This window comes from Sinorhizobium sp. KGO-5 (assembly GCF_036245905.1).
Classification (GTDB): Bacteria; Pseudomonadota; Alphaproteobacteria; order Rhizobiales; family Rhizobiaceae; genus Sinorhizobium; species Sinorhizobium meliloti_A.
Map to the genome: position 1 here is coordinate 1 of NZ_BDIZ01000012.1, position 55190 is coordinate 55190.

The following is a 55190-nucleotide window of genomic DNA, read 5'->3' on the forward strand; positions in this document are numbered from 1 at the left end:
CTCGGCGGCGTTCACTCCATGCAACTGGAAAACGCTCTTTGACGTATCCATGCCAATTCGGATAATCTGCTCCACGGACGGTCTCCCTCGATTGATGTCTTAACGACTCACTCTGGCACATTGCGATGCCGTTGGGAGCCGTCCACCCCAACAGTGCTCGTCACAGGGATCCAGCAGCGCCGCGTCTGCGGCGCGGGAAGCGTTCTTTCAGCCCAAGGACTTGGTCTGGCTGGATTCCTGTGACAAGCACAGGAATGAGGAAATCAAACAAGACGCCGCGGGTAGCGCGATTCTCAACAGGCCTCAGGAAGGTATCGGAGGACTGCAGTCTCTCCTCCCCATCATCCTTGCGACAAGCACAGGAATGAGGAAATCACAAGCGGCGGCGGGTATCCCGAATCTCGGCAGGCCTCAGCCGCCCACGTGTTCCACGCTTTCCTCGATCCGCTCCATATCGTCGTCCGACAGGCCGAAATGGTGGCCGATCTCGTGGATCAGCACATGGGTAATGATATCGCCGAGCGTTTCCTCGTTTTCGGCCCAGTAGTCGATGATCGGGCGGCGGTAAAGGGTGATGCGGTTCGGGAACTCCCCGGTTTCCATGGTGAAGCGTTCGCCGAGGCCGCGGCCTTCGAACAGGCCCAGCAGGTCGAACGGCGTTTCGAGCGCCATGTCTTCGAAGACATCGTCGCTTGGAAAGTCGGCGATTTCGATCGTGAGATCCGTCGTCAGCTTGCGGAATTCCTCAGGCAGATGGCTGTAGGCTTCAAACGCGAGCTGCTCGAATACGGTAAGCGACGGTGCGTGGCGTTCCCGCCAATCATCGGTTTGGTCAATGCGGGCCATGGGCACTCCTTGTTGCCCCTCATATAGCGATTTTGCCTTTGTTTTTCGAGTGATGAATTCTACCCCGGAAAGAAGGAGGAATATATTCTCAATATTGGTTGTTGACTCTTGAGGGCAGCTCTGGAATCCATAAGAACACAACATGAACATGCAGATGGAGCTGACCGTCATGGCCGGAAACGCCGTGCAACGGCAAACCGTTCTTTCCCTTCGCGAGACCATTGCGCGGATTGAAGATCGCGGGGTGCCGGGATGCGTCCGGCCGGCCAAGGCGGCCGATCCCGCCGGCTTTCGCCGCGACAAGGAGGAGGCGCCCCGCCGCAAGGTCCTGCCGCTCGGCGTCCCGCAATTCGATGAGGCCCTCCAGGGCGGGTTGCCGCTCGAGGGCATGATGGAAATCCGCAATGCCGAGACCCGGGATGCGGGCGCGGCCGCCGGCTTCGTGGCGGCGCTTGCGGTGCTCTATCAGCGGCAGAAGAAGGAGAATGGCCGTCTGGCCCCGGTCCTTTGGATCAGCCAGACGCTTGCTGCCTGTGAGGCGGGTCAGCCTTATGCGCCGGGCCTCAAGGCCTATGGACTCGACGCCGAGCGCTTCCTCTTGGTTTCGGCACGCACGGTGAAGGATGCGCTGTGGATCGCCGAGACGGCGCTTTCGGTACCGGTCTTCGCCGTGGTCGTTCTGGAAATCCGCGGCAACCCTGCCTGTCTCGCCCTGAGCGAGAGCCGGCGTCTGCATGTGAGGGCCCGGGCGGGCGGCGTGCCTCTTCTCGTCTTGCGTCAGGCGGGCGAGGAGGAGGCGAGCAGCGCCTTCTTCCGGATCCAGGTCAAGCCGGCACCGGCCGGCGAACGTCCTCTTCCCGATGGTTCGGTGCTTTGCGGCAGCATCGGCCATTCCGCCTTTCACCTCCTTGTCGAAAAAAGCAGGCGCCAAGCCTCTGACGACATCTTTCTCGAATGGAACGCCCATGACCGCCGCTTCTACTCACTCGATGAGCGCCGGAGCGCCGCTCTTCAGACAAACGATGAGCCAACGGATCCTGTCGATCCACTTTCCGCATCTGCCGGCCGATCGCGTCGCGCGCAGCCGGTGGGGCGCCTCCTGGCTTTCGCGCGGGCGTCCTGACCATCCGCCCGTCGTCTTCGCCGCCAAGATCGACAATGCCATGCGGCTCGTTGCGCTCGATACTTTTGCAGAGCGTATCGGCCTGAAGCGCGGCCAGGGGGCGGCGGAAGCCCGCGCCATGTGTCCCTCGCTCGACGTGATTGCCGCCGATCCGGCCGCCGACCAGGCCTTTCTGGAGGCGCTTGCCGACTGGTGCGACCGCTATACGCCGCTCGTGGCACTCGACGGCACGGATGGCCTGTTTCTCGACATCACCGGCTGCGCCCATCTTCAAGGCGGCGAGAAGGCGCTCATCAGCGATGTCCTGTCGCGTCTTTTCTCTCTCGGCGTCGAGGCGCGGGCGACCGTCTCCTCCGCAGCCGGGCTTTCCTGGGCTGTCGCCCGTTACGGCGATGCCGACGTCATTGCGCCCGAGGACGGGGACCCGGTGCTTGCACCCTTGCCGGTCGCCGCGCTGCGACTGCCGGCGGACACCGCGGCCGCACTCGAACGGGTCGGGCTGAAACAGATCGGCGATCTTCTCGAAGCGCCGCGGGCGCCGCTCGCCCGCCGCTTCGGCTCCTCCCTTCTCCTCAGACTCGATCAGGCGAGAGGCTTCGAGGACGAGCCGCTTTCGCCCCGGCTGCCCGTGCCGAGCTTCTCCGCCGAGCGCCGGCTCGCCGAGCCGGTGCAGGACGAGGAATACATTCTCGAGCTGACCCGTCACCTCGCCAGGGATGTCCGCTCCTCGCTGGAGCGGCATGGCGAAGGCGGGCGGCTCTTCGAGCTCCTCCTGTTCCGCGTCGACGGCCGGGTATTCCGCGTCCGAGCCCATGCGGCCGTGCCCTTGAACGATGCCGCCCGCATAGCCGCCCTCTTTCGCGAGCGGCTGCAGGCGGTTCATGACGATCTCGATGCCGGATATGGTTTCGAAATCGTCCGGCTTTCGGTCCTCGGAAGCGAAAGGCTCGATCCGGCGCAGCAGGATTTTTCCGGCGCCCCCGACGAAAGCCAGCCGCTCGCGGCCTTCGTCGACAAGGTCTCCGCCCGTTTCGGGCCCGGGTGTCTGATGCAGGCGACCCTTGCCGAAAGCCATCTGCCGGAACGGGCGGGCGGATTTGCCGCCGTGACGGACGTGGCCGCGGTCCTGAGGCCGCCTGCTCTTGAAGAGAAGGGCTTCCCCGAAAACCGTCCGCTTCGGATTTTCGCGCATCCCGAACCGGTGGAGGCGACGGCGGAAGTGCCCGAGGGCGCTCCGCGAAGCTTCAACTGGCGCAAGACCCGCTACCGCGTCGCCCGTGCCGAGGGGCCGGAGCGCATCGCCGCCGAATGGTGGATCGACGGGGAGAATCATCCGACGCGCGATTATTTCCGGATAGAGGATCAGGAGGGCCGCCGCTTCTGGCTGTTTCGCGAAGGCCTTTACGGAAGGGAGACCGCCTCACCCCGCTGGTTCATGCACGGAGTTTTCGCATGAGCGCGGATACTGTCTTCTGCGAGCTCGGTGCGCGCACGAATTTCTCCTTCCTCGAAGGGGCGGCGCCGGCCGAAGAGATGGTCGTCTTCGCCAAGAAGGCGGGGCTTGCCGGTCTCGGCATTGCCGACCGCAACAGCGTCGCCGGCGTCGTCAGGGCCCATGCCAAGGCGAAGGTGGAGGGCTACCCCTTCCAGCCGGGCGCCCGCCTGGTTTTTGCCGACGGCACGCCGGACATTCTCGCCTATCCGAAAAACAGGCGGGGCTGGGGGCATCTCTGCCGCCTGCTCAGCGCCGGGAACCTGCGCTCGAAAAAAGGCGACTGCACGCTCCACCTCGCCGACTTGCTCGAATGGCAGGAGGAGCTTCTTCTGATCGTCATGCAAAGCGAAGGACGGCCGGAGGCGGAGAGCCTGGAGGTGCTGCTCGGGACATTGCAGGAGCATGCGGGCAACCGGCTCTATCTCGGCCTGGCGCCGCATTATGACGGTTTCGACCGGCATGATTTTGCCGTCCTGGCAGCCCTTGCCCGAAAAACCGGCATCGGGTTGCTCGCCACCAATGACGCGCTCTATCACGATCCGCATTACAGGCCGCTCGCGGATGTCGTCACCGCCATCCGGGAGCATGTGCCGATCGCCGGCGCCGGCTTCCTTCTGCAGAAGAATGCCGAAAGGCACCTGAAGGGCCCAAGGGAAATGGCCAGGCTTTTCAGCGACTACCCCGAGGCGCTTGCCAATACGCGGAAATTTTTCAGCGAGCTCACCTTCAGCCTCGACGAGCTCAGCCATCAATATCCGGATGAAAACGCCGATGGCGAGACGCCGGCCGAAAGCTTGCGGAGGCTCGTCGCGGAAGGTGCGGCCGAGCGCTATCGCGAAGGCGTGCCGGAAAAGGTGATGCGTCAGATAGACTATGAGCTCGAGCTCATCCACGACAAGAAATACGAGCCTTATTTCCTGACCGTGCACAAGCTCGTGAAATTTGCCCGCAGCGTGAATATTCTCTGCCAGGGGCGGGGATCGGCGGCCAATTCCTCGGTCTGCTTCTGCCTCGGCATCACCGATGTCGATCCGCAGAAATTCACCCTGCTGTTCGACCGTTTCCTGTCGAAGGATCGCGACGAGCCGCCCGATATCGATGTCGACTTCGAGCACGAGCGGCGCGAAGAGGTGATCCAGTATATCTACAGGACTTACGGCAAGGAGCATGCGGGCCTGACCGCCGCGGTGATCAGCTATCGCTCGCGCTCCGCCGGGCGCGAGGTCGCCAAGGCCTTCGGCCTTTCGGAAGACGTTCAATCGGCTCTCGTCAGTTCGATCTGGGGCTGGGGCACCTCGCCTTTCACCGAGGAGCAGGCGAAAGGGGCGGGGCTCGACGCGGCGGACCCTCTCACCAGGCGCGTGCTTGCCTATGCCAGTCTGCTCATGAATTTTCCGCGCCACCTCTCGCAGCATGTGGGCGGCTTCGTGATTACCCGCGACAGGCTCGACGAGGTCGTGCCGATCATGAACACGGCCATGCCCGACCGCTACATGATCGAATGGGACAAGGACGATCTCGACGAGCTGAAGATACTGAAGGTCGACGTGCTGGCGCTCGGCATGCTGACCTGCCTTGCCAAGGGCTTCAAGCTGCTCGAGGCGCATTACGGCAAGCCGATAACGCTGGCCGAAATCTACCAGGATCATCGCGAAGCGGTTTACGACATGATCTGCCGCGCCGACACGGTCGGCGTCTTCCAGATCGAAAGCCGGGCGCAGATGAGCATGCTGCCGCGCCTGCAGCCGCGCGAAATGTACGATCTGGTGATCGAGGTAGCGATCGTTCGCCCCGGTCCCATCCAGGGCAATATGGTGCATCCCTATCTGAAACGGCGCGAAGCCCAGCGCAGGGGCGAGGCGGTCGTGTATCCCAGCCCGGAATTGAAGGCGGTTCTTGAAAGGACGCTGGGCGTGCCGCTGTTCCAGGAGCAGGCGATGCAGATCGCCATCACCGCCGCCGGTTTTTCACCCAGCGAGGCCGACCGCCTGCGCCGCGCCATGGCCACCTTCAAGCGGACCGGAACGATCCACACCTTCGAGCGGAAGATGGTGGAGGGCATGGTTGCGAATAACTACGAGAGGGAATTCGCCGAGCGCTGCTTCAACCAGATCAAGGGATTCGGCGAGTATGGCTTCCCCGAAAGCCATGCTGCCTCCTTCGCCTCTCTCGTCTATGCCTCGGCCTGGCTCAAGACCTATTATCCGGACATCTTCTGCGCCGCGCTCCTGAACGCGCAGCCGATGGGTTTCTATGCACCGGCGCAACTGGTGCGCGATGCCCGCGAACACGGGGTCAGAATGCTGCCGGTCGACATCAACCATTCGGATTGGGACGCCCTGCTCGAAGGCGAGGGTTCCTTCGACAAGAATGCTGTCCACCCGCGCCACGCCAGCATGCGGGAGGTGATCAAAACCCGGAAGGCCGTTCGGCTGGGCTTCCGGTTGGTCAAGGGCCTGAAGCAGACGGATATGGAAGCGCTGGTCGCGCGCCGGGGGGAGGGATACCGCTCCGTTCATGACCTGTGGCTTCGGTCCGGGCTTTCCCGCGCCGTTCTGGAGCGCCTTGCGGATGCCGATGCCTTCCGGTCGGTAGGTCTCGACCGGCGAGCGGCCCTTTGGGCGGTAAAGGCGCTCGACGAGCAGTCGGCGGTGGAGCGGTTGCCGCTTTTCGAAGGGGCGGGTTCCGACGATCTGCAGATCGAGCCCAAGGTCGCTCTTCCCGAAATGCCGGCAGGCGAACAGGTCATTCATGACTATCGCACCCTGACGCTCTCCCTGAAGGCGCACCCCGTGTCCTTCATGCGGGAGGATTTTTCGCGAATGGGTATCCTGCGCAGCCGGGATCTGGCCGCAACCGCGACGGGGAGATGGGTGACGGTGGCGGGCCTTGTACTGGTCAGGCAGCGGCCGGGCTCTGCCAATGGCGTCATCTTCATGACGATCGAGGACGAAACAGGCATCGCCAATATCATCGTCTGGGAAAAGACGTTCCAGAAATACCGGCGGCAGGTCATGGGATCGCGGCTTGTGAAAGTCCGCGGCCGCTTGCAGAACCAGAGCGGCGTCATTCACGTGGTCGCCGATCATCTGGAGGATATAACGCCCATGCTTGGCCTGCTGCGCCGGGAGGCGCGGCGTTTCGGCGTCAACGACCGCGCGGACGAGGTCTTGCGGCCGAGCGCGGACGCCCGCGAAAAGAAAAAACTCCGGCAATTGCGCCTGGGCCTGACCGCTCGCGCAGCACCGGAGGGCGAGGCGGCCGCCCAGGTAGCGGAGGTCATGCCGAAGGGGCGCAATTTTCATTGAGCCCCGTCATTACTCGCATCGAAGTCGTCGCCTTGCGATTGAGGCCCCAAGGCGACCTGTGTAAAAATGTCGCAGGCACCGTTGCCGGAATTACAAGTCATGGAGGAAAAATCCCCTCCTTAGAATCGCCTAATGTAATGAAAATGCGACGATTTCCATCAAGTTTAGAATCGCTCTAATGCGCCCTTCAACCATATGGAGAAGAGTTTTTAGTTGACGGCAAATGTCCTCTTTTGCTTTATCGCAAAATCAGAGCGTTGCGTATGATGGACACGACGAAATGCTGGTTTGCAGTTGCAACTTCATCACCGAGAAAGACATCGAGGACACGATCGTCGGCCTCCTCGACGAGGACTGTTGGCAGTTGATCGTGCCGGCGAAAGTCTATCATGCGATGGAAAAACGCGGCCGTTGCTGCGGCTGTTTTCCCAATGTCGTCGACATCATCATCCGCACCACCGAGCAATATCACGCCCGCCGCGACTCGACGGACGCCGATATATTTGATTTCATGAACCGCCTCAGACAATTCCATGAAGAAAACCGGAGGGCGGATCTTGAAAGGCGACGCAAAGGTCATCGAGCAGCTTAACGAAGCGCTCTATCTCGAACTCGGTGCCGTAAACCAGTACTGGCTGCATTACCGCCTTCTCGAAGATTGGGGATACACGCTGCTCGCCAAGAAGGAGCGCGCCGAATCGATCGAGGAAATGCACCACGCCGACAAGCTCGTCTCTCGCATCATCTTTCTCGAAGGTCATCCGAATCTGCAGACGGTCGCGCCGCTGCGCATCGGCCAGAACGTCAAGGAAGTCCTGGAAGCCGACCTTGCCGGCGAGTACGACGCGCGCACCGCCTACAAGAACTCCCGCGACATCTGTCACGCGGCCGGCGATTACGTCTCGATGAAGCTCTTCGAGGAACTGCTCGCCGACGAGGAGGGCCACATAGACTTCCTCGAAACGCAGCTCGATCTGCTCCGCAAGATCGGTGAGGAAAAATACGGCCAGCTCAACGCCGCTTCCGCCGACGAAGCCGAGTAAATCCCAGCCCCCTCAAGGGCGGCGAATTAAATCAGCCCCTCATCCGGCCTGCCGGCCACCTTCTCCCCGCAAGCGGGGCGAAGGAGACAGGCAGCAAACGCCAGGCGTCTTCCGCCGTCGAATTCAGGGCAAGGCGGAGCCGCGTGTCCCTTCTCCCCGCAAGCGGGGAGAAGGTGGCGACAGCCGGATGAGGGGCTAATTCCGGTAGCCCTTTCGCTCACCGCACCAGATGCGAAAATGCCGCGACGACCTCTTCATAGGCCTTGCGCTTGAAGGGCACGATCAAACCCGGAAGTTCGTGCATGGGCTTCCATTCCCAGGCGTCGAATTCCGGCTCGTGGTCGCCGGGCGGCGGGTTGATCGCGATTTCGCTCTCCTCGCCCTCGAAGCGGAAGGCGTACCAGCGTTGCCTCTGGCCGCGGTACTTGCCCTTGAGACCGATCCCGATCAGGTGCGACGGGAGGTCGTAATTGATCCAATCCGGCGCCTCCGCCAGGAGCGAGACCGAGCGGATGCCGGTCTCCTCGTAGAGTTCGCGATAGGCGGCCGCGAGCGGGTCCTCGCCATCGTCGATGCCGCCTTGCGGCATCTGCCAGAGCTGCGGCGAACCGTCGTATTCGGAATTGCCGACGGCGAGCCGGTGCCCGGCCCAGACGAGTCCCTGCCGGTTGAGAACCATGACGCCGACACATGGCCGATAGGGCAGATCCTCAGCCGTCATGACGCGCCCCTTATCCTTCCCCATATCGTCCTTCCTTTGCATGTTGCCGCGAGCCGTATGACTCGATGGTCCACTGCGCTTAAATCAGTTTTGTTTCGGATCTTTGACGAGTGCGGCCACGCCGACCACCTCGATGCCCCGCCCGCCGGCTTCCTCGATCCATTCGGCAATGGCCGCCACGCTTTCGTCGAAGGCGGAAGCGACCCCGATCGCGGTGCCGTTCCTCCGCGCGATGCGCTCCAGCTCGTCGAGTCTGCGCAGGATGCCATTGCGGCTGAGCTCGCCATCGAGCACGAGATCGGCGAAACCGTGCGGCACGTCGAAGGCGCCGGCGAGCGTGCCCGAGAGCGATTGCGCCGACGTCCCGTCGTCCAGGAACAGGAGGCCCCGCTTGCCGAGATCGCGCATCACGGGCTCGAGCGCATCCGTATCGGAGAGAAACCGGCCTCCGAGATAGTTCATCACGCCGGTGTAATTGGTGATCTGTCCCATGCTTCGATGCAGTTCCGCAAGGTTCTTCCCGGCATCGGAGGAAACGCGCAGCGCGTGTGGGCCGGGATCGTTGTTCGGGTAATCGAACGGTTCCATCGGCACCTGCAGCAGGATCTCGTGGCCGTTACGCCTCGCCTCCTGCATCCAGCGCTGCAGGCTGTTTCCGGCCGCGGCGAAGGCAAGCGTCACTTCCGGCGGCAGTGCGCGGAGGGCGCGCTGCGTCCCCGTCTGGCTGAGGCCGAGGCCGCCGACGACGATGGCGATCCGCGTTCCGCGGGCGCCGGACCAGGGGCGCGCATATTGCTCCATCGGCCTCAGCCCGTCCGGGCCGATGACCGGCAGGCGGCCTTCCGGGCGGTCTTCCAGCAGGCTTTCATTTGGAAGGGCTGCCATGCGAGGGTCCTGCCCTCGCGTGGGCTCGACACCGATCAGCGCGGGGCCGCCGGTTTCGCGCGAACGGGGCGTGTATTTCCTGACCGTCGCGCCATCATCGGTTAGAACGGCCTCGACATGTGCGCCGGAGAGAGCGCCGCTCCGGTGGAGCGCCTCCGGCCTGGCTTTTCGGCCCTCCGAGGGTGGCGCCGGTTCGGTGGCGAGGGTCGCGGTCGCTGCGGGCATTGCAGGCGAACGGGTCTGGTGGCCGGGAGAAAGGGCGCTCCATGCGGAAAGCCCGATGACCGCAAGGGCTCCCAGGCTGAGGCCGCAGTAACGCAGGTCGCGACGGAGATCGCGCTTGCGTGCCGGTCTCTCCTTGCGGTTCTGGCCCAGCGGGGCGTTGAGGTCAGTTGCCAAACGGGGCCTCGGTCGAGCTTCGATCCTGGCGCGAATCGCCGCTGGCCATGACGATGGACTTGAAGGAGGCCAGAATCATCGCACATGCGACTGCATGCCGATGGATAATATAAAGGCGCCGGGTTGAACAGCCCGGCGCCTCCTTGATTCCTCTCACCTGAAACTCTGCAGGTGAGGGGCTTATTCCTTCAGCTGCGCCTGTTCCGGGTTGGCCGGGAAGGCCGGATCCGTCTTCTTGCCGCGCAACAGGTCGAACGCATAGTTCAGCTGAATGTCGTCCTTGGTTTCCGGCGGCACGTAAGCGACCGAGCCGGAGCCCTCTTCGGTCTCTTCCTGGCCCGGAATGTGACCGCGCAGATCGGATTCGCCCTGCGCTTCCACCTTGCCCAGAAGCTCGGGCGGCAGCGGCTGCTCCACCTTGATGTCGGGCGTGATGCCGGTGCCCTGGATCGACTTGCCGGACGGCGTGTAATAGAGCGCCGTCGTCAGACGCAGCGCTCCGGCGTCGCCGAGCGGGATGATCGTCTGTACCGAGCCCTTGCCGAAGGAGCGCGTGCCGAGAACGGTGGCGCGCTTCAGGTCCTGGAGAGCACCGGCCACGATTTCCGACGCGGATGCCGAGCCGCCGTTGACGAGCACGACGACAGGCTTGCCGCCGGCCAGGTCGCCCGGGGTCGCATTGAAGCGGCGGGTTTCATCCGGATTGCGGCCGCGGGTCGAAACGACCTCGCCACGCTCCAGGAACGCGTCCGAGACATTGATCGCCTGGTCGAGCAGGCCGCCCGGATTGAGGCGCAGGTCGAGGACATAGCCCTTGAGCTTGTCCGCGGGAACTTCCGCCTGGATCTTCTCGATGCCCTTCTTCAGGTCCTCGAAGGTCTTTTCCGTAAACGAGATGACCCTGAGATAGCCGACATCCCCTTCGACACGGACCTTCACCGCGCGGACCGCGATCACGTCGCGTACGATCGTCAGTTCGATCGGCTTTTCGGCTCCCTTGCGCAGGATCGTCAGCTTGATCGGCGTGCCGACGGCGCCGCGCATCTTGTCGACCGCTTCCTCCAGCTTGAGGCCGCGGACGTCCTGACCGTCGATCTTCGAGATGAAATCGCCTGCGAGCACACCGGCGCGCGCGGCGGGCGTGTCGTCGATCGGACTCGTCACCTTGACGAGATCTTCTTCCATGGTGACCTCGATGCCGAGGCCGCCGAACTCGCCGCGCGTCTGGGTACGCATATCTTCGGCGTCGGTCGAGTTCATGTAGCTCGAATGCGGGTCTAGAGACGAGAGCATCCCGTTGATGGCGTTCTCGATCAACTTGTCATCCTGCGGCGGCGTCACGTATTGCGCGCGCACGCGCTCGAACACGTCGCCGAAGATCGCCAGTTCGCGGTATGTCGACGAATTTGCGGCCACGGCCGGCATGGTTGCCGAGTAGACGACGCCCATCGCCGTCGCGCCCATCAGCGCCCCGACCAGGACAAGTGAAGCTCTACGTATCATTTCGCGCCCTTCCAACCTCTGCTGCGGTCCACCACGGTCGGGAATCAACCGGCTTCCCGTCTTTTCTGAATTCAATGTAAAGCGTTGGCCTGTCGGTTTCCAGCGCCAAGGCCGCCGCACTCGCCACTCTTTTTGCACCCATCGCCGCCACCGGCTCCCCGGCCACGACGAATTGCCCCGGCCGGACACTGACGTTCTCCATGCCGGCGAGCACGATATGATACCCGTCACCGGCATTGAGAATGATCATCTGCCCGTAGCTGCGGAAACTCCCGGCATAGACGATCCACCCGTCCGCCGGCGTAGTCACCAGCGCGCCTGCATTGGTCTCGAGCATGATCCCCTGCAGCGAATGCCCCGTTCCGTCCGCGTCGCCAAAACGGCGCACAAGCGAACCCGCAACGGGATAAGCCAACCGCTCCCGCAGCTCGGAAAAGACATATGCCGGCGCAATGCGGTTTTTGTCAGGCACGGCACTCCTGGCGAGCTCCCGCGCAGCCTCGCGCTCGGCCTCGCTCATGCGGCGGCGTTCCTCCTCCTCGGCGCGGGCGGCGGCGGCGGCTTCGCGCACGGAGGAGATCTCGTTTTCGAGCGATGAGATCAGGCCCTCGAGGTTCTCCGCCTGCAGGGCGAGTTCCTCGGCCTTGCGCTGTTCGACCGCCAGATCGGCCGCATTGCGTTGCCTCAGCTTCTCCTTTTCGGCAACGAGCATCGACATGCGCCGCTCTTCCTCGAGCCGGGCGGTCATTGCCGCGGTCAGTTCCTCGCGTTCCCTGGCGATGCCGCTGCGAATATCGGCGAGCGCCTGCAGGTCGGCGACGAGGCTGTCGGTCTGCTCGCGTATCTCAGGAACGACGGCGCCGAGCAGAATGGCGCTGCGTACGGAGCCGAGCGCATCCTCCGGGGTCACGAGGATTGCCGGCGGCGGATTGCGGCCCATGCGCTGGAGAGCGGCGAGCACCTCGGCCAAAAGGCCGCGACGGGCGCGCAGCGAACGCCGCACCACATCCTCCTTGACGCGCAGATCGCCGAGCTTCCTTTCGCCGTCGGCGATCCGGCGTTCGAGCTCCTGCCGCTTGGCTGCCGAATCCACGAGGGCTTCGCGGAGGGTCTCGTTGCTCTTGTCGATCTCGGCGATCGTCTTTTCGAGTGCCTCGGAGCGATCCCGCGAGAGCGTGATCGTCTTCGACAGTGCCTCGAGCTCGCTCGCGGTACTGTCGCGCCGGACCGCCAGATCGGCAGCCGGATCCGGCGGCGCCGGCTTGGCGGCACCCGCATCGGCCGGCGCGGCGGCGGGCGCGTCCTGAGCCGCAGTCGGACCGATCACCGACAGGAAAAGCGCCATGACCGCAGTACCGCAGCCGAACCGCCGGGCGCCCCGCTGCAAGCAGGCTCTATTCGTTGGAGGTCTCATCCCGTCTCATAAGTCCAAAAGTTAGGAGACCCTAATCTGATTTGGCTGGGCAAACCAATACATATTCGCGTTATCGTATCGGGAGGCGGACCGGGCCGGTTCTACGGAAAGAAAGCACGGCAACGGGGTACGGCAGCCGGATCAGGCCCGATGATAAGGATGCCCCGAAAGGATCGTCACGGAGCGATAAAGCTGCTCGGCGATGAGGATGCGCACGAGCTGGTGCGGCCAGGTCATCCTGCCGAGGTTGAGCACGGCGTCGGCGCGGGCGTGGAGCGCGGGATCGAGTCCGTCGGCACCGCCGATCGCTATCATCAGATCCCGCTTGCCGCTGTCTCTGAAGGTAGCGAGCAGGTGTGCGAAAGCTTCCGAGTCGAGCGCCTTGCCGCGCTCGTCGAGCAGCACGAGCAGGCTGCCCTCGGCGAGCGCTTTTTCAAGCTGTCCGGCTTCCTCGCGCTTGCGCGTCTCCGCATTGCCGGCGCGGCTTTCGACTGTCTCCACGACGCGGGCCAATTCGAGGCCGACGGCCGGACCCGCCTTGGCGAACCGGTCGAGATAGCGGCCCGCAAGGTCCTTTTCCGGCCCCGCCTTGAGGCGGCCGACTGCGAAAAGTCCGATACGCATGACCCGATCCGTCCCCGCCGGCGCCGATCGGTTGTTATCGACCGGCAAAACTCTTGCCGCCATCCGCCTTGTCGGCGATGGCAATCGCATGTCACGTTCGGCACCGGCCGTCGCTCCGTCCTGAGTCGATGGTCAGGATCGGGCGACGTGTCTCAGTGCAGGGTACCGTCTTCGATCTCGGGAGCCGCCCACATCTTTTCGATGTTGTAGAACGCCCGGATTTCCGGCCGGAAGATGTGAACGATCACATCGCCGGTGTCGATCAGTACCCAGTCGCCACCCTCGAGACCTTCGACGCGAGCCCTGCCGAGGCCGTCGTCCTTCAGGTCCGTGATCAAGTGGTCGGCAATGGCCATCACATGCCTGTTCGATCGCCCGGAGACGACGACCATGAAGTCTCCCAGCGCCGATTTTCCGGCAATGTCGATGGTAACGATATTTTCTGCCTTCGAGTCCTCTAGGCTTTCGAGGACCAGTTGAAGCGCACGGACAGCGGCTTCGTCGCTCGATTCCGTGCTGCGCGGGAATGCGGATGCCGCATATCCCTTGGCGTGTGCTGTTGTCAGGGTTTTTCCTTTCCAAATGAACAGAACAGGCACGTTCGATTCGAAATAATTGTTCGAACCGTACTTAAATGTAGGCATCAAACCCATACGGTTTCAAGACACGAGATCCGAATTACGGGAAATCACCCGAATTTGGCCGAACGAAGCGCCGTCGAACTCAAGCCCGAACGCGGGCCGTGAATGAAGGTCCAGGCGGGCGCGCGGCGGAAAGCGAGGGTTCCCGCATCCTCCTCGTCGACCCGGGCCTTGCTGAAAGTCCTCGCCATCGGCGAAGAGAGATAGGCAAGAGTCGATCCCGGCCGGTCGATAACGGCGATAGGGAAAGTGGCGACGATCTTGCGCCAGTCCTGCCAGCGGTGAAAGTTCTTGAGATTGTCCGCGCCCATGACCCAGACGAAACGGACGCCGCGGTTGCGCGCGCGGATCGCTTCCAGCGTACGGGCCGTGTAGCTCTGGCCGAGCGCCTGCTCGAAAGCGGTCACCTTGATGCGCGGATTACGGGCGATCTTCTCGCTCATCGCGATGCGTTCGCCAAGAGGTGCGAGATGGTTGCGGTCCTTGAGCGGATTGCCGGGCGTCACCATCCACCAGAGCTGATCGAGCCGGAGCCGGCGCAAAGCGGTCTCGGCGACGAGTGCATGCCCGTCATGCGGCGGATTGAAGGATCCGCCGAACAAGCCGACGGCCATGCCGGACTCGACATGCGGCATGCTCAGATAGCGCGCATTCACTTCGCTCGGTGTCGTCAGGGCCGCACCTGTCCGGTGCCGCGCACGCGATACTTGAACGAGGTGAGCTGCTCGACGCCGACAGGCCCGCGGGCGTGCATCTTGCCGGTGGCGATGCCGATCTCGCCGCCCATGCCGAACTCGCCGCCGTCGGCGAATTGCGTCGAGGCATTGTGCAGGAGGATCGCCGAATCGATCTCGGAGAAGAACCGCTCGACCACGGCGGGATCCTCGGCGATCACGGCTTCCGTATGGGCCGACGACCAGGTGTTGATGTGCTCGATCGCGCCGGAAATGCCGTCGACCAGCCGTACCGAAATGATCGCATCGAGATATTCTGTGGCCCAATCCTCGTCGGTCGCAGCTTTCAGGCCGGGCATGAGCCTTGCGAGATCGTCGCAGACGCGCACCTCGCAGCCGGCATCGACGAGCGCCTCGAGGAGCGGCTTTGCGAATTTCTCGGCTGCGTTGCGGTCTATCAGCAGCGTCTCGGCGGCGCCGCAGATGCCGGTACGGCGCATCTTCGCATTGACGACGATCTTCTTCGCCATATCGTGATCGGCCGACGCATCGACATAGATGTGGCAGAGACCCTCGAGATGGGCGAAGACCGGCACCCGCGCCTCTTTCTGAACACGGGCGACCAGGCTCTTTCCGCCGCGCGGCACGATCACGTCGATCGCGCCGTTCAGGCCGGTGAGCATGGCGCCGACGGCAGCGCGATCGGCGACCGGCACCATCTGGATCGCATCTTCCGGCAGGCCGGCGGCCTTCAATCCCTCGGTCAGGCAGGCATGGATCGCCCGCGACGAGTGAAAGCTGTCGGATCCGCCGCGCAGGATCACCGCATTGCCGGCCTTGAGGCAGAGCGCGCCGGCATCCGCCGTGACGTTCGGACGGCTTTCATAGATCACGCCGATCACGCCCAGGGGCGTCCGCACCCGTTCGATGTGGAGCCCATTCGGACGGTCCCATTCGGAGATCACCTCGCCGACGGGGTCCCTGAGTCCGGCGATCGCGCGGATGCCGTCCGCCATGTCGCGGATGCGGCTTTCCGTCAGCGTCAGCCGGTCGATGAAGGCGGTGGCAACACCGCTTTCGCGCGCGTTTTCGAGGTCGAGCGCATTGGCGCCGAGGATCTCGGCGGTCCGCGCGACGATGACGTCTGCCATGGCGACGAGTGCCGCATGCTTGCGCTCGGCGCTTGCAGTCGCGAGCGGTCGGGCGGCCGCTTTGGCGCGGCGTCCGATCTCCAGCATCATCGCGTTGACGTCCTTGTCCTGTTCGACCGTCTCAAGCATGGAGCTTGCCCTTTCCCTCGTCGCTTTCCTCTGCAGGGCGCGCGCCCGATGGAGCCGTCATGACCAGATCGTCGCGGTGAACCATGGCGGTGCGGCCGGCATAGCCGAGGATAACAGCGATCTCGGCCGACTTCTTGCCGGCGATCTGGCGCGCCTCGTCGGCATCGTAGCCGGCAAGGCCGCGGGCGATCTCGCGGCCGGAATCGCCGATGATCGCAATCGTATCACCACGGCTGAAGCTTCCCGTCACCTGCCGGACACCGGCCGGCAGCAGGCTCTTGCCGGAACGCAGCGCCGCTTCCGCTCCGGCATCGATCGAGAGCGAACCGGCCGGCAGGAGCTGTCCGGCGATCCAGGTCTTGCGGGCGGTCACCGGAGAGCCTGACGGCGCGAACCAGGACGAGCGCGCGCCCGCCTCGATCGCGGCCAGCGGGTGATCCGGCTTGCCGGAGGCGATGATCATGGCGCAGCCGGCAGTGGTGGCGATCTTGCCGGCGTCGATCTTGGTACGCATGCCGCCGCGCGAAAGCTCGGAGGCAGCGCCGCCCGCCATTGCCTCGATCTCGGGTGTGATTTCGGCGACCGTTTCGAGGAAACGGGCGTTCGGATCGAGATGCGGCGGCGCGGTATAGAGCCCGTCGATATCCGAGAGCAGAACCAGAAGGTCGGCGCCGACCATGGTCGCGACCCTGGCTGCGAGCCGGTCGTTGTCGCCATAGCGGATTTCGGTGGTCGCGACCGTGTCGTTCTCGTTGATGATCGGCACCGAGCCGAGCTTCATAAGCTGGCCGATCGTCGCGCGGGCATTGAGGTAGCGTCGTCGTTCCTCGGTGTCGCCGAGGGTCAGGAGGATCTGGCCGGCGACGATCGCATGGGTCGAGAGGCTCTCAGACCAGGCACGCGCCAGCACGATCTGGCCGACGGCGGCGGCCGCCTGGCTTTCTTCGAGCTTCAGCGCACCCGCCGGCAGATCGAGCACCGTTCGTCCAAGCGCGATCGCTCCCGAGGAGACGACGAGGACTTCCACGCCCTTGGCCCTGAGGGCCGCAATATCGGCGCAGAGCGCGTCGAGCCAGCTCTTCTTGAGCCCCGTCTTGCGGTCGACGAGGAGTGCCGAGCCGATCTTGATGACGACCCGGCGGTATTTCTCGAGCGCTTTGCGGGCCTTGTTCATGCCTAAGCTTCCTCTTCGCCCGCCTTTGCAGCGGCGATGACGCTGCGCAATGCTCTCAGCGCCTCCGTCATACCCTTGTTGGTCACGGCGGAGATGAGAAGCGGCGGCGTGCCGCAGGCTTTGCCGAGCGCCTTGGCCTTCGCCTTCAATTCCTCCTCGTCCAGCACGTCGATCTGCGACAGAGCCACGATCTGGGGCTTCTCCTCGAGCCCCCCGCCATAGGCCTCGAGCTCGTGCTTCACGGTCTTGTAGGCCTTGGCGACATCCTCTTCCTGCGCGGAGACGAGATGCAGCAGCACCCGGGTGCGCTCGACGTGGCCGAGGAAGCGGTCGCCGATGCCGACGCCCTCATGCGCCCCTTCGATCAGCCCCGGAATGTCGGCGATGATGAACTCCTTCTCGTCGATGGTGGCAACGCCGAGATTGGGATGCAGAGTCGTAAAGGGATAGTTGGCGATCTTCGGCCGAGCCCGGGTGCAGGCGGCGAGAAAGGTCGACTTGCCGGCATTCGGCAGGCCGACGAGGCCGGCATCGGCTATCAGCTTCAGCCGCAGCCAGATCGTCTTTTCCTCGCCCTCCAGGCCCGGATTGGCCCAGCTCGGCGCCTGATTGGTGGAGGATTTGAAATGCGCGTTGCCGAAGCCGCCATTGCCGCCGGCGGCGAGCCGGTAGCGCTGCCCTTCCGCCACCATGTCGACGATCAGCGTCTCGTTGTCTTCCTCGAAGATCTGCGTGCCGACCGGCACCTTCAGCGTCACGTCGCCGCCCTTGGCGCCGGTACGGTTGCGTCCCATGCCGTGCGTGCCGGTCTTGGCCTTGAAATGCTGCTGATAGCGGAAGTCGATGAGCGTGTTGAGGCCATTGACGGCTTCCACCCAGACATCGCCGCCGCGGCCGCCGTCGCCGCCATCAGGGCCGCCGAACTCGATGAACTTCTCGCGACGGAAGGAAACGGCGCCCGCGCCGCCATCCCCTGACCGGATATAGACTTTCGTTTCGTCGAGGAATTTCATCGGTTCGCCATTTCTGAGTGATCGCTTCGAGTCGAGGACGGAATGCGGGCCAGCCCGCGCACGTTCCCGATCCCGCTCTGCTTTTGCGCCATCGATATAGGCGCTTCCGGCAGAGGTCAAAGATTATCGACATGAAGAACCCCGCCAGGAGCTGTACCGGCGGGGTTTCCTATCCGTTCAGTCCGGCCGGCGCAGGTCCTCGGCCGCAAGCCGGGTTTCGATATGCGCGACCATCGCATTGCGGGCGAGCGCATAGATCTGGCTGCAGCCGGTGATCCGGAAGCCCAGCTTTTCCTGCACCTTGAGCGAGGCCGGGTTGTCGGCGAAAACGCCCGAATGCAGCACCGTTTCCGGCATGCGGCGGAAGAAGCGCTCGACCACGGCATGGACCGCCTCGCTCGCCAGCCCCTTGCCCCAGTAGAACCGGTTCAGCCAGTAGCCCACATGCCATTGGCCGTGCCGGAGCTCGATGCCGATGCAGCCGATATGAACGTCGTCGCCCGGGGTGGTGATGGCGAGCGTCCAGTCCGGCAGCACATCGGCCGTCTGGCGGTTGAGCCAGTCGAGCGCATCCTGGTGGTGGTAAGGCGCCGGAACGCGCGAAAGCATCCGCGCGACCTGGAAATCCCCGAGCGAGTCGGCGATCGCCGCCGCATCGGAAAGCCGGTGCGGCCGCAGCCGCAGCCGTTCCGTTTCGATGACCGGCGCCGGGCCGGGGCCGGGACGGGCGACCGCCCGGGCGCGCTCTATGACCAGGGCGTTCATCGGACACCTCCCCAGCTTCTCAACGAGACCCAGGTCTTGCGGTCGAGCCTGTACCATTCGACCGGGACCATGCCGCCGAGCGCCAGGCTGCCGACCATGCCGGAACCCTGGAACTGGAAGCCGCACTTCTGGATGACCCGGCGCGACGCGATGTTCATGACCCGGCAGCGGGCATCGATCTGGTCGATGTCGCGGGTGCGGAAGGCCATGTCGGTCAGGGTCTGTGCCGCCTCGGTCGCATAGCCCTGGTTCCAGTAGGGCTCGCCCAGCCAATAGCCGAGCTCGACGGTTTTTTCGTCGGCGTGCGGCTCGACACCGCAGCAGCCGAGGAATGCGCCATTGTCCGCTTTCGTGATCGCGTAGACGCACTTGCCAATCGTGCCGGCTTTTGCGCGTCGCACGAAATCGGCCGCATCCGCCGTCGTATAGGGGTGCGGCATGCGCGAGACCATGTTGGCGATGTTGGCATTGTTGGCAAGATGGGCAAGGGCGTCGATATCGTCTTCATGGGGCGCGCGCAAAACGAGCCTGGGCGATAACAATATCGGGCAATCGGTCCTTGACCGCTGAGGCCTCAGCCTTTGTTCGGGAGACCGGGATTGGTCTTCCCTGACGAGCTCGGTTTGCATGGTTCTTCCTCCAGACATGCGAAAAGGGGAGTTGGGTATCGCCCCATCTCCCCTTTGAAGTCTGGCTTTGGAACCTTGCGGTGCGTCAGCCGGGTCGATGAGACGCCGGCTGTTTTAGAGCGCTACCGGCTTATTCCGCTGCTTCGGCTTTCGGCATTACAGACACGTAGACTCGGCCGTTGGCCTTCTTGCGGAAGTCCACGTTGCCCGTCGTAAGCGCAAAAATCGTATGGTCCTTGCCGAGGCCTACATTGACGCCGGCATGCCACTTCGTGCCGCGCTGGCGCACGATGATGTTGCCTGGAATGACGGCTTCGCCGCCGAACTTCTTCACGCCAAGGCGCTTGGACTCGGAATCGCGACCGTTACGCGACGAACCGCCAGCTTTCTTGTGTGCCATTGGTGTTCTCCTTTAAACCTTCGATCCCGGAACTCAGTTTGCAGCTTCAGCGGCGGCTTCGGTCTTCTTCGAAGCCTTCTTCGCTTTGCCGCCGGCGGCAGCGATGTCCAGGATGCGGACGATCGTCTGATGCTGGCGATGGCCGCGCGAGCGCTTGGAGTTCTGGCGGCGGCGCTTCTTGAAGGCGATGACCTTCTTGGCGCGGCCCTGATCCACGACTTCGGCGCTGACGACGGCACCTTCGACAAACGGAGCACCGATGGTGGCATCGGCGCCGACGCCGACCATCAGGATCTCGGTGAATTCGATCTTGTCGCCAGCAACGCCTTCCAGCTTTTCGATGGTAATGACGTCATTGGCCGCCACGCGGTACTGCTTACCGCCGGTCTTGATGACTGCGAACATATTTTGTCCTTTCATGTTCGGTCCGGCTCTTTGCCCGAAGACAAGGCCGTCTTTTTGTCAGTCGCTACATGGAGCGAAGCGCCTCGGAAATCCTCGACCTTCGCCAGTGAACGGGCACAACACTTACCCGGCGCGGCACGGGCTAAGCCCACACCAACTCATGGCGCGGATTACGGGAACGGCCCTTGCTTGTCAAGGCGAAAGCCACCATATCGCAGATATTCTTCTCGCAAGCCCTTGCCAGTGGCAGAAACTGCCGCTATGAACCGGCCGCGCTGAACAAGCGCCAACCGGCCCCGCGGAGAGGTGGCAGAGTGGTTGAATGCACCGCACTCGAAATGCGGCATGGGTGCAAGCCCATCGGGGGTTCGAATCCCCCCCTCTCCGCCATAGGACTTTCCAGCGCTTTCCTGTGCATCTTCGCTCGTTTGAACGAGCCATGTGCCTGTTTGGTGGGTATATTCATGCTTGGGCCACAGCTTGGCACGATTACCTCTCGCATATGCATTCGGCGCCCGCAGGCGATGTTTGATCTGCGGAGGTTGTCCTCCGCAGAGTAGTTACGCAGCGATGTCGACGTAACGCCAAGGCAAGCGTGACGCCATCGAGACATTAAGCCGCTTTTCCTTTTCGTAAGAGCAAGTTGCTCGCTGCCTCCGTGTTTTCGGCGCACGACGACGATCAGAAAGCCCAGAGATTGGAGAACCCATAGCCGTCACAGATTGCTCCGGGCGTTCAGCGCACGGATGACATCCGTTCCGAGCTGCTGAGTGTTCTTCAATCCGCCCTTTGAGTTGAACAGATCCACACCCACCTCGGTCGCTATTGGTCTCAAAATTTCCTTGACTACGCCCGGCTGCACTTCCCCGTCGCGACGAATACGTATCGCGCCGCTTTCGTATTGAACGATCTCAAGGTCGGCGTAGGAGGCACGGGCGGTGATTTCCAAATCTTCGACTGGCCGCTCTTCCCGATTCCCCCGAACGATCGAATAGATAAACTTGCCGTCTCGGGATCGCATGAGCGTCTGCGCATCATCTGCCGCGATGTCGAGCAGTTCTTCGACCGAGATACCCTTCTCATCATCGACGTTTACACGGAGCACCATTATGCGATCAACGTGGTGGAAGGTGTTCTGATTGAAACTGACGTGGTTGGAGGTCGTGACCGTCTTGACTGAAACTCGTTCATTCGACGCGGAAACGACGTCGTATCCGTGCTGATTTGTATCGATCGCCATCTGCCCGCGGGTAATCATCGCGGCGTAGAGCTCCCCGATACGGCCGGTGAGGTGATTGAGCTCTCCTGGACTTACACCCCAGCTAACCTCCTTTTCGAACCAGGAGAGGGCTTCCGCAAGTGACTGGATGATCTGAACCTGGGTGAGGGTAGGGCGGTCGGAATTCACTTCATTCCTCAATCAAGGCTCAAGACTCGTGCAGGTGAATATGTTTCGAGCGTCTTGAGCCCGCTAACCATGTTTCTCCCAAACATTGGTTTTCCGATCGCACCTTTCAGCCAGCACTCCTTTTTTGCCTTGATGTAGGTAAAGGCAACGCATTGCGTCTCATCCACGCAGGCCAGTCTGCAATCGAGAGGCGTCCTCGCCGCCCGGTGCGGATATCGCGAAAGATCACCACCAGGCAAATCGACGTCGTGAAAGAGAGCGGTTTGCGGGTCAATGGTTCCCAGGGTGAATGTCGGTGGATCGGGATCGGCGCCGCTGAGAAAGCGACCGGAGAACGCCACGCTATTACCGTCGGCCCGGCCTGCGCTGGCCTTCAGAAAGCAGTTCGGCCCCTTCCGGATTTTTGGATCGGTGTTGAAGGTGAAGGCCTTGCACTGCCCGTTCATCAGTAGACAACTTTCTGCGCACGCCGCCGCCTCGTCGACTCGGATCGACGAGATATCGTCACCGAAGAGATCTAGGCCGGTGTAGATTGCGATCCTATTCGGGCGCTTTGTGAACTCCTCGATAGGGGACAACTTCGTTTGAGGACTAAGACCTGCCTGCAGAGAACTAGATGTCATCGAGTCGGAGGTGGATGCCCCTGGCATCGTCTTTGTCGACAATCGATCCGCACTTGCTGCGCCGCCGCTCGGTCTTGCGGGAACGTTAACGACGGTCGGTGCCCGGATGTCTCCAGACCGGTTTAGGCCGTACCGAGTGATCTCGTCCTGGCTGAACACATGAATGTCGTCAGGCGGCGTCTTGAACATGACGTGCATCACATCCATCGGCGTGTTGAAGCGATTCAGAACTTCGAGGATGTCCGAGATTGCGAGCTGCGCGCCGACGAGGTCCGGCGAGTCTGAGGATAGCTGATGCACGCCGAGCTCTCCGTCGACTTTACGTTCTTTGCCGGCCAGGAAGACGAAAGAACATGCTGAATAGCATTTACTTTCTTTGGGGATGTACGTTGCGAGTTTTCGCTGATGGATGTCGTCGGCGATCAGCAGTCCCATCTGCACGTTGCCACCGGGGCTATTGAGTGTGATCAGCTTGGCATTCGGAGCAGCCTGAAGCGCACGCCGGAAGTTCAGTGCTGAGCCCGCATCAATCAAGCCGTTCAGCGCGATGAGTTCTGGTTTTGTGCTGGCGACCACGAAAGGGCCGAACTTCTGGTCTTCGGCAAACGATTTTTCTGTCGCTGCCGCGACAAGCAGCGTGGCGAAAACGCCCATGACGGCGGAACGAATTGTCTTGCGCATACCTAGCCCCTCAGCCCGTTCATGAAACTATAACTGGCGCTTGATGACAAGGATGGCCGACGTCAATCGTCACGAGCAGTTGATGTTTGCGTGCCGGGATAATCCTTGGCTTCTCCCCAGGGCGACCTACTCGTGATCGACAACATCCGTTTGAAGGTCATGATGGCGAGGACCCCAAGCTCGGGGAGTCTCGCACCCCTGTTTCTAAATGCGGTTGTAATTCATCGCCGCAGTGCCGCTGCCGGATGCTGGCGCCGTGTTGGCGCCAGTCTGCCGGGCCCGCATCACTCCCCCGCATTCCTGCTGAGCCACGCCTCCAATCCCGCGATCACCGACAGCCTCAAACTGGCGTTGCGCGTCAGCGCCCGGGCAAGCGGGCGGCCGTCGGGCGGGAAGCCCATTTCGGCCATGACGTCGGCAGGTTTCAGCCCGCGGCGGGTCATTATCGTTCTGATCCCGGCAATTGTTGAGGGAAGCAGGTAGCGGCCGCTGGCGATCGGGGTTCCGGCGGGCTGCGGGCCGGCTTCGGGCGGGGCGGCGGCGGCGGGCAGCGCGCCTTTGGAGACGAGCCAGGCGAGAAAGCTTGCATGTTCAGCATCGCTTGCCTTCGTCCAGGAGTTCTTGAGCTTCTCCAGACGGCTGCGCTCCGGCTTCAGGCCGGCGAGGACCAGCGCCTGGCGCAGCGAGGGGATTTTGCCGGTGGCAAGCGCGGCGTGGATTTCCGGAAATTCGGCCTTGAGGCGGTGCAGGTAGGGGGCGTCGTCGCCTTTGGTTTTCTTCGCCATCTTGGCTCCGCTTGTGACTTTCCCGGGCGGTGTAGAGCATTTCAACGTTTCATAGAAACACTGAAATTCTCTAACGGGTCCAACGCAGTTTCGGACGGAAAACCGTTACGCACTTTCCTGGAAGTGCTCCAGCGCGCCGGGAGAATGGGGGCGAGCGAAATATCCGGTGTCCGCCGAACCTTGGTTTGAAAGCCGGTCTCGCTCCAGTTCTGCACAAGTCAGCCTTTCTAACGTCGCCCGACAGCCGTAATGAATGCGGCGAAGGAAGGACGATTCGATGTCTGACGATGTTGAGCGCTACGGCGAGCCGCAGGATGCGACCGTGGCCCTGTACCTCATGAACAATGACGGCGGCGAGCTGACCGACGTGCTGGTCGCTGCGCTCGAAGACGCGTTTCGGATTCTCAATGAGGAATGGTCGAGCCGGTCGATGCATTGAGGCATCGCCGGTAAAGCCTGCACGCAAACGGCCATCCTGCGCGCGGAAACGCGAAGCCGTTCACCCGTTCTTGAGCAGACCCTCCATTGCGGCCGCAGCGCCAAGCAGCATCGCGTCCGCGCCGTGCCGGCCCATCAGCATCAGCCCTGCCGGCCGGCTCGAGCCTGGCATCGGCAGGGTTATTGCGGTCAGGTCGAACTGGTTGGCAACCTGAGTGTTGCGCAGCAGCAGGTCCTCCACGCGGCGGTATTCCCTCCTGTCCTCTTCGACCGAGGCGATGCTGACGGCGGGGATGGGTGTGGTCGGCAGCAGCGTAAGATCGAACGGTGCCAGCCGCTCGTCCATGGCGCGCATGAGCTCTTGCCGCGTCCGCAGCAGGTCCTGGATCGCGGCGTCGGGGACCGTGAGGCGGCGGCGCAATGTGGATTTTACGCGGATGTCGACCGGCGCATTGTCGTCCGGGAGCCAGCCCGCGTGCACACGGCTTGCCTCGAGACCGGCGAGCGAACCGATCGCGGTTGCCTCGGCGAAGCGGGCAAGGAGATCGTCGATCCTGCATGCGGCGAGTTTCGCACCCGCACGGGAGAGTGCCTGCAGGCTCCTTTCGAAAGCCGCCGCAATCTCCGGCGCAAGCCCTTGGAGAAGGGCGCCTTCGGGGATGCCGAGCTTCAGGCCGGCGAGCGGCACGGGCTCGAGCGGCCTCGGCGTCTCGCCGGCCATGACCGCGTCGGCGGCCGCGCAATCGGCGACCGTGCGCGCAAGCGGGCCGATCGAATCGAGGCTGGGGGACAGGGGAAAGGCGCCCTCCAGAGATACGCGGCGGGCGGTGGGCTTGAAGCCGACCAGGCCCTGCAGGGCGGCCGGAATGCGCACCGAGCCGCCGCTGTCGGAGCCGATGGCGATCTCGCTCGTGCCCTCCGCCGCCGAGACAGCGGCACCCGAGGAGGAACCGCCGGGAATGAGGCTCGGGTCGACGGCGTTGCCGGGCACCGGGTAATGCGGATTGAGGCCGACGGCGGTAAAGGCGAATTCCGTCATGTGAGACTTGCCGATGATGACGGCGCCGGCCGCGCGGAGACGCCGGACGATCGCCGCGTCCGCTGTTGCCGGAGGCGCCGCGCGGCGGATGATGGAGCCCGCAAGCGTCGGCTCGCCGGCGATGTCGAAGAGGTCCTTGATGGAGACGATCCGCCCGTCGAGGGGCCCGAGGCTCCTGCCCTCGCGCCGCCTCCCTTCGGCAGCGTCCGCTTCCGCGCGGGCTCGCTCCCGATAGAGCTTTACAAAAACGCATTCATCGTTCCGCCGCCCGTCAAGTCGGGCGAGAACGGTTTCGAGTCGGTCGCGGCAGGGCATATCTGACGGGGGCAAGGAGGACCTCGTGAATTGCGGGCCAAGTCCGGATGGAAGTCCTTGGAAGCGCTCCAATATTTAAAGGATCGCACGATTGATGTACAATAGGGGCCGATAGCGACAAGCAATCGGGAAGACGCCGATGCGAATTCTACGATCCTCCGCAATCCTCGACTCCTCCGCCATCCACGAGGTCAGATACGATGCGCCGCGCCGGACGTTGAGCGTCTGGTTCCTCGGCAACCGCAGGCCCTATCACTACCTCGACGTTCCGGAAGAGGTTTACGAGGAACTGTTGCATGCGGATTCCGCCGGCAACTATTTCAACCAGCACATCCGCCATCACTACGGGTTCCTGCATTAAGGCCTGTTTCATTACTGAGATTCATTTCGGAGGACTGCAATCTCCTCCTCCTTCGTCATCTCTGTGCTTGTAAAAGATGAGAGCGGCGCCGCGTCTGCGGCGCGGGAAGCGTTCTTTCAGCCCAAGGAACTGGTCTGGCTGGATTCCTGTGACAAGCACAGGAATGAGGAAATCGAACAAGCGGCGGCGGGTAGCCCGAGCCCGTTTCACAGAACTGTCGCCAAACCGTCCGAATAGTTTCATCCGTCTGTAAAGCCGCTGACATCCGGCTGGCCAATGGTCCGCTCGCGAGAACCGACGATTCGCGAAACGGAACCGGAGGCAGGGATTGGCCGCTCTTCGAAACACCCTCACCAGGCGTTCTTTCCTCTTCTCCGCCGGCGCCGCCGGTCTTGTCGCTTCTTCCGGTCTCGCCACGCCGTTCTATGCGCGCGGCTACGGGCGGCCGGAATTCGCCCATGGGGTGCAGTCCGGCGATGTCGATACGGGCTCGGGAATGATCTGGACGCGGGTCGATCGGCCGGCGCGCGTTTCCGTCGAATATTCGACCACGGAGAGCTTTTCGAATGCCGTCAGGCTTGCCGATATCGATGCGACGCCGCTGACCGACTGCGCCGTCAAGTGCCGGCTCGACAAGCTGCTGCCGGACCAGGACATCTTCTATCGCTTCGTCGCGACCGATCTCTACGACGCCAATCGCGTCTCCGAACCGGTCGTCGGGCGCTTCCGGACGGCTCCCTTGCGGCGCCGCTCCGTGCGTTTCGTCTGGTCCGGCGACACGGCGGGGCAGGGCTGGGGCATCGACGAGATCGGCATGAAGACCTATTCGACCATGCGGCTGCACGAGCCGGATTTCTTCATTCATTCCGGCGACACGATCTATGCCGACAATCCCATCCCCGACGAGATCAGGCTGCGCGACGGCGGCATGTGGAAGAACCGGATCGTCACGCCCGAGAAGCGCGACGTCGCGCGCACGCTCGAGGAATATCGCGGCCAGTGGAAGTACAACCTGCTCGACGAGCATGTGCGGAGGCTCCATGCCGAATGTCCCACCTTCTATCAGTGGGACGACCACGAGGTCCTGAACAACTGGTCGGCCTCGACCGATCTCAGCGACGACCCGCGCTATCCGGAGAAGGATGTCGCCGTCTATGCCGCCCGCGCGGCCCGGGCCTTCCACGAGATGACGGCGATCCGCACGCTCCCGACCGAGCCCGGCCGCATCTTCCGCAAGATCGCCTATGGTCCGCTGCTCGACGTCTTTTTCGTCGATCTGCGCTCCTATCGCGGCCCCAATCAGGGCGAGGGGGGTGGCGACCTCTTCGGCTGGCGCCAGGCGGACTGGCTGAAGCGCGAGCTTGCGGCGTCCAGCGCCACCTGGAAGGTGATCGCCTGCGACATGCCGATCGGTCTCATCGTCTGGGACGACTATTCGGCAAGGCGCGGATCGGATGCCATCGCCAATGGCGACAATGGCGCGCCGAAGGGGCGCGAGACGGAATTTGCGGATCTCCTGCGTTTCGTCCGCGACAACGCGATCGAGAACATCGTCTGGCTGACGGCGGACGTGCATTACACGGCGGCGCATCACTACGATCCCTCGCGGGCCGCCTTCAAGGACTTCTCGCCGTTCTGGGAGTTCGTCTCCGGGCCGCTGCATTCCGGCACCTATGGACCGAAGGAGCTCGACATGACCTTCGGCCCCGAGGTTCGCTTCATCAAGGCGTCGGGCGGAGGAATCGACAGCAACCTGCCGCCGTCGGCGGGCCTGCAATTCTTCGGCATCGTCGATATCAGCGGCCAGACGCGGCAGATGACGGTGCGGCTGATGGACCGGCAGGATCGGGAACTCTGGCGCGTAATCCTCGATCCGGCGGTGTCCGTTTGAACCGGCGGCGCTTCACGCAGGTCAGCCCTGCGCGCCGGCCCCCTTTCGCTTCCGGGAAAAAACCTGTATGAGCGCGGCAACTGAAAAGCGGTACCTGCCTCGTCGCGCGTGCCCACGAACTTTCCGAGACAAAAAATGAGCATTCGCAACATCGCGATCATCGCGCACGTCGACCATGGGAAAACCACGCTCGTCGACGAACTCCTGAAGCAGTCGGGCTCCTTCCGCGAAAACCAGCGCGTCGCCGAGCGCATGATGGATTCCAACGAACTGGAAAAGGAACGCGGCATCACCATCCTCGCCAAGGCGACTTCGGTCGAGTGGAAGGGTACGCGCATCAATATCGTCGATACCCCCGGCCACGCCGACTTCGGCGGTGAAGTTGAGCGCATTCTGTCGATGGTGGACGGCGCCATCGTTCTGGTCGACGCCGCCGAAGGCCCGATGCCGCAGACGAAATTCGTCGTGGGCAAGGCCCTCAAGGTCGGTCTTCGGCCGATCGTGGCGATCAACAAGATCGATCGTCCCGATGCCCGTCACGAGGAAGTCATCAACGAGGTATTCGATCTCTTCGCGGCGCTGGACGCGACCGATGAGCAGCTCGATTTCCCGATTCTCTACGGTTCCGGCCGTAACGGCTGGATGAACGTCGCGCCGGAAGGTCCGCAGGATCAGGGCCTGGCACCGCTCCTCGATCTCGTTCTCGATCACGTTCCGGAGCCGAGCGTCGGCGAAGGTCCGTTCCGGATGATCGGCACCATTCTGGAAGCCAATCCCTTCCTCGGCCGCATCATCACCGGGCGCATTCATTCCGGTTCGATCAAGCCGAACCAGGCGGTTAAGGTCCTCGGGCAGGACGGCAAGGTGCTCGAATCCGGACGCATCTCCAAGATTCTTGCATTCCGCGGCATCGAGCGTCAGCCGATCGAGGAAGCCCATGCGGGCGACATCGTGGCGATCGCCGGCCTCTCCAAGGGTACCGTCGCCGACACGTTCTGTGATCCGGCCGTCAACGAGCCGCTGAAGGCGCAGCCGATCGATCCGCCGACCGTCACCATGTCCTTCCTCGTCAACGATTCTCCGCTTGCCGGCACCGAAGGCGACAAGGTCACTTCGCGCGTCATCCGCGACCGTCTGTTCAAGGAGGCCGAGGGCAACGTCGCGTTGAAGATCGAGGAATCGTCCGAGAAGGATTCGTTCTACGTGTCGGGCCGAGGCGAACTGCAGCTCGCGGTCCTGATCGAAACGATGCGCCGCGAGGGCTTCGAGCTCGCCGTCTCGCGTCCGCGGGTGGTCATGCACAAGGATGAGAACGGGCAGCTTCTGGAGCCGATCGAAGAGGTCGTCATCGACGTCGACGAGGAGCATTCGGGCGTCGTCGTCCAGAAAATGTCCGAACGCAAGGCCGAAATGGCAGAGCTTCGCCCGTCCGGCGGCAACCGCGTGCGGCTGGTGTTCTTCGCGCCGACGCGCGGGCTCATCGGCTATCAGTCCGAGCTTCTGACCGATACGCGCGGCACGGCGATCATGAACCGTCTGTTCCACGACTATCAGCCCTACAAGGGTGAGATCGGCGGCCGGGTGAACGGTGTTCTGCTCTCGAACGACGCAGGCGAATCCGTGGCCTATGCGATGTTCAACCTCGAAGATCGCGGCCCGATGATCATCGACGCAGGTGAAAAGGTCTATGCCGGCATGATCATCGGCATCCACACGCGCGACAACGATCTGGAAGTCAACGTCCTCAAGGGCAAGAAGCTCACCAACATGCGCGCGTCCGGCAAGGACGAGGCGGTAAAGCTGACGCCGCCGATCCGCATGACGCTCGACCGGGCGCTGTCATGGATCCAGGACGACGAACTGGTCGAGGTCACGCCGAAGTCGATCCGGCTCCGCAAGATGTATCTCGATCCGAACGAGCGCAAGCGCTTCGAGAAGTCGCGGACGGCCGGCGCGGCTTAAGGGCTGGACCCGAGGAGAGGGCGAGTCCGACCCTTCTGATTTCGTCGATCTTACGAACCCCGGAGCGATCCGGGGTTTTTGCTGTGTGTGCCTTTCGCGGCGGCTTGCGGATAAAGTTAAAAAGGCGTTAACCTTGGGGCAGGTGCCGTTAAAGTTGCCTGTGGGTTAACGCCGCGCGACAGTCCGGCGGGATTCCTGTCCGCCGCGTCGTGTGTTTAGAGTCGCAAGTCATGAAGACTGTTTCGATCGAGGTTCGGCCTGGGGAGCCGCATGAGGCGGCGGCAATCGCCGACGTGCATCGCGTTTCCTGGTTGCAGGCCTATGGCGGCATCATTCCGCACCGCCCCCTTGTCCGAATGGTCAATCGCCGCGACGAGACCTGGTGGCGCAAGGCCACGCGCGGACCGGCGACCCTTCTCGTCGTCGACGTCGCCGGCACGATAGCCGGCTATGCGACGCTAGGCCTGAGCCGGGCTCGGGCGCTGCCGCAGGAAGGCGAAATCTACGAGATATATCTGAGGCCGGAATATCAGGGCATCGGCCTCGGGCGTGTCCTCTTCGGCGAAGCAAAGAGCCTTCTGAAATCGCTCGGCTGCGAAGGGCTGGTCGTCTGGTGCCTGGAAGACAGCGCGAACGCCTGTAATTTCTTCCATTCGGCAGGCGGTCGCGATATTGCCGAAGGGATGGAGGATTTCGGCGAGAAACACCTGAAGAAGGTCGGCTTCGTCTGGAGTTGAGGAGTGCCGCCAGGCGCTGTCATCGGTCCGGGCGTTTAGGATAGCCTCATTTCGGCAGGAAGTGCATGGGTTCTCCCGCCTTCTCGCCGCGGTTTCCATGATAGGATGCCTGGTCCGTGCCGCAGCGGAAGCTTGCGGCTTCTTCGTCGGCTATCCTGCGGGCCAGCGTGTTCGCATCGGCATTGGCGAGCGCGTCGACATAGCCGACGACGCAGCCGTCGCCGTCCTCCTTCTGCGCGACCTTCGAAATCACCAGAACCTGTCCCTGGAACGCCTTCGTGCTCCTGTCCGTCTGCGGATCCGGGTTCTCGATGATCCAGCGCAGGATGGCGGCGACCGGCTTCCTGCTGTCGTCGAGGCGCCATTCGACGGTGGTTTCGGCATGGTTGAAGGGACCGAAACTCTCGAAGCCGTTCTCCAGATAGCTTTGCCTGACATGGCCGAAGAAGAAGCTCTGGCGGATATCGCTCTCGATGAAATGGACGGGATAGTCACCTATCCCGGGACAAAGGCTCTGCGACGAGGCACCTTCCCACTCGCGCAGGAGCCGGCACTTGTCGCGGCTGACGTCTGTGTAGACGCTGTCATTGGCAAGTGCAGGCGCAGAGATCAGGGCGGCGGAAAGAAAACAGCGAAGTTTCGGGCGCATTGTCTCTCCTGCGAAGATAAATATCAGCCCCGCCCCTTTTTAGCCGCGTGGCGTGCCTAGAGCAAATCCGCCCGCCCGGAACCAAAGTCATGTTGCATCGCGACATGTTTCCCTTTATCCGACGGGACGACTTTTCAAACGACCCCTGGAGGTGCTCATGCGGATCGACGCGATTTCCATCGGAAAGAATCCACCGGAAGATGTCAATGTAATCGTGGAAGTCCCGGTCGGCGGGCATCCGATCAAATACGAAATGGACAAGGAGGCCGGCACGCTGGTGGTCGATCGCTTCCTCTACACGCCGATGACCTATCCGGGCAATTACGGCTTCGTGCCGCACACGCTTTCCGACGATGGCGATCCGATCGACGTGCTGATCTGCAATACCCGTCCGCTGGTTCCGGGTTGCGTCATCAATGTCCGCCCGATCGGCGTGATGATGATGGAAGACAATTCCGGTCAGGACGAAAAGATCATCGCGGTTCCCTCCGCCCATCTGACCAAGCGCTACGACAAGGTGCACGATTACACCGACCTGCCGGAAATCACCCTCAAGCAGATCGAGCATTTCTTTGAGCACTACAAGGATCTGGAGCCCGGCAAGTGGGTGAAGATCTTCGGCTGGAAGGATGCCAGCATGGCCAAGCAGCTGATCCGGGAAGCGGTCGAGCGCGCCAAGACGAAGAAATAATCGTTTCGCTGTTTTTCCGAAACTGAAAACCTCCGGCTCGACCTCGATCCGGAGGTTTTTGCGCTTTGGACCAGGACGATCTTAGGTCGGGTCGCCGTAAACTCTCGAATAGGTCGATGCACGGGACGCGGGCGAAACCGCACGCACTTTTCCTCATCCCTGCTCTGAGGCGTGTTGAGATCCGGGCCCGTCGCCGCCGCCTGTTTGATCTCCTCATTCCTGTGCTTGTCACAGGAATCCAGCCAGACCAAGTCCTTGGGCTGAAAGAACGCCTCCCGCGCCGCAGACGCGGCGCTGCTGGATCCCTGTGACGAGCACAGGGATGAGGGTGGAGCAGAGATTGCAGTCCTCCGATACCTTCCTGAGGCCTGTTGAAATTCGGGCCACCCGCCGCCGCTTGTTTGATCTCCTCATTCCTGTGCTTGTCACAGGAATCCAGCCAGACCAAGTCTTTGGGCTGAAAGAACTCCTTCCGCGCCGCAGACGCGGCGCTGCTCTCATCCCTGTGACGAGCACAGGAATGACGCAAAGAGGAGAGAATGCAGTCCTCCGATACGCCTCCTACAGCGCCGCGCGGCTTACGAGACGCAAAGGTCGCTGCAGCACTTTGAGCTGCTGCATGTTTTTGTCCTTTGATCGACTACGATCAAAGGAAACGTTCAGTGGCGCACGAAGGAATTCGAGCGCATCGCCATGGGTGCCGGCAATCGCAACAGGCCTTAGCGCAGCAGCGCAGGAGCGATGGTGGTGTTCAGGAAGAGCTGGATGAAATAGAGGATCACCAGCACGACGAGCGGCGAAAGGTCGACGCCGCCCATGTCGGGCAGCACGCGCCGGATCGGCCGGTAGAGCGGTTCGGTCAACTGATAGAGCGAGCGGCCGATCATGTTGATCGCCTGATTGTTCACGTTGATCACGTTGAACGCATAGAGCCAGGAGAAGATGGCCGAGGCGATGATCAGGAACCACGCAATGTTGATGATGAAATTCAAGGTGCCGATGACAGCAAGCATGCCAGTCTCCAATTCGTTGTTGACAGACATGTAGACATTAGGAACTAAACGAGCAAGTACGCCGGCCCGTCTCGCGCGATCATGTCAATGGCACGGAGCGCGCCTTTCTTCCCTTCCCTGCAGTGCTCAGCGGTCTTCCGATGCGCAAGGATCGCTGCAGGATTCAATTTCCGCACGCTCCCGCTGTTCGATCGGCGACGATATCAGGAGCCTGCAGCAGGAGCATTTCAGCATGTCGGCCGTCCATGCCGCGCACCGCTTCGCCGCCTTCAGGCATGTCGGCTACCGGCGTTATTTCTTCTCCCGCCTGCTCGCCTATTTCGCCGTCCAGATCATGTCCGTGGCCGTCGGCTGGCAGATCTACGATCTGACGCGGGATCCTTTCTCGCTCGGTCTCATCGGCCTTTTCCAGTTCCTGCCCTCCCTCGTCCTCATTCTCGTGACGGGCAGCGTGGCGGATCGCTACAATCGTCGGGCGATCATGGGCATCTGCATGCTGGTCAGCACGCTCTGCGGCGCAGCACTTCTGCTTTTGACGGTGACGGGGCTGTTTTCACCCTGGCCGGTTTACGCGATCCTCGTCGTGTTCGGCATAGAGCGGGCTTTTCTGGGGCCCGCTTCCCAATCGCTGGCGCCCAATCTGGTGCCTGCGGAAGACCTGCCCAATGCAATCGCCTGGAACTCGACCTCCTGGCAGACGGCGATGATCGTCGGCCCGGTGGCTGGTGGGCTCCTCTACGGATTCGGCCCGACCGTGCCCTATGCGGTCAGCCTCGGCTTCTTCGCTGCCGGCGCCCTGATGGTCTTCGCCGTGCCGAAGCCCGCGAGGCGCTCGCCGCCCTCGGCCGCAAGCTGGGAGACGATCACCGCGGGTTTCCGCTACATCAAGGCAGAGAAGATCGTGCTGGGGGCGATCTCGCTCGATCTCTTCGCCGTGCTGCTCGGCGGCGCCGTCGCGCTCATGCCGGTCTTCGCGCGGGACGTCCTGACGCTCGGGCCGTGGGGCCTCGGCCTCCTGCGGGCCGCACCCGGTGTCGGTGCGGTCGGCATGGCAGTGTGGCTGGCCGCCCACCCGATCCGCAATCGGGCCGGTCTCTATATGTTCGTCGGCGTCGCCCTCTTCGGCCTCGCAACGGTCGTTTTCGGCCTTTCGGCGACGCCCTGGATATCGATCGCCGCGCTCGTCGTCATGGGCGCTTCCGACATGATCTCGGTCTATGTGCGCGAGATCCTGATCACGCTCTGGACCCCGGATGAGCTGCGCGGCCGCGTGAACGCCGTCAACATGGTGTTCGTCGGTGCTTCCAACGAACTCGGCGAGTTCCGCGCCGGCATGATGGCGTCCGGCTTCGGCGCGGTCTTCGCGGTCGTCTTCGGCGGCGCAGGCACGCTTTTCGTGTCGCTGCTGTGGGCACTCGGCTTTCCGCAATTGCGCCGGATCGACACGCTGGATGTGCCGGAGGCGCAGCGGAGGGGGTGATTGGGAGGGCTCAGGAAGCGGGCAATTGCTGCTGCACGCCGCGATCGCGCCCTCTCACAGCCCCGCCCTCCATAAAAATCAGCTCCAGAAAATTCTCCATCCATGTCCGCAAGGGATGGTCGTGCAGCATGCGGCCCTCCAGATGCGCTTTGCCCAGCTGGGCACCGGGGAGCTCGAAGCGATGGGCGCCGTGCACCACCCAGCGATGCATCATCGCCCGCGTCAGCTCGCCGTGGAACTGGATGCCCCAGGCATTTTCGCCGTAGCGGAAGGCCTGGTTGGGGTAGGTATCGCCGGTTGCCAGCAATTCGGCGCCCTTCGGCAGGTCGAAGCCTTCGCGGTGGAAGTGATAGACCATCGCCGGCCAGTCCATCAGGGCCTTGCCGGCCTGCGTGGCTCTCAAGGGATACCAGCCGATCTCGGTGATGCCTTCGTGATGGGCTGCGACCTTGCCGCCGAGATTTCGGGCCAGCATCTGCGCCCCGAGGCAGATTCCGAGATAGGGCTTGTTTTCCAGAAGCGGCACGGACAGCCAGTCGATTTCGCGCCGTACGAACTCCTCCTCGTCATTGGCGCTCATCGGTCCGCCGAAGATGATCGTCCCCGAATGCGCTTCCAGCGTGGGCGGCAGCTCGTCGCCGAGCGCGGGGCGGCGGATGTCGAGCGTAAAGCCCTTCCGCTCGAGAATGTGGCCGACACGGCCGGCGCTCGAGCGCTCCTGGTGAAGCACGATGAGGATGGGTCTCTTGGCGTCTCTTTGGGTGTCTGGGACCTCTGGCGGCATCGTCAGCTTTCCTGTTGCGCCTCGTTTTCCTCCACCATGTCGATCTTGGCGGCTGCTTCCTGGCGTTTCAAGACCCGGTCACGCCCGGAAACGCCGAGGAGGTCGGCAATCCGCCAGATCACGTGATCTTCCATCTCGCTGCGCGCGCCGTCCGCGTAAACGATTTCCCACAGCATGCCGACGAGCTCGATGCGTTGCTCCTCGGGCAGGTGCCGCTTTATATCCGACGTGAACTGGTAGAAATCGATCGCTTCGCTCTCGGCGCTCTCGCCGGCCGCGACCAGGGCGTTGAGAGCGGCATCGTCAAGCTTGTAATGCTCCTTGATGAGCTTGCGCATCTTGCGGCGCTCGGAGCTGCGGACCGCGCCGTCCGCTTCCATGACCTGGAAGCAGAGGCCGATCACCGCCACGCGGGGGTCTCCCACTTCAATCCGCGCCGAGCCCGTCATTCCTTCCAGAAATGCGCGAAAACGTTCAAACATGCACTATCGCCTGCAGCCTGTGGATATGTCGGGGTTCAGAAAAGACGGAAGTTGGCGGTGGTCCGTTCCGCCGCCGCCGGTTCGCGCACGCCCGGATCGTCCGGGGGGCGGCCGAAAAAGGGATCCGGCGCCTCCTCTGCATCCTTGTCCTTTGCGGGCGATGCGGCCGGTTCCTTCCGGTCGGGAACGGTGATCGCCTTCTCCGGCTCGGCCCGTTCTTTCTCGTCCCGCTCTCCCTCGGCCCGTTCTCTGTCAGTTTGCTCGCGCTCCGCTGGCGGGGCAGCCTCGACCGTCCGTTCAGAAGCCGGTTCCTCGGCGGGGCGGAGCACCGTCGCGACTGGCGGGAGGCTGCGAATTGCCTGGTCGGGGTTCAGATGCCCGTCCTCCGTTGCCGCCGCGATCTGCGACGGCGGAGCCTTCCACTCGAAAGCGTCGAGTCTGCCGCTGACCGGCGAGACCGGCAGCCAGACGGGCGAGGTGACGCCGTCGGCTGTCCAGGCCGGATCACGCGGGCTCTTCAGCGCCTGCGCCATCCAGTGCCGGATACGGCCCTCGTCGCCGGTGTCCGCCTCCTCGATATCCGCGAGCAGCAGAAAAATGCTCTCCCTCGGCTCGAGCCGGGCGGCGGCCTCTGCCTTTGACCGGGCAAGAGCGAGCTCGCGCGCATCGAGCGCCGCCTCGGCGACGGTCGCCAGTGCGACGGCATTGTTGCTGCGGAGCGATTCGAGCTTCTTCGCCCGCTTCAGACGGTCGAGGGTGGAATCGCCGCCGCGCGCCCGCACATAGAGGCGCGCAATGTCCGGATGCGGATCCGATTTCCACATCCTCTCGAGGATCGAGGCACCCTTGCGCAGATTGTCCTCGCGAAAGAGCGCCTTGGCGGCAACGAGGGCCGCCGGCACGAGGCGGTCGTCGAGCTTCAGCGCCGCCTGCGCGTCGTCCCGCGCGGATTTCGGGTCTGCATCCAATCTTTCCATTGCCCGCGCCGTCAGAAGAACGGCCTTTTTCCGGTCCGCTTCTTTCCTTTCGAGCACATGGGCGGCGCGGCTCTGGTCGAGCAGACGGATCGCCTCGTCCCACTGGCGCGCCTGGCTGCGATGGTCGAGCGTGGCCAGGGTCGCCCACGGCAAGTGCGGCGCCTTCTCGGAGGCACGCTCGGCGTATTGGCGCGCGGCCTCGTTGGCGCCGAGGCGCTTGGCTTCAAGATAGAGCCCGCGCAGGCCGAGTTCGCGCGTCTCCGGGTCGTCCGCCATTGCCTCGAATTTCTTGCGTGCGTCGTCGTATTTGCCTTCGATCAGCGCGGTCTGCGCTTCGAGCAGATGGATGAGCGGCTCCTGATCCGAGCTGATGAGGTTCCGCGTGCGTGCGGCCATCTTGCGGGCGAGATTGGCGTCGCCGGCGCCGGCCGCGATCAGGCCGGTCGACAATGCCTGATAGCCCCGGTCGCGCTTGCGGGCGCGAAAGTAACGCGTGACGGTGTGCGGCGACAGCCAGATCGTGCGAAGCAGCCAGACGACGATCAGAACGGCAGCGAAGAGCGAGATCAGGATCGAGGCGGCGCGCATCAGGCTCATCTCGATGAGCTGGCCCTGCCAGATCAGCGACAATTCCCCCGGACGATCCGCGAGCCAGGCAAAGCCGAGAGCCAGGCAAAGGACGAGGAGTACGAAGAACAGTATCCGGATCATATGGTCTTCTTTCTCCCGCTAACCTTGCTTGCCCGTGCGCGTCATGGTGCCGGCGACGGCGGCATCGATCACCGTTTCGACGCCAAGCCGCCGGTCGAGCTTCTCCTTGAATCCCTGGCCAGCGGATTTCGCGGCTTCGGGAAGGCTGTCCCATTCGAGCGATGCGCCCTTGAGATCGCCGTTGTCGAGCTTGTCTTCGATGCGGGCGATCACCGCTTCCGGCGTGTCGCCTTCGACGCTGCCGACCGGCCGCACGCGAATGCCCGACATGGCGCTGGAGACGAGGCGATCGAAAATGCCCTGATCGGGATCGGGCCGATGCAGCGCGTCCAGCATCGCGTCCGCCGCCGGCCGGAAACTTTCCCTCAATTCCGTCCGTGTGGGGACCCCCGTCGCGGCGACATCGGCCAGCTCTTTGACGACCGGATCCTCGGGGGCGATGCTGCGCAATGCGTCGAGTTCGGCGAGGAACGGCCCGCCGCGATCGATCGCCGTCTTCAGCGCGGTGACGGCAACGGCTTTCGCCATCTCGATATCGTTCGCAGGCTCGTTGAGCTTCTGCTCCGCCTGGTCGATACGGCCGGCAAGTTCTGCCCTGGCGGCGTCCGCTGCCTGGCGAGCCTCGGCAAGCTCGGTCTTCAGGGCGGCCATTTCATTCGTCAGATTGGCGACCTCCGCTTCGAGCGCCTTGATTTCGGGAGCGTCCGCCGCAGCTGCGCCGGGCTCTCGGGCCGCCTGTTCCAGAGCGGCGAGGCGGTTTTCCAGAGGGGCGACGTCCACTGTCGCGGCCGGAGCCTGCGCCTGAAGCTCGGCCTTGATCGCTTCGATCTCGCTCGCAAGGTTCTGCTCGGTACCCGGCTGCTCCGGTCCGGGCGCCGGAACGTAGCCGGCATATTGCAGCACGCCGGCACCGGCAAGCGCTATGAGACCGCCGAGGATGCCGGCTGCAAGCGCACCTGCGCCTGTGGCCTGTCTCCTCTTTGCCTCGGGCTGTTCGCCGTTGGCCGCGTGCGGAAGCTCCGCGTCGAAGGCGGCCGCAGCCGCGTCGGCGCGTGCCTCCTCCGTCTCGGTCTCCTCTTGCGGATCGCCCGCCGGCAAAGGAGGTTCGCCGATGCCGGCTTCGTTGCTTTCGACTTCGCCGGTCCTCACTTCGCCGGCTTCAGCCGCCTCGCTCGTCGAAATATCCGCCGGCTTGCCCGGTGCCGCATCCGGCCCGGCCGCTGCCTCGCCCGCTGCAGGTTCGGTCTTCTCCGCCTCGAGATCGATCGTCAACGGTTCTTTCCCGGGTTTCGAGCGGCGCGGCGGCTTTTCCGATGCCATGGTCACCTCTTTTACCGTTTCATTGCCTGTCGGTCGGGCCTGAGCGGATCTGCAGCAGGAACGCTCCGCACCTTCCTCCGTTCTAAACGCAAACCTAGTCAGCGAGGATGACGAGGGAAAGCCCCAGACCATGCTTTTTGACGGAAATGGCCCAGATGACCCGAGCAATGTGCATAAGGCAGGCGGAAAACCGGCGCCGACTTTGCTGATTTGGCCTCAAAGAAGCCGCAAGAGATTTTCCTCGTCCGGCGCTGCCGCGACCCCGCAGACAAGACCGTCCGGCAGGGTCTCTCTTATCGGCCAGCTCAGGCAGAGAAAGCGCGAGGCGAGGTCCGCGGGTTCAAGCCCGCTCTCCCGCAATGCTGCATCCAGGCGCCGCGCGCTCTCGCGGGAATAGAGCATTACCGCATCGAAGGGGCCCGCGCGGAGGAGCCCGGGCAGCGTCTCCGCAGGATAGTGGACCGGCGCCATCCGGTAGCATTCGGCGGTCCTGTACTCGATTTGCCGTTGGTGCAATGCCCGTTCGAAACCCTCGGTCCGCGGTGAACCGGCGAGATAGACCAGCATTTCGCCGGGGGGGAGAAGGGCAGCGACCGTCTCGGCGAGTCCCTCGCCGGTTCCCGGTCCGATGCGGATGTCGGTAAATCCGAGATCGCCCGCGGCGCGCGCCGTCGCTTCGCCGACTGCAAAGAGCGGTGTTGCAAGGTGTGGCTCAAGCGCCGGACCGAGCGCGCCGAGGACGCGGACCGCCTCCCCACTGGTGACGGCGATCGCCTGGTGGGGCTCGCTCAATGCTGCCCGAACCGCGCCGGCGAGATGCTGCGCCTGCATAAGCGGCAGGATGACCGCTTCATGACCCATGGCGCTGAGCCTTGCCGCCGTCCTTTCGGCGGCCGGGTGCGGCCGGGTCACGAGCACGCGCATCGGATCAGCTCCAGCTCGAGAAGAAACCCGGCCCCGCCTTGGCGCGGATCCGCTCGCCGGCCTCCTGCCCAAGCCTTTCCGCGTCTGCCGCTCTGCCGTCGATTTCGATCTGGTGGAAGGTGGTGCCGTCGGGCGTCAGGATCATGCCGGCAAAACGGATATGTGTCCCGTCCGATTGCGCGTAGCCGGCGATCGGCGTACGGCAGGAGCCGTCGAGTGTCGCCAGGAAGCCGCGCTCGCAGGAGACCGCCTCGTGTGTGCGGGGGTCGTCGATTGCCGCAAGCAGCGTGTTGATACGGTCGTCGCCGATGCGGGCTTCGACGCAGATCGCGCCCTGAGCCGGCGCCGGCGGAAATTCTTCCGGGTCAAGCAGCTCCGTCGGCACATGCTCCATGCCGAGACGCTTCAGGCCGGCGAAGGCCAGAAGCGTGCCGTCGACCTGACCTTCGGCAAGCTTGCGCAGGCGTGTCTCGACCTGTCCGCGATAGGTGATCACGTCGATATCGGGCCGAAGCCGCCGGATCAGCGCCTGACGGCGCAGCGAAGACGAGCCGACGGTGGCGCCTTGCGGGAGATCGGCGAGCCTTTCGGCCGAGCGGCCGACAAAGGCGTCACGGATGTCCTCGCGCGGCAGGAAAGCCGAAAGGAACAGCCCGTCCGGCAGCTTCGTCGGCATGTCCTTGGACGAATGTACGGCGAAGTCGAGGTCTCCCGACAGAAGCTGCTCCTCGAGCTCTTCGGTGAACAGGCCCTTGCCGCCGATCTCCGCAAGCGACCTGTCGGTGATCCGGTCGCCCTTCGTGGAAAGAATGACGATCTCGAACATTTCTGGTGGCAGACCATGGGCGGCGGCGAGCCGGTCGCGCGTTTCATGCGTCTGGGCCATCGCCAGCGGGCTGCCGCGCGTGCCGATGCGGAAAGGTTTCGTTTGCATCCTTCGCCATCCGTTGTTACTGCATGCTTCCTTGGATCGGAACCGGTTCAGGACAAAACCATGCAGCAGTTCAAAGCGTTACAGCGTCCCTTGTGCGTCTGAAGGCGCACGGCGCTGTTTGAGTTTCGTGTAACCACCTTTCACTGCGACCGCAATCTTTGAGTATAGCACGTGACGTCCCCGCCTTTGCGCATCCTCGGCATTGAGACAAGCTGCGACGAAACCGCCGCTTCGGTCGTGCTGCGTGACGAAGAGGGCCACGGCCGGATTCTCGGCGACGTGGTGCTGAGCCAGCTGGAAGAGCACAGCGCCTATGGCGGCGTCGTTCCCGAGATCGCGGCGCGCGCCCATGTCGAGGCGCTCGACACGCTGATCGAGGAAGCGCTCCTGCGCGCCGGCGTGACGCTCCGGGACATCGACGCGGTCGCTGCGACAAGTGGTCCCGGCCTGATCGGCGGGCTCATCGTCGGGTTGATGACCGGCAAGGCGATCGCGCGGGCGACCGGCAAGCCGCTCTATGCGGTCAATCACCTCGAAGGTCACGCGCTGACGGCGCGGCTGACCGACGGCCTTTCATTTCCCTATCTGATGCTGCTCGTCTCGGGCGGCCATACACAGCTGATCCTCGTCAAGGGCGTCGGCGAATACGAACGCTGGGGCACGACGATCGACGATGCGCTCGGCGAGGCCTTCGACAAGACCGCAAAGCTGCTCGGTCTTCCCTATCCGGGCGGGCCGGCCGTCGAGCGGGCGGCGCAGGCCGGCAATGCGGAGCGCTTCGATTTTCCCCGGCCGCTCGTGGGTGACGCCAGGCTCGACTTTTCTTTTTCGGGCCTCAAGACGGCCGTCCGCCAGGCCGCACAGTCGCTGGAGCCGGTGACGGATCAGGATATCGCCGACGTCTGTGCCTCTTTCCAGCGCGCCATTTCCCGCACGCTCAGGGATCGGGTCGGGCGCGGCTTGAAGCGGTTCAGGGCGGACTTCGCTTCCGTCGACCAACCGGCTCTCGTCGTGGCCGGCGGGGTTGCCGCGAACCAGACATTGCGCCGGACATTGCAGTCGCTTTGCGACGAGCACGGCTTCCGCTTCATCGCGCCGCCGCTCTCGCTTTGCACCGACAATGCCGCGATGATCGCCTGGGCCGGTGCGGAGCGCCTCGCGGCGGGCCTGCCGGCGGACGGGCTCGATGCGGCTCCGCGTTCGCGCTGGCCGCTCGATTCCGAAGCCAAGGCATTGATCGGCTCCGGCAGACGCGGCGCCAAGGCATGATGGACGGAAGATGAGCGGCAAATCGAAGAGCGCGCAAAAAATCGTGGTCGTCGGGGCGGGCGCCTTCGGAACGGCGCTTTCGGCCGTCGCGGCAGCGAAGGACAAGGCGAATGTCACTCTGCTTGCCCGGCGGGAGGAGGCGGCCGCGCAATGTCGCCGTACCGGGCGGAATGACGCCGTTCTCCCGGGAATTCCGCTTCCCCCGCGCCTTGTCTATTCTTCACAGGCGGCCGCGCTCGAAGACGCCGACATCGTGCTTTTTGCGATGCCTTCGCAAGCGCATCGGGACGCGGCGCGGTGCTACGGTGCCGCGATCGGCGCCAGGGCGATCGTCGTCACCTGCGCCAAGGGCATGGAGCAATCGACCGGCCGACTCCTCACCGACGTTCTCGAAGAGGAGTTGCCGGGCCGCCGCGTCGGGGTGCTTTCCGGCCCGGGTTTTGCCGCCGATATCGCTCGCGGCCTGCCGACCGCCATGGTGATCGCCGCCCCCGATACCGCGATCGCGACGGAGCTTGCGGAGGCGCTTTCCGGGCGGACGTTCCGGCTTTATCCCTCGGCGGACCGCACCGGCGTTCAGCTTGGCGGGGCGCTCAAGAACGTGCTGGCGATCGCCTGCGGCATCGTCGAAGGCGCCGGTCTCGGCGATTCGGCCCGAGCTGCGCTGATCTCGCGCGGGCTTGCGGAAATGTCGCGCTTCATCGTCGCGAGGGGCGGCGAGGCGGACACTGTGCGTGGCCTTTCGGGATTGGGTGACCTCGTGCTGACCGCGACGAGCCACCAGTCGCGCAACCTGCGCTTCGGCATAGCCCTCGGTAAAGACGGCCGGGCTGCCGCCGGCAGCGAGTTGGTGGAGGGCGCTTTTGCCGCATCCGTCGCCGCCCGCGTGGCGGGGGGACTCGGCATCGAGATGCCGGTCACCGAGGCCGTCGCAGCAATCGTCGACGGAAAGCTGGATGTCCGCTCGGCTCTCGAACAACTGATGTCCAGACCGATCACCCACGAATGATGTCTTCAGGAGGATCCATGCTCTTCGCACTGCTCTGCACCGACAAGCCCGGCGCGCTGCAACTCAGGGTCGACACGCGGCCTGACCATGTCGCCTATCTCAACGACCTCAATGCCCGGGGCATCCTGAAGATCGCAGGGCCTTTCCTGGGCGCCGACGGCAAGCCGACGGGGAGCCTCGTGATCGTCAAGGCCGACACGCTCGAAGAGGCCAGGGCGCTTGCCGAGGCCGATCCCTATGCGAAGGCGGGTCTCTTCGCCAATGTCGAGATCAAGGCCTACAACTGGGTCTTCAACAATCCGGAGGCTTGAGGGGCGATGGCGTTCTGGCTCTACAAATCCGAACCGGCGAAATGGTCCTGGCAGATGCAGAAAGATGCCGGAGAGAAGGGCACCGAATGGACCGGCGTGCGCAACTACCTGGCGCGCAACAACATGCGGGCGATGAAGATCGGCGACAAGGGTTTCTTCTATCACTCCAACGAGGGGCTCGAGATCGTCGGCATCACCGAGGTCTGCGCGCTGTCGCATCCGGACTCGACGGCAGAGGGCGACGCCCGCTGGGACTGCGTCGACATCCGCGCCGTCATGGACATGCCACGGCCGGTTTCACTCAAGGAAATCAAGGAAAATCCGAAGCTCGCTAAGATGTCGCTCGTCACGTCGATGCGTCTTTCGGTGCAGCCGGTGACGGATGACGAGTGGATCGAGGTCTGCCGCATGGGCGGACTGGACAATCCGCCTCGATAGCGACCCGAATGTCGTGAAGACCGAGCCCGAAAGCTTCATCCGCGCCAACACCGACATTCTCGCGCCGCCGCACGTGCCGGAAATCCGCCTGCATCTTGCGGGCGAGGCGCATGAATTGTGGCTGAAGACCGAGGAAGAGCTGGAACGGATCGGTCTGCCGCCGCCCTTCTGGGCCTTCGCCTGGGCGGGAGGGCAGGGGCTTGCCCGCTACGTCCTCGATCACCCCGAAACGGTGCGCGGCCGCCGCGTCATCGATTTCGCCTCCGGTTCCGGCCTCGTCGCCATCGCGGCGAAGTTGGCCGGCGCCGATGAGGTCACCGCCGCCGACATCGACCCATGGTCCGAAACGGCCGCGCGGCTGAATGCCGGGCTCAACGGCGTATCGCTCGCCTTCACCGGAGACGATATCGTCGGCTCGGAACGGGCGGCCGATGTCTACCTCGCCGGAGACGTCTTCTACGACAAGAGCTTCGCCGATCTGCTTCTGCCCTGGTTCGACGCGCTCGAACGTGCCGGTGCCGTCGTTCTCGTCGGCGATCCGGGCCGGGCCTATTGTCCACGCGGGCGGATGACTGACCTTGCGACCTACGAGGTGCCGGTGACCCGGGCGCTCGAAGACAGCGAGGTGAAGCGCACGACGGTCTGGCGGTTCGGTCCGGCTGTCGCCGCGGGCGACGATTGAGGGGAACGTCCGGCCTCTACGGCCGGACGACGCAGACGCCGTGCTCCCAGGAGCAAGCACTGGCGTTTACCTGCGGCGAGACGATGATGATCTTCGCGCGTTTCGAAGATGGGTTGGCTGCTGCGGTCTCGCCGGCAAAATAGGCGTAGCCGCCGTCCCGGCTGAAATAGATGCCGTTTCCTTCATCGCGGAACGCCGAAAGGCCGCCGGCATAGGTGCCGATGTCCGGAATGGGTGTCGGGAAGTCGTAACTCCCATAGCTGCCGTAACCGCCGGACGCGTATCCGCCGCCATTGATAACGATCACAGGACCACGATCCCGACCGGGGCGAGCGTAACGATGCCGGGAGTATCCGGGCCAGGGATATCTCGGCCGGACATGCCGGGTGCGGGTCTGAACATCGAGCAGGCCCCTGGAATCGGCAGATGCGAAACCGCCGACGGTCGTTACTGACCGGTGGCGCGCCTTGCGCCAGGTGTGATGGGGCGTGCGATGCTTGATCCGGACATGGCGGGTTCGGGTCTCCACATTGCCGAAACCGTCGCTTTCGGCGGCCCGTGCCGGCAAACCGGCGAGCATCGCAAGTGCGAAGGCCACCACTAGAGCTTTGGCCGCGCGGACCATTTGCGAGGGGTTCATGTCTCGCTGCCTCCGGATCATCATTAACAAACCGTTAAAGTGCATCCTGCGGCAACCGACGGGAAATGTCACGGATTCAGCTGGGTTTTTTCGTGCATATCGTTAAAAGGCCGGATGTCTCTGCGAGGCGGGAAAATGCCGTTTTCCGTCAAATCGATTAAATTGATTTTGCACTGCAAACACACTTGTCGTGAAGCCCTATGGTGATTAAAGGTCCGGGTGACTGAATTGCGCACAATCGGGTGCGATACCGGACGAAAAGAGTCCAGTTTTGGACGCATATCCGGTCATCCCGCGAGGTTCCGATGACGAATGTCACAAGAAGCCGGCCGCTCTCGCCGCATCTTCAAATCTACAAGCCGATCCCCACCATGATCATGTCGATCATGCACCGCATCACCGGCGGCGCGCTCTATTTCGGCACCGTCCTGGTGGCGTGGTGGCTGATCGCCGCTGCTTCGGGCGCTGCCTACTACGACTGGGTGAACTGGCTGTTCGGCACGTTCATCGGCAAGGTCGTCCTCTTCGGCTATACCTGGGCCCTTGTGCACCATCTGCTGGGCGGCATCCGCCACCTCGGCTGGGATCTCGGCTACGGCTATGAGAAGCACTTCGCGACGAGAATGGCGAAGGCCATGATCGTCGCATCGGCGACGCTGACGCTCGTCATCTGGGTCGTCGGCTACCTCGCTCGTTAAGGGACTTCGACATGAATATGCGCACACCTCTCGGCAAGGTCCGGGGTCTCGGTTCGGCAAAGGAAGGCACGGATCACTTCTGGCGGCAGCGCCTCACGGCCGTCGCCAGCATTCCTCTCACGATCTTCTTCGTCGTCTTTCTCGCCCATTATGCGGGCGCACCGCATGCGGAACTGATCGCGGCCCTTGCGAACCCCTTCGTGGCGGTTGCCATGGGTCTGATGGTCGTCGCCGGCCTCGTTCACATGAAGATCGGCATGCAGGTCATCATCGAGGACTACGTCCATGCGGAGGGCGCCAAGATAGCGCTTCTCATGCTCAACACATTCTTCACGATCGCGGTCGGCGGGCTCTGTCTTTTCGCCGTCCTGAAGATCGCTTTTGCAGGGTAATTTCGTCATGGCATCGATCAGTTCACCCGCTGCAAACGGCAAGGCATATCAATATGTCGACCATTCCTTCGACGTCGTCGTCGTCGGCGCCGGCGGGGCGGGCCTGCGCGCGACGCTCGGCATGGCCGAGCAGGGCCTGAGGACGGCCTGCATAACCAAGGTCTTCCCGACGCGTTCGCACACGGTCGCGGCACAGGGCGGCATCGCCGCTTCGCTGCAGAACATGACGCCCGACTGCTGGCAGTGGCATCTTTATGACACCGTCAAGGGCTCCGACTGGCTCGGCGATGTCGACGCCATGCAGTATCTCGCAATGGAAGCGCCGAAGGCGGTCTACGAACTCGAGCACTATGGCGTTCCGTTCTCGCGCAACGAAGAAGGCAAGATCTATCAGCGCCCCTTCGGCGGCCACATGCAGAACTACGGCGAAGGGCCGCCGGTGCAGCGCACCTGTGCTGCCGCCGATCGTACCGGCCACGCGATCCTGCATACGCTTTATGGCCAATCGCTCCGGAACAATGCCGAATTCTTCATCGAATATTTTGCCATCGACCTGATCATGTCGGCTGACGGGCGCTGCACCGGCGTGGTCGCCTGGAACCTCGACGACGGCACGATCCACCGGTTCGCCGCCAAGATGGTGGTGCTGGCGACCGGCGGCTACGGCCGCGCCTATTTCTCAGCGACCTCGGCGCATACCTGCACCGGCGACGGCGGCGGCATGATTGCGCGCGCGGGTCTGCCACTGCAGGATATGGAATTCGTGCAGTTCCATCCGACCGGCATTTACGGCGCAGGCTGCCTCATCACCGAAGGCGCCCGCGGCGAGGGCGGCTATCTGGTCAATTCCGAGGGCGAGCGCTTCATGGAGCGCTACGCGCCTTCTGCCAAGGACCTTGCCTCGCGCGACGTCGTTTCCCGCTGCATGACGATGGAAATCCGCGAGGGCCGAGGCGTCGGCAAGAACAAGGACCATATCTTCCTGCATCTCGACCATCTCGATCCCGCAGTGCTGCACGAACGCCTGCCGGGCATTTCGGAATCGGCCAAGATTTTCGCCGGCGTCGACGTCACGCGCGAGCCGATCCCGGTGCTGCCGACCGTTCACTACAATATGGGCGGCGTGCCGACCAATTACTGGGGCGAAGTGCTGAACGCGGACGGCCAGAACCCGGAGCGCATCGCGCCCGGACTGATGGCCGTCGGCGAAGCCGGCTGCGCCTCGGTGCACGGCGCCAACCGGCTCGGCTCGAACTCGCTGATCGACCTTGTCGTCTTCGGCCGCGCGGCGGCGATCCGCGCCGGCCAGATCATCGACCGCAACGAGGCGGTGCCGGACGTCGACACGGCCTCCTGCGACCGCATCATGGAGCGTTTCGACCGGCTGCGGCACGCCAACGGCACCACGCCCACGGCAGTGCTGCGTGACAAGATGCAGCGCGCCATGCAGGAAGACGCGGCCGTGTTCCGTACGCAGGAGTCGCTCGAATCTGGCTGCCGTCGCCTGTCTGCGATCTGGAAGGAACTGCCGGACGTCAGGGTCACCGACCGCTCGATGATCTGGAACTCGGATCTCGTCGAGACGCTGGAGCTCGAAAACCTGATGGCCAACGCCATCACCACGGTCTACGGCGCCGAGGCGCGCAAGGAAAGCCGCGGCGCGCATGCGCGCGAGGACTACAAGGATGGCCCGCTCGCCGGTCGCGACGACGTCAACTGGCGCAAGCACACGCTTGCCTGGGTCAACGAAGCGGGCGACGTCCGGCTCGATTTTCGTCCGGTGCACACCGAGCTGATCGCCGAAGGCATCGATCCCTACAAGATCGAGCCGAAGGCGCGCGTCTACTGATCTCGAGGACTAAGGCACATGGTTGAACTCGCTCTCCCCAAGAACTCGCAGATCACCGAAGGCAAGGTGTGGCCGAAACCGGTCGGTGCGGCGAACCTGCGCGAATACCGGGTCTATCGCTGGAATCCGGACGACGGCAAAAACCCGCGGATCGATACCTATTACATCGACATCGACGATTGCGGCCCGATGGTTCTGGACGGTCTGCTCTACATCAAGAACAATATCGATCCGACGCTGACGCTGCGCCGCTCCTGCCGCGAAGGCATCTGCGGCTCCTGTGCGATGAATATCGACGGCACCAATACGCTCGCCTGCACCAAGGGCATGGATGAGGTGAAGGGCGCCGTGAAGGTGTATCCGCTGCCGCACATGCCCGTCGTCAAGGACCTCGTGCCCGACCTCACCAATTTCTATGCCCAGCACCGTTCGATCGAGCCCTGGCTGAAAACGGTTTCGCCGACGCCGGCCAAGGAATGGCGGCAGAGCCACGAAGATCGCCTGAAGCTCGACGGCCTCTATGAGTGCATTCTCTGCGCCTGCTGCTCGACCTCCTGTCCGAGCTATTGGTGGAACGGTGACCGCTATCTCGGCCCCGCCGTCCTCCTGCAGGCCTATCGCTGGCTGATCGACTCCAGAGACGAGGCGACCGGCGAGCGTCTCGACAATCTCGAAGATCCGTTCCGGCTCTATCGCTGCCACACGATCATGAACTGCGCCCAGGCCTGTCCGAAGGGGTTGAACCCCGCCAAGGCGATCGGCGAGATCAAGAAGATGCTGGTCGAGCGGCGGTTCTGACCCTTCCGTCCTGCAGGTGTTCTCAGCATCATTTCAACGGCGGGCCTCGGCCCGCCGTTTTGCTTTCACGTCCGTCACATCGACGTGTTGCTAAGTGATTTGAAACGCGCCGCCAGGCAGTTAGGTAATAGCCGAGGATGGAGGGCCGCCGATGCTTCGCCTGCTGCTCGGTTTTCTCGTCGCTTGTTTCATGCTGCTGCCGGCGCGGGCGGCAGAACCGCAATATGCTATCTTCGCCGGCGGCTGCTTCTGGTGCGTCGAGAGCGACTTCGACGCCGTGCCCGGCGTTCTCGAAACGATCTCCGGCTATGCCGGCGGCAAGAGCGCGAACCCCACCTATGAAGATTATTCGAGGGGTGGACACCGCGAGGTGGTGCGCGTGAAGTTCGACCCGGACCGGGTCTCCTATGCGGCGCTCGTCGGCGTCCTGTTCCGTACGACGGACCCGACGGATGACGGTGGCCAGTTCTGCGACCGGGGCTTCGCCTATACGACCGCGATCTATGCGCTGAACGAGCGGCAGGCGATGGACGCGAAGGCGGAAAAGATCAAGGCCGAGGCGGAGCTCGGCCGGCCGATCGTCACGCCCGTCGAAGGCGCAGCGAAATTCTGGCCGGCGGAAGACTACCATCAGGACTTCGGCAAGCGGAACCCGATCCGCTACTGGTACTATCGCAACGGCTGCGGCAGGAACCGAACGGTCGAGAAGCTCTGGGGCGATCGCGCCTATGCAGGCGTCGATCATTGATCGATTGCCCCTCATCCGCCCGTCGGCATCCTGCATAAGAAGTGTTGGATAGGATTCGGTATGCAATTGACCGGTTTGCTTTCGCGCCCGGCCTCTCTTCAAGCCCATTTGCGGGCGTAGCCCGCGTCAATGCGTTTCTCGAAGCGCGCTCCTTCGCTGTCCGGAAGGCATCCTTTCTACTTTCGGATGACGACGCGCAGACGGCGTTGCGCCGCCGCTTGCTTGACCAGGGTGGCCACCTTGCGAACGAAAGCCGGGCTGAAGGTGCCGATCGGCGTTGTCGATGCGAGATCATAGGCTTCGTCGAGACGGAGCAGATTGTACTCGTCCAGGATCAGCCAGGACGGGAAACGGAGCCCGCCACGGCGGCATTCGATTTCGCTGACGGCAATGTGGGCGATCGACGGATCCGGACTCCGTGAGGTGATCGGGAACAAAAACAGCTTCACCGGCTCCGTCGGTGTCTTCACCAAAAGGCAAACCGGCCGCTCCTTGCGGCCCGATTCCTCACCGTCGCCGGCTTGCCTCGCCCAAAGATAGTAGCAGCGAAGGACGTCACCGGCCTTGAACATCGTCGTCATCATCGCTGGCAATGATCGCATCGAGGCCGGTCATGAGTTCATCATGAATATCGTCCGGCGCATTCTCGAGCGTGTAGGCGGCCGCGTGAGGTCGGCCAACCAATTTCTGATACTGAGCAGCGGACAGGATGACGAGCTTTTCCTTCCCGCGCTTGGTAAGTGCCACGGGCTCGATCAACGCTGCCTCGAGGATCTCGCCGGACGCGCGATTCATTTCGCTGAAAGTGAATTGCTTCATCTGCGTCGCTCCGTTCCCAATATACGTAAAATACGTAAATTATGCGGCTACGTCCAGCGCTGAGTTGCCCCGTGGCCCGACTTGGGTGAGCGCGTCAAACTGCGGCTCGATGTCCTCCGCCACTGCAGGCTTCTCCGGGCTGCATCGTAGACCTCGAGGGAGCGCCATCGACGAGCGCGGCGGACCCCGGTCGATCCGCCGTATCCCGCGTCAGCGCGCAGCCCAATTCGCGCCGCGGCGGAAGATCGTGCGCATCTCGGGCACCTCGAATTCCTTGGCCACATGCCCGAGCGAGGAGTAGAAGACCCGGCCTTTCCCATGCTTGCGCTTCCAGACCACCGGCATCGTCACGCCTTCGATCCAGGAGGCGTGCTCGCCGGAGAAGGTGGTCGTTGCCAGCACTTCGTTGGACGGATCGACATGCATGTAATATTGCTCCGAGGTATAGGGAAAATCGGAGATGCCCTCCATCAGCGGATCGTCGGGGCGCGTAATGTTCACGCGATAGTCGATGATGTTGCCCGGGTGAGCCACCCACTGGCCGCCGATGATGAACTGGTATTCGACGCTCTCGCGGAAGGCATCGCCCGCGCCGCCGTGATAGCCGGCGATACCGACGCCGCCCTCGACGGCCGCGGCAAGATTCTTTACCTCTTCCTTCTCGATCTTCGACATCGTCATGATCGGAACGATCAGCGACAGGTCGTGGATCGACGGATCGGCGAAGGCTTCGGTCGTGTGTTCCAGATAGACCTTGAACCCGTCCTCCTGCAGCATGTCGCGGATGATATGGGCGCATTCCTGCGGCTCGTGCCCGCTCCAGCCGCCCCAGACGATCAGTGCCTCGCGCATTCTCATTCCTCCTCAAATTAGACTAGCGGCCGATGCGGCCGTCGACGAGCGATTGCGACAGAGGTGCCGGCCGCTCGGCTTTCGTGCTGATGCTGACGGTGGAACCGGTATCGGCCGCCTTGTGGAACGCTTCCATGACCTCCAGCACGTGCAAGGCGAGGTCTCCGTTTGCCCGGTGCGGCCGGCCCGAGCGGATGGCATGTGCCATGTCGGCGACCCCGATCGAGCGGTAATTGCCGTCGGCATAGGGCTCGCTCGTCGCGGTCTGCTCGAAGGCGCCGCCCTTTTTCAGTAGCTCGATCTGGCCGCCGAAATGGTTCGGATCCGGGACGATCAGCGTGCCCTCGGTTCCATAGAGCTCGAGAGGCACATGCCTGTGGCCCGCCACATCGAAGCTCATGCCGATCTGCACGACGGCTCCATTCTCGAAGGCCATGATGCCGGCGACATGGGTCGGCACGCGGACGGGGATGCGTTCGCCGTTGCGCGCCTCGCTGGTGATGGTCCGCTCCTTCCGTGCCGCCGTCGCAAATCCGGCAACCTTGGCGACGGGGCCAAGGAGGTTGACGAGGTCGGTGATGTAGTAGGGACCCATATCGAGCATCGGCCCGCCGCCGACGTCGTAATAGAAGTCCGGATTGGGATGCCAGCGCTCGTGACCCGGGCACATGAAGGTGGCGGTGCCGCCGACGGGCGTGCCGAGCACGCCGGAATCGACGATCGCGCGCGCGGTCTGATGCGAGCCGCCGAGAAAGGTGTCCGGGGCGGCGCCGATCCGCAGGCCTTTCTCGCGAGCCAGCGCCACCAGCTTGCGTCCGTCAGCGAAGTCCGTGGCGAGCGGCTTTTCGGAATAGGTGTGCTTGCCGGCCTCGAGGGCCTGCATGGCGACGGCCACGTGCGCCTTCGGCACGGTCAGGTTGACGATGAGCTCGATCGACGGGTCCGCGAGGAGATCGGCGACGCCGCGGGCCTCGACCTTGAACTCCGCCGCGCGCTCTTCGGCAAGGTTGCGGTTCAGGTCGGCGATGCCGCGGATGTCGAGGATCGGAAAGGCTGCCATCGCCTTCAGATAAGCCGACGAGATGTTGCCGCAGCCGATGATGCCGATACCGAGTTTTTCCATCAGTCTCCTCCCGAAATGGATACATAAGTTCGGCGCAGCGCATCAAAGCGCCGGCGCCGGTCCGGTCGTCCCCCAGGGGGACTCGTAGAGTTCGCACAGCGCCACGACCGCCGCCCCCTGAGCCCAGGTCTCGTCGGCCGATTCGTCGAAGACGAGTTCGGCCACCGTCGAGATCGAGGGCGGGATCGCGTTCTGAAAGGACCGGCGGATGCTCTCCACGAAAACGGTGCCGAGCGACAGGCTCGAGCCGACGATGACGACGCGCGGCGGTCCGAACAGCGTAACGATGTTGGCGACGGCGAGCCCGACCGCTTCTCCGGCCCGCGAGGCGGCCGTGGTCAGCGCTTCGTCGTCGGCGGCGATCAGCATCTGCGCATGCGTCATGCCCCGTCCGAGGCGCACCGCCTCGGCGAATCGCCCGTCCATCGGGTGTTCGCCGAGAATCGCGTTCTCCCCGGCGAGCGTCGAAAGGCGGACGGTACGGCTCCCGCCGACGCCGAGCACAAGATCGCCGAGATTGTGGCTCAGGCCCCCGGCGCCTCGGAAAAGCTGGCCGCCATGCAGCACGCCAAGCCCGAGGGTCTGCTCCAGCGAAACGAGAACCATATCGTCGAGGTCGCGGGCGCGACCGAACCAGTGATGGGCAAGCGTGATGGCGTGCGCGTCGCTCTCGACGATCGTCGGGACGTTGAGCCTGCTCGTCATTTCGCTTGCGAAATCGACGTCCGTTTCCCGGAAGATCGGGCTGGAGCGGACGTGACCGGTGCGGTGTTCGACCACGCCCGGCAGGCCGATGCAGATCGAATCGATGTCGTCGAGCGAAAGGTCGGCGTCGACCACGCAGCGGCGCACGCCGTCCTCGATCAGATCGGCGATGACGGCGATCGGCTGGCGGTCGACCCGGATCGGCAATGTCAGGTCGGAGAGTACCTCGCCGCGAAAGTTGGTGACGGCGAAAACCATACGATTGGCGGCGATCTTGGCACCGACGACGCGAGCGGCCTCCGGGTCGAGCTCCAGCATGACGCGCGGGCGACCCCTTGCGGCAGCGTTGCGGATATCGCCCTCGTGCCGGGTCAGGATGAGGCCATCGTCAAGCAGCGACGCGGTGATCGCGGAAACGGTGGTCGTGGACAGTTCGGTGCGTTCGCTGATCTCGACGCGTGAAATGGGGCCATGCCGGCGGATCGTATCGAGCACGTTGAAGCGATTTATCGCGCGCATCAGTTCGGGATCGGCGGTCTTCATCGGTCTTCAGTATGCTCGCATGCTCGATTGGCTGGCTGGGCGGGTCAAATCATTTAGCAGGAATACGAATTAAATAACGGGCAATTAGCGCCTCCTGTCAAGCGGAGCTCCCGAAATATTCGCGACGACTGTTGACATTTGCCGGCATCTCCTCTGAATTAATCCGCATCGGGGACAAAATGAAGAGGACGTTTTGCCCCCCTTTGAAGGAGTTTGGGAGGAGAAAAATGATGATGCTCGAACGCGGGTCGGCGCCTCTGCGCGCCACCAGACTTTCCGCGCTTGCTGCCGTAGCCGGCATGGCGCTTCTCTTCGATGCGAGCCACGCATCCGCCGATACGGTGGTCAGGTGGCTTCATCTGGAGACTGTTCCGGCCCATTTAAAGATGTGGGAGGACATCGCTGCAAAGTACGAATCGGAACATGCGGGCGTCGATATTCAGCTCCAGTTCCTGGAAAACGAAGCATTCAAGGCGAAGCTGCCGACGCTTCTGCAGTCGGACGACGCGCCTCATTTCTTCTATAGCTGGGGTGGCGGCGTGCTGAAGCAGCAATCCGAGACCGGGGCGCTCATGGATCTGACGGAGGCGATGCGCGCCGACGGCGGAGCCTGGGAGAAGAGCTACAATCCCGCTGCGCTCAAGGGCTTCACCTTTGACGACAGAATTTATGCGGTTCCCTTCAAAATGGGAACGATCAGCTTCTTCTACAACAAGGAGCTCTTTCAGAAGGGTGGCGTCAAGGCCGAGGACATCAAGACCTGGGACGATTTCCTCACGGCCGTGAAGACGCTGAAGGAGGCCGGCATCACGCCGATCGCCGGCGGCGGCGGCGACAAGTGGCCGTTGCATTTCTACTGGAGCTACCTGGTCATGCGCAATGGCGGCCAGCAGGTTTTCGAGGATGCCAGGAACAATGAGGGCGAGGGCTTCCTGCATCCGTCGATCATCAAGGCCGGCGAGCAGCTCGCCGAACTCGGCAAGCTCGAGCCGTTCCAGGGCGGTTATCTCGGCGCGAGCTGGCCGCAGACGCTCGGCCTCTTCGGCGACGGCAAGGCGGCGATGATCCTGAGCTTCGAGACGACCGAAGCCACCCAGCGCGCCAATTCCGGCGACGGCAAGGGCCTCGCGCCAGAGAATATCGGCCGCTTTCCCTTCCCCGCCGTCGAGGGCGGGGCGGGTGCTGCCACCGACACACTGGGCGGTCTCAACGGCTGGGCGGTAACCAAAAATGCTCCGCCTGAAGCGCTGGATTTCCTGCGCTACCTGACCAATGCGGAAAACGAGCGGCTGATGGCGAGCATCGGCATGATCGTCCCCGCGGCGGCAGGGGCCGAAGATGGCGTCACCAACCCGCTTGTGCGGGCTTCGGCCGACCAGCTCGCGGCCTCTACCTGGCACCAGAACTATTTCGACCAGGATCTCGGCCCCTCCGTCGGCCGCGTCGTGAACGACGCTTCGGTCGAAATCGTCTCCGGACAGATGTCCTCGGAAGAGGCGGCCCGGATGATCCAGGACGCCCGCGAACTCGAATGAGTGCGTAAGCGAGGGCGGCGGGAGCTCCCGCCGCCCGGCTTTCCTTCGACCATCCGGAACGAAAGGTGCGAGGACGAGATGACCGACGCGACTGCGACGATCACCGCGGTGCCGGCCACGGCAAGCCGCAAGAAAGTGCGGTACAAGAGCCCGACCGTGCGCGGGCGCCTGCCGGTGCTCATCCTCTTTCTGCCGCCGGCCCTGCTGCTGTTCACGGTCTTCGTCATCCTGC

General features: G+C 63.4%; 57 protein-coding genes and 1 tRNA gene (1 of these 58 running past the window's edge). 25 read left to right on the top strand and 33 right to left on the bottom strand.

Annotated features, from left to right (window positions below; genetic code table 11):
* Window positions 1-411: 411 nt before the first annotated feature.
* Window positions 412-846 (bottom strand): metallopeptidase family protein, encoded by a 435-nt coding sequence (locus tag BHD07_RS28510; protein ID WP_003531284.1) that lies wholly within the window; start codon window positions 844-846, stop codon window positions 412-414.
* A 142-nt stretch (window positions 847-988) separates the two neighbouring features.
* Here BHD07_RS28510 and BHD07_RS28515 point away from each other — a divergent pair, with 142 nt between their 5' ends.
* The 5 genes from BHD07_RS28515 (at window position 989) to bfr (ending at window position 7815) form a co-directional block, all read left to right on the top strand.
* Window positions 989-1969: an ImuA family protein gene (locus tag BHD07_RS28515; RefSeq protein ID WP_338284000.1), complete on the top strand. Its 981-nt coding sequence runs from the start codon at window positions 989-991 to the stop codon at window positions 1967-1969.
* A complete protein-coding gene (locus tag BHD07_RS28520) occupies window positions 1869-3425 on the top strand; it encodes a DUF6504 family protein (RefSeq protein WP_338284001.1) in 1557 nt (518 codons plus the stop codon). The genes BHD07_RS28515 and BHD07_RS28520 overlap by 101 nt, the downstream gene beginning before the upstream one ends.
* Window positions 3422-6772, top strand: a complete 3351-nt coding sequence (locus tag BHD07_RS28525) for an error-prone DNA polymerase (RefSeq protein ID WP_338284002.1) — start codon at window positions 3422-3424, stop codon at window positions 6770-6772. The genes BHD07_RS28520 and BHD07_RS28525 overlap by 4 nt, the downstream gene beginning before the upstream one ends.
* Before the next feature lie 280 nt (window positions 6773-7052).
* Window positions 7053-7364 carry a (2Fe-2S)-binding protein gene (locus tag BHD07_RS28530; RefSeq protein WP_100672753.1) on the top strand — a complete coding sequence of 104 codons (312 nt, stop codon included), beginning with the start codon at window positions 7053-7055 and terminating at the stop codon, window positions 7362-7364.
* Window positions 7330-7815: a bacterioferritin gene (gene bfr / locus BHD07_RS28535; RefSeq protein ID WP_003531268.1), complete on the top strand. Its 486-nt coding sequence runs from the start codon at window positions 7330-7332 to the stop codon at window positions 7813-7815. The genes BHD07_RS28530 and bfr overlap by 35 nt, the downstream gene beginning before the upstream one ends.
* 217 nt (window positions 7816-8032) lie before the next feature.
* Here the strand turns inward: bfr and BHD07_RS28540 are convergent, their stop codons facing one another.
* The 14 genes from BHD07_RS28540 to rplU form a co-directional block, all read right to left on the bottom strand.
* A complete protein-coding gene (locus BHD07_RS28540) occupies window positions 8033-8560 on the bottom strand; it encodes an RNA pyrophosphohydrolase (RefSeq protein ID WP_275597179.1) in 528 nt (175 codons plus the stop codon).
* A gap of 60 nt (window positions 8561-8620) precedes the next feature.
* The gene (locus BHD07_RS28545) at window positions 8621-9820 is read right to left on the bottom strand and encodes a divergent polysaccharide deacetylase family protein (RefSeq protein ID WP_275597180.1); all 1200 of its coding nucleotides are present in this window, start codon (window positions 9818-9820) and stop codon (window positions 8621-8623) included.
* A 180-nt stretch (window positions 9821-10000) separates the two neighbouring features.
* Window positions 10001-11323: a S41 family peptidase gene (locus tag BHD07_RS28550; RefSeq protein ID WP_100672756.1), complete on the bottom strand. Its 1323-nt coding sequence runs from the start codon at window positions 11321-11323 to the stop codon at window positions 10001-10003.
* On the bottom strand, window positions 11313-12737 hold the full coding sequence (locus BHD07_RS28555; RefSeq protein WP_338284003.1) for a murein hydrolase activator EnvC family protein: 1425 nt from the start codon (window positions 12735-12737) through the stop codon (window positions 11313-11315). Before BHD07_RS28555 ends, BHD07_RS28550 begins: the two co-directional genes overlap by 11 nt.
* Before the next feature lie 141 nt (window positions 12738-12878).
* Complete coding sequence (gene rlmH, locus BHD07_RS28560; protein WP_275597182.1) at window positions 12879-13361, bottom strand: 23S rRNA (pseudouridine(1915)-N(3))-methyltransferase RlmH; 483 nt, start codon at window positions 13359-13361, stop codon at window positions 12879-12881.
* A 152-nt stretch (window positions 13362-13513) separates the two neighbouring features.
* On the bottom strand, window positions 13514-14005 hold the full coding sequence (gene rsfS, locus BHD07_RS28565) for a ribosome silencing factor (protein WP_026168839.1): 492 nt from the start codon (window positions 14003-14005) through the stop codon (window positions 13514-13516).
* Window positions 14006-14049: 44 nt separating this feature from the next.
* Window positions 14050-14616, bottom strand: coding sequence for a nicotinate-nucleotide adenylyltransferase (locus BHD07_RS28570; protein ID WP_338284043.1), 567 nt, complete (start codon window positions 14614-14616; stop codon window positions 14050-14052).
* Window positions 14617-14672: 56 nt separating this feature from the next.
* Window positions 14673-15956 (bottom strand): glutamate-5-semialdehyde dehydrogenase, encoded by a 1284-nt coding sequence (locus BHD07_RS28575; RefSeq protein ID WP_338284004.1) that lies wholly within the window; start codon window positions 15954-15956, stop codon window positions 14673-14675.
* Window positions 15949-17130 carry a glutamate 5-kinase gene (gene proB, locus BHD07_RS28580; protein ID WP_275597185.1) on the bottom strand — a complete coding sequence of 394 codons (1182 nt, stop codon included), beginning with the start codon at window positions 17128-17130 and terminating at the stop codon, window positions 15949-15951. Before proB ends, BHD07_RS28575 begins: the two co-directional genes overlap by 8 nt.
* Before the next feature lie 2 nt (window positions 17131-17132).
* Window positions 17133-18143, bottom strand: coding sequence for a GTPase ObgE (gene obgE / locus BHD07_RS28585; RefSeq protein WP_003531226.1), 1011 nt, complete (start codon window positions 18141-18143; stop codon window positions 17133-17135).
* Window positions 18144-18320: 177 nt separating this feature from the next.
* Complete coding sequence (locus tag BHD07_RS28590) at window positions 18321-18908, bottom strand: GNAT family N-acetyltransferase (RefSeq protein ID WP_100672761.1); 588 nt, start codon at window positions 18906-18908, stop codon at window positions 18321-18323.
* Window positions 18905-19537 (bottom strand): GNAT family N-acetyltransferase, encoded by a 633-nt coding sequence (locus tag BHD07_RS28595; RefSeq protein ID WP_018097332.1) that lies wholly within the window; start codon window positions 19535-19537, stop codon window positions 18905-18907. The genes BHD07_RS28590 and BHD07_RS28595 overlap by 4 nt, the downstream gene beginning before the upstream one ends.
* Before the next feature lie 130 nt (window positions 19538-19667).
* Window positions 19668-19937, bottom strand: a complete 270-nt coding sequence (gene rpmA, locus BHD07_RS28600) for a 50S ribosomal protein L27 (protein WP_018097331.1) — start codon at window positions 19935-19937, stop codon at window positions 19668-19670.
* Between the two features lie 33 nt (window positions 19938-19970).
* Entirely contained in the window at window positions 19971-20342 is a 372-nt protein-coding gene (gene rplU, locus BHD07_RS28605; RefSeq protein ID WP_003531204.1) for a 50S ribosomal protein L21, read from the bottom strand.
* A 300-nt stretch (window positions 20343-20642) separates the two neighbouring features.
* On the opposite strand from rplU, the gene BHD07_RS28610 reads away from it, so the two are divergent.
* Window positions 20643-20732, top strand: a tRNA-Ser gene (locus BHD07_RS28610).
* A gap of 325 nt (window positions 20733-21057) precedes the next feature.
* Here the strand turns inward: BHD07_RS28610 and BHD07_RS28615 are convergent.
* From BHD07_RS28615 to BHD07_RS28625, 3 genes are all read right to left on the bottom strand, one after another.
* Window positions 21058-21750 carry a DUF6998 domain-containing protein gene (locus tag BHD07_RS28615; protein WP_100672762.1) on the bottom strand — a complete coding sequence of 231 codons (693 nt, stop codon included), beginning with the start codon at window positions 21748-21750 and terminating at the stop codon, window positions 21058-21060.
* Between the two features lie 8 nt (window positions 21751-21758).
* Window positions 21759-23054 (bottom strand): PAN domain-containing protein, encoded by a 1296-nt coding sequence (locus BHD07_RS28620; RefSeq protein WP_338284006.1) that lies wholly within the window; start codon window positions 23052-23054, stop codon window positions 21759-21761.
* Between the two features lie 284 nt (window positions 23055-23338).
* A complete protein-coding gene (locus BHD07_RS28625; protein WP_338284007.1) occupies window positions 23339-23839 on the bottom strand; it encodes a hypothetical protein in 501 nt (166 codons plus the stop codon).
* A gap of 277 nt (window positions 23840-24116) precedes the next feature.
* Here BHD07_RS28625 and BHD07_RS28630 point away from each other — a divergent pair, with 277 nt between their 5' ends.
* Window positions 24117-24278, top strand: a complete 162-nt coding sequence (locus BHD07_RS28630; RefSeq protein ID WP_100672764.1) for a hypothetical protein — start codon at window positions 24117-24119, stop codon at window positions 24276-24278.
* A 60-nt stretch (window positions 24279-24338) separates the two neighbouring features.
* On the opposite strand, the gene BHD07_RS28635 is transcribed toward BHD07_RS28630, so the two are convergent.
* Complete coding sequence (locus tag BHD07_RS28635; RefSeq protein ID WP_100672765.1) at window positions 24339-25646, bottom strand: amidase; 1308 nt, start codon at window positions 25644-25646, stop codon at window positions 24339-24341.
* Between the two features lie 124 nt (window positions 25647-25770).
* On the opposite strand from BHD07_RS28635, the gene BHD07_RS28640 reads away from it, so the two are divergent.
* From BHD07_RS28640 to BHD07_RS28655, 4 genes are all read left to right on the top strand, one after another.
* Complete coding sequence (locus BHD07_RS28640) at window positions 25771-25992, top strand: KTSC domain-containing protein (RefSeq protein WP_100672766.1); 222 nt, start codon at window positions 25771-25773, stop codon at window positions 25990-25992.
* 328 nt (window positions 25993-26320) lie between these two features.
* Window positions 26321-27883, top strand: a complete 1563-nt coding sequence (locus BHD07_RS28645; protein WP_338284008.1) for an alkaline phosphatase D family protein — start codon at window positions 26321-26323, stop codon at window positions 27881-27883.
* A gap of 135 nt (window positions 27884-28018) precedes the next feature.
* Complete coding sequence (typA, locus tag BHD07_RS28650) at window positions 28019-29845, top strand: translational GTPase TypA (RefSeq protein ID WP_338284009.1); 1827 nt, start codon at window positions 28019-28021, stop codon at window positions 29843-29845.
* A gap of 230 nt (window positions 29846-30075) precedes the next feature.
* The gene (locus tag BHD07_RS28655) at window positions 30076-30582 is read left to right on the top strand and encodes a GNAT family N-acetyltransferase (RefSeq protein WP_018097322.1); all 507 of its coding nucleotides are present in this window, start codon (window positions 30076-30078) and stop codon (window positions 30580-30582) included.
* Window positions 30583-30628: 46 nt separating this feature from the next.
* Here BHD07_RS28655 and BHD07_RS28660 read toward each other — a convergent pair whose 3' ends face one another.
* Window positions 30629-31231 carry a hypothetical protein gene (locus BHD07_RS28660; protein WP_338284010.1) on the bottom strand — a complete coding sequence of 201 codons (603 nt, stop codon included), beginning with the start codon at window positions 31229-31231 and terminating at the stop codon, window positions 30629-30631.
* Window positions 31232-31388: 157 nt separating this feature from the next.
* Here BHD07_RS28660 and ppa point away from each other — a divergent pair, with 157 nt between their 5' ends.
* Complete coding sequence (gene ppa / locus BHD07_RS28665; protein ID WP_003531185.1) at window positions 31389-31922, top strand: inorganic diphosphatase; 534 nt, start codon at window positions 31389-31391, stop codon at window positions 31920-31922.
* A 719-nt stretch (window positions 31923-32641) separates the two neighbouring features.
* Here ppa and BHD07_RS28670 read toward each other — a convergent pair.
* Window positions 32642-32935, bottom strand: coding sequence for a YggT family protein (locus BHD07_RS28670; protein WP_003531184.1), 294 nt, complete (start codon window positions 32933-32935; stop codon window positions 32642-32644).
* Window positions 32936-33167: 232 nt separating this feature from the next.
* Between BHD07_RS28670 and BHD07_RS28675 the strand changes: the two genes are divergently transcribed.
* On the top strand, window positions 33168-34415 hold the full coding sequence (locus BHD07_RS28675) for an MFS transporter (protein ID WP_338284011.1): 1248 nt from the start codon (window positions 33168-33170) through the stop codon (window positions 34413-34415).
* 10 nt (window positions 34416-34425) lie between these two features.
* On the opposite strand, the gene BHD07_RS28680 is transcribed toward BHD07_RS28675, so the two are convergent.
* From BHD07_RS28680 to hemC, 6 genes are all read right to left on the bottom strand, one after another.
* Complete coding sequence (locus BHD07_RS28680) at window positions 34426-35199, bottom strand: glutamine amidotransferase (protein WP_324762468.1); 774 nt, start codon at window positions 35197-35199, stop codon at window positions 34426-34428.
* Window positions 35200-35201: 2 nt separating this feature from the next.
* Window positions 35202-35681, bottom strand: coding sequence for a tellurite resistance TerB family protein (locus tag BHD07_RS28685; RefSeq protein ID WP_018097317.1), 480 nt, complete (start codon window positions 35679-35681; stop codon window positions 35202-35204).
* 35 nt (window positions 35682-35716) lie between these two features.
* On the bottom strand, window positions 35717-37369 hold the full coding sequence (locus tag BHD07_RS28690) for a heme biosynthesis protein HemY (protein ID WP_324762467.1): 1653 nt from the start codon (window positions 37367-37369) through the stop codon (window positions 35717-35719).
* An 18-nt stretch (window positions 37370-37387) separates the two neighbouring features.
* Complete coding sequence (locus BHD07_RS28695) at window positions 37388-38689, bottom strand: COG4223 family protein (protein WP_100672774.1); 1302 nt, start codon at window positions 38687-38689, stop codon at window positions 37388-37390.
* A gap of 216 nt (window positions 38690-38905) precedes the next feature.
* Window positions 38906-39613 (bottom strand): uroporphyrinogen-III synthase, encoded by a 708-nt coding sequence (locus BHD07_RS28700; protein WP_338284012.1) that lies wholly within the window; start codon window positions 39611-39613, stop codon window positions 38906-38908.
* Window positions 39614-39617: 4 nt separating this feature from the next.
* On the bottom strand, window positions 39618-40547 hold the full coding sequence (hemC, locus tag BHD07_RS28705) for a hydroxymethylbilane synthase (protein ID WP_338284013.1): 930 nt from the start codon (window positions 40545-40547) through the stop codon (window positions 39618-39620).
* A 171-nt stretch (window positions 40548-40718) separates the two neighbouring features.
* Between hemC and tsaD the strand changes: the two genes are divergently transcribed.
* From tsaD to BHD07_RS28730, 5 genes are read left to right on the top strand one after another with little or no spacing between them, the layout of a single operon-like run.
* Window positions 40719-41816 (top strand): tRNA (adenosine(37)-N6)-threonylcarbamoyltransferase complex transferase subunit TsaD, encoded by a 1098-nt coding sequence (tsaD, locus tag BHD07_RS28710; protein ID WP_018097312.1) that lies wholly within the window; start codon window positions 40719-40721, stop codon window positions 41814-41816.
* Window positions 41817-41826: 10 nt separating this feature from the next.
* Window positions 41827-42825, top strand: a complete 999-nt coding sequence (locus BHD07_RS28715; protein ID WP_338284014.1) for an NAD(P)H-dependent glycerol-3-phosphate dehydrogenase — start codon at window positions 41827-41829, stop codon at window positions 42823-42825.
* 17 nt (window positions 42826-42842) lie between these two features.
* The gene (locus BHD07_RS28720) at window positions 42843-43136 is read left to right on the top strand and encodes a YciI-like protein (RefSeq protein WP_100672779.1); all 294 of its coding nucleotides are present in this window, start codon (window positions 42843-42845) and stop codon (window positions 43134-43136) included.
* Window positions 43137-43142: 6 nt separating this feature from the next.
* Window positions 43143-43574, top strand: a complete 432-nt coding sequence (locus BHD07_RS28725) for an EVE domain-containing protein (RefSeq protein WP_248448748.1) — start codon at window positions 43143-43145, stop codon at window positions 43572-43574.
* Window positions 43575-43587: 13 nt separating this feature from the next.
* Window positions 43588-44256, top strand: coding sequence for a class I SAM-dependent methyltransferase (locus BHD07_RS28730; protein WP_338284044.1), 669 nt, complete (start codon window positions 43588-43590; stop codon window positions 44254-44256).
* A gap of 16 nt (window positions 44257-44272) precedes the next feature.
* Here the strand turns inward: BHD07_RS28730 and BHD07_RS28735 are convergent, their stop codons facing one another.
* Window positions 44273-44896, bottom strand: coding sequence for a hypothetical protein (locus BHD07_RS28735; RefSeq protein ID WP_338284015.1), 624 nt, complete (start codon window positions 44894-44896; stop codon window positions 44273-44275).
* A gap of 305 nt (window positions 44897-45201) precedes the next feature.
* On the opposite strand from BHD07_RS28735, the gene sdhC reads away from it, so the two are divergent.
* The 5 genes from sdhC (at window position 45202) to msrA (ending at window position 49381) form a co-directional block, all read left to right on the top strand.
* The gene (gene sdhC / locus BHD07_RS28740; protein ID WP_018097306.1) at window positions 45202-45594 is read left to right on the top strand and encodes a succinate dehydrogenase, cytochrome b556 subunit; all 393 of its coding nucleotides are present in this window, start codon (window positions 45202-45204) and stop codon (window positions 45592-45594) included.
* Window positions 45595-45605: 11 nt separating this feature from the next.
* Window positions 45606-45986 carry a succinate dehydrogenase, hydrophobic membrane anchor protein gene (gene sdhD / locus BHD07_RS28745; protein WP_100672783.1) on the top strand — a complete coding sequence of 127 codons (381 nt, stop codon included), beginning with the start codon at window positions 45606-45608 and terminating at the stop codon, window positions 45984-45986.
* 7 nt (window positions 45987-45993) lie between these two features.
* Window positions 45994-47835 (top strand): succinate dehydrogenase flavoprotein subunit, encoded by a 1842-nt coding sequence (gene sdhA / locus BHD07_RS28750; protein ID WP_026168837.1) that lies wholly within the window; start codon window positions 45994-45996, stop codon window positions 47833-47835.
* A gap of 18 nt (window positions 47836-47853) precedes the next feature.
* Entirely contained in the window at window positions 47854-48633 is a 780-nt protein-coding gene (locus BHD07_RS28755) for a succinate dehydrogenase iron-sulfur subunit (protein ID WP_003531162.1), read from the top strand.
* Window positions 48634-48784: 151 nt separating this feature from the next.
* Window positions 48785-49381, top strand: coding sequence for a peptide-methionine (S)-S-oxide reductase MsrA (gene msrA / locus BHD07_RS28760; protein WP_338284017.1), 597 nt, complete (start codon window positions 48785-48787; stop codon window positions 49379-49381).
* Window positions 49382-49557: 176 nt separating this feature from the next.
* Here msrA and BHD07_RS28765 read toward each other — a convergent pair whose 3' ends face one another.
* The 5 genes from BHD07_RS28765 to BHD07_RS28785 all read right to left on the bottom strand — a co-directional run bounded on the left by BHD07_RS28765 (window position 49558) and on the right by BHD07_RS28785 (window position 53423).
* Complete coding sequence (locus BHD07_RS28765; RefSeq protein ID WP_338284018.1) at window positions 49558-49953, bottom strand: hypothetical protein; 396 nt, start codon at window positions 49951-49953, stop codon at window positions 49558-49560.
* Window positions 49937-50200 (bottom strand): type II toxin-antitoxin system prevent-host-death family antitoxin, encoded by a 264-nt coding sequence (locus BHD07_RS28770; protein ID WP_100672785.1) that lies wholly within the window; start codon window positions 50198-50200, stop codon window positions 49937-49939. The genes BHD07_RS28765 and BHD07_RS28770 overlap by 17 nt, the downstream gene beginning before the upstream one ends.
* A gap of 210 nt (window positions 50201-50410) precedes the next feature.
* On the bottom strand, window positions 50411-51052 hold the full coding sequence (locus tag BHD07_RS28775; protein ID WP_018097300.1) for a ThuA domain-containing protein: 642 nt from the start codon (window positions 51050-51052) through the stop codon (window positions 50411-50413).
* Between the two features lie 22 nt (window positions 51053-51074).
* The gene (locus BHD07_RS28780; RefSeq protein ID WP_102761822.1) at window positions 51075-52175 is read right to left on the bottom strand and encodes a Gfo/Idh/MocA family protein; all 1101 of its coding nucleotides are present in this window, start codon (window positions 52173-52175) and stop codon (window positions 51075-51077) included.
* A gap of 42 nt (window positions 52176-52217) precedes the next feature.
* On the bottom strand, window positions 52218-53423 hold the full coding sequence (locus BHD07_RS28785; RefSeq protein ID WP_338284019.1) for an ROK family transcriptional regulator: 1206 nt from the start codon (window positions 53421-53423) through the stop codon (window positions 52218-52220).
* 230 nt (window positions 53424-53653) lie between these two features.
* Here BHD07_RS28785 and BHD07_RS28790 point away from each other — a divergent pair, with 230 nt between their 5' ends.
* Window positions 53654-54958, top strand: a complete 1305-nt coding sequence (locus tag BHD07_RS28790; RefSeq protein ID WP_100672813.1) for an ABC transporter substrate-binding protein — start codon at window positions 53654-53656, stop codon at window positions 54956-54958.
* Window positions 54959-55036: 78 nt separating this feature from the next.
* A protein-coding gene (locus tag BHD07_RS28795) for a carbohydrate ABC transporter permease (protein ID WP_100672789.1) crosses the window boundary here: on the top strand, window positions 55037-55190 show its 5' end (the start). 785 nt of this gene lie beyond the right edge of the window; the window shows 154 of its 939 coding nt (coding positions 1-154); its start codon is at window positions 55037-55039; its stop codon lies beyond the right edge, outside the window.

Excerpts from the sequence above, each read along its gene's own strand:
- BHD07_RS28675 (WP_338284011.1), top strand. The coding sequence starts at position 33,168 with ATGTCGGCCGTCCATGCCGCGCACCGCTTCGCCGCCTTCAGGCATGTC.
- BHD07_RS28590 (WP_100672761.1), bottom strand. The coding sequence starts at position 18,908 with ATGAACGCCCTGGTCATAGAGCGCGCCCGGGCGGTCGCCCGTCCCGGC.
- BHD07_RS28640 (WP_100672766.1), top strand. The coding sequence starts at position 25,771 with ATGCGAATTCTACGATCCTCCGCAATCCTCGACTCCTCCGCCATCCAC.
- BHD07_RS28715 (WP_338284014.1), top strand. The coding sequence starts at position 41,827 with ATGAGCGGCAAATCGAAGAGCGCGCAAAAAATCGTGGTCGTCGGGGCG.
- BHD07_RS28630 (WP_100672764.1), top strand. The coding sequence starts at position 24,117 with ATGTCTGACGATGTTGAGCGCTACGGCGAGCCGCAGGATGCGACCGTG.
- BHD07_RS28540 (WP_275597179.1), bottom strand. The coding sequence starts at position 8,560 with ATGGGGAAGGATAAGGGGCGCGTCATGACGGCTGAGGATCTGCCCTAT.
- BHD07_RS28695 (WP_100672774.1), bottom strand. The coding sequence starts at position 38,689 with ATGGCATCGGAAAAGCCGCCGCGCCGCTCGAAACCCGGGAAAGAACCG.
- proB (WP_275597185.1), bottom strand. The coding sequence starts at position 17,130 with ATGAACAAGGCCCGCAAAGCGCTCGAGAAATACCGCCGGGTCGTCATC.
- BHD07_RS28625 (WP_338284007.1), bottom strand. The coding sequence starts at position 23,839 with ATGGCGAAGAAAACCAAAGGCGACGACGCCCCCTACCTGCACCGCCTC.
- BHD07_RS28775 (WP_018097300.1), bottom strand. The coding sequence starts at position 51,052 with ATGCGCGAGGCACTGATCGTCTGGGGCGGCTGGAGCGGGCACGAGCCG.
- msrA (WP_338284017.1), top strand. The coding sequence starts at position 48,785 with ATGCTTCGCCTGCTGCTCGGTTTTCTCGTCGCTTGTTTCATGCTGCTG.
- BHD07_RS28780 (WP_102761822.1), bottom strand. The coding sequence starts at position 52,175 with ATGGAAAAACTCGGTATCGGCATCATCGGCTGCGGCAACATCTCGTCG.
- typA (WP_338284009.1), top strand. The coding sequence starts at position 28,019 with ATGAGCATTCGCAACATCGCGATCATCGCGCACGTCGACCATGGGAAA.
- sdhD (WP_100672783.1), top strand. The coding sequence starts at position 45,606 with ATGAATATGCGCACACCTCTCGGCAAGGTCCGGGGTCTCGGTTCGGCA.
- BHD07_RS28755 (WP_003531162.1), top strand. The coding sequence starts at position 47,854 with ATGGTTGAACTCGCTCTCCCCAAGAACTCGCAGATCACCGAAGGCAAG.
- BHD07_RS28570 (WP_338284043.1), bottom strand. The coding sequence starts at position 14,616 with ATGGCCGTCGGCTTGTTCGGCGGATCCTTCAATCCGCCGCATGACGGG.
- rpmA (WP_018097331.1), bottom strand. The coding sequence starts at position 19,937 with ATGGCACACAAGAAAGCTGGCGGTTCGTCGCGTAACGGTCGCGATTCC.
- BHD07_RS28720 (WP_100672779.1), top strand. The coding sequence starts at position 42,843 with ATGCTCTTCGCACTGCTCTGCACCGACAAGCCCGGCGCGCTGCAACTC.
- BHD07_RS28595 (WP_018097332.1), bottom strand. The coding sequence starts at position 19,537 with ATGCAAACCGAGCTCGTCAGGGAAGACCAATCCCGGTCTCCCGAACAA.
- BHD07_RS28725 (WP_248448748.1), top strand. The coding sequence starts at position 43,143 with ATGGCGTTCTGGCTCTACAAATCCGAACCGGCGAAATGGTCCTGGCAG.
- rplU (WP_003531204.1), bottom strand. The coding sequence starts at position 20,342 with ATGTTCGCAGTCATCAAGACCGGCGGTAAGCAGTACCGCGTGGCGGCC.
- BHD07_RS28790 (WP_100672813.1), top strand. The coding sequence starts at position 53,654 with ATGATGCTCGAACGCGGGTCGGCGCCTCTGCGCGCCACCAGACTTTCC.
- BHD07_RS28770 (WP_100672785.1), bottom strand. The coding sequence starts at position 50,200 with ATGAAGCAATTCACTTTCAGCGAAATGAATCGCGCGTCCGGCGAGATC.
- BHD07_RS28530 (WP_100672753.1), top strand. The coding sequence starts at position 7,053 with ATGCTGGTTTGCAGTTGCAACTTCATCACCGAGAAAGACATCGAGGAC.
- BHD07_RS28765 (WP_338284018.1), bottom strand. The coding sequence starts at position 49,953 with ATGTTCAAGGCCGGTGACGTCCTTCGCTGCTACTATCTTTGGGCGAGG.
- sdhA (WP_026168837.1), top strand. The coding sequence starts at position 45,994 with ATGGCATCGATCAGTTCACCCGCTGCAAACGGCAAGGCATATCAATAT.
- BHD07_RS28700 (WP_338284012.1), bottom strand. The coding sequence starts at position 39,613 with ATGCGCGTGCTCGTGACCCGGCCGCACCCGGCCGCCGAAAGGACGGCG.
- BHD07_RS28555 (WP_338284003.1), bottom strand. The coding sequence starts at position 12,737 with ATGAGACCTCCAACGAATAGAGCCTGCTTGCAGCGGGGCGCCCGGCGG.
- BHD07_RS28575 (WP_338284004.1), bottom strand. The coding sequence starts at position 15,956 with ATGCTTGAGACGGTCGAACAGGACAAGGACGTCAACGCGATGATGCTG.
- BHD07_RS28550 (WP_100672756.1), bottom strand. The coding sequence starts at position 11,323 with ATGATACGTAGAGCTTCACTTGTCCTGGTCGGGGCGCTGATGGGCGCG.
- rlmH (WP_275597182.1), bottom strand. The coding sequence starts at position 13,361 with ATGCGTATCGGACTTTTCGCAGTCGGCCGCCTCAAGGCGGGGCCGGAA.
- BHD07_RS28515 (WP_338284000.1), top strand. The coding sequence starts at position 989 with ATGAACATGCAGATGGAGCTGACCGTCATGGCCGGAAACGCCGTGCAA.
- BHD07_RS28785 (WP_338284019.1), bottom strand. The coding sequence starts at position 53,423 with ATGAAGACCGCCGATCCCGAACTGATGCGCGCGATAAATCGCTTCAAC.
- obgE (WP_003531226.1), bottom strand. The coding sequence starts at position 18,143 with ATGAAATTCCTCGACGAAACGAAAGTCTATATCCGGTCAGGGGATGGC.
- ppa (WP_003531185.1), top strand. The coding sequence starts at position 31,389 with ATGCGGATCGACGCGATTTCCATCGGAAAGAATCCACCGGAAGATGTC.
- sdhC (WP_018097306.1), top strand. The coding sequence starts at position 45,202 with ATGACGAATGTCACAAGAAGCCGGCCGCTCTCGCCGCATCTTCAAATC.
- BHD07_RS28660 (WP_338284010.1), bottom strand. The coding sequence starts at position 31,231 with ATGCGCCCGAAACTTCGCTGTTTTCTTTCCGCCGCCCTGATCTCTGCG.
- BHD07_RS28735 (WP_338284015.1), bottom strand. The coding sequence starts at position 44,896 with ATGAACCCCTCGCAAATGGTCCGCGCGGCCAAAGCTCTAGTGGTGGCC.
- BHD07_RS28510 (WP_003531284.1), bottom strand. The coding sequence starts at position 846 with ATGGCCCGCATTGACCAAACCGATGATTGGCGGGAACGCCACGCACCG.
- BHD07_RS28620 (WP_338284006.1), bottom strand. The coding sequence starts at position 23,054 with ATGCGCAAGACAATTCGTTCCGCCGTCATGGGCGTTTTCGCCACGCTG.
- BHD07_RS28685 (WP_018097317.1), bottom strand. The coding sequence starts at position 35,681 with ATGTTTGAACGTTTTCGCGCATTTCTGGAAGGAATGACGGGCTCGGCG.
- BHD07_RS28690 (WP_324762467.1), bottom strand. The coding sequence starts at position 37,369 with ATGATCCGGATACTGTTCTTCGTACTCCTCGTCCTTTGCCTGGCTCTC.
- BHD07_RS28680 (WP_324762468.1), bottom strand. The coding sequence starts at position 35,199 with ATGCCGCCAGAGGTCCCAGACACCCAAAGAGACGCCAAGAGACCCATC.
- BHD07_RS28655 (WP_018097322.1), top strand. The coding sequence starts at position 30,076 with ATGAAGACTGTTTCGATCGAGGTTCGGCCTGGGGAGCCGCATGAGGCG.
- BHD07_RS28525 (WP_338284002.1), top strand. The coding sequence starts at position 3,422 with ATGAGCGCGGATACTGTCTTCTGCGAGCTCGGTGCGCGCACGAATTTC.
- hemC (WP_338284013.1), bottom strand. The coding sequence starts at position 40,547 with ATGCAAACGAAACCTTTCCGCATCGGCACGCGCGGCAGCCCGCTGGCG.
- BHD07_RS28520 (WP_338284001.1), top strand. The coding sequence starts at position 1,869 with ATGAGCCAACGGATCCTGTCGATCCACTTTCCGCATCTGCCGGCCGAT.
- rsfS (WP_026168839.1), bottom strand. The coding sequence starts at position 14,005 with ATGCCTACATTTAAGTACGGTTCGAACAATTATTTCGAATCGAACGTG.
- BHD07_RS28670 (WP_003531184.1), bottom strand. The coding sequence starts at position 32,935 with ATGCTTGCTGTCATCGGCACCTTGAATTTCATCATCAACATTGCGTGG.